The organism is Corallococcus terminator (genome assembly GCF_049194865.1).
Classification (GTDB): Bacteria; Myxococcota; Myxococcia; order Myxococcales; family Myxococcaceae; genus Myxococcus; species Myxococcus terminator_A.
Genome location: NZ_JBLZWL010000090.1, coordinates 1 through 57,364, shown reverse-complemented (window position 1 = coordinate 57,364; position 57,364 = coordinate 1). Strand labels below are relative to the sequence as shown.

Sequence of the window (57,364 nt, the reverse complement as noted above, 5' to 3'; positions counted from 1 at the left end):
TGGCCAGCACCGACGTCCCCGCGTCCGCGTGGAAGCCCGCCAGGATCCGCTCCACCACCGAGCCCGCCGGCCCCGTCCCCCACTCCGCCCCCACCAGCGCCTCCAACACGGAGTCCAGCCGCGCCGACTCCACGTGGTGCGTCCCGTAGCCGAGCCACATCGCGTCCGCCGCGCTACACCGGGCCCCCGTCAGCCCCAGGTACGTCCCCGACTCGCCTGGGAAGCGCGGCAGGAACCAGCCGCCCCCCACGTCCGGGAACAACCCCAGCGCGGTCTCCGGCATCGCCAGCACCAGCTTCTCCGTCACCACACGGTACGCCCCGTGGATGGAGAGCCCCACGCCACCGCCCATGCAGACCCCGTCCACCAGCGACACGTACGGCTTGCCGAAGTGGTGGATGCGGTGGTTCAGCGCGTACTCGGCGCGGAAGAACTCGCGAGACACCCGCTCCTGCTCGCTTCGGGGGGATTCGGCCACGGAGGCCGCCACCGCGCGCACGTCGCCTCCCGCGCAGAAGGCCTTGCCACCAGCGCCCCGGATGACCACGGCCTTCACCGCCGGGTCCGCCGCCCACGCATCCAACTGGGGATGCAGTTGTCGGCACATCTCCAGGTTCAGCGCGTTCAGCGCCTTCGGACGGTTCAGCGTGACCACGCCCACCGCCCCACGCGTCTCCATCTGCACGCCATCACTCATGTGGAGCCCCGAATATCAGTCATGACCGCCAGCCGCGCGCGTTTCGTGGCCCCCCCCTCGCGGTCGCGCTATGGGTGGGAAACCATGACACCTTCCGACACGCCCCTGCGCGCCGCCGTGTTCGACATGGACGGTACCCTCGTCGACAACATGGTGTTCCATAACCAGGCCTGGGTGGCGCTCGCGCGCAAGCTCGGCCTGTCCCTCACCGCCGACGACTTCCAGACCCGCTTCGCCGGCAAGAAGAACGAAGAAATCCTCCCGGAGCTGCTCGGGCGCGCGCTCGCCCCGGATGAGCTGGAGCGGCTCGCTGACGAGAAGGAGAACCACTACCGCACCCTCTACCGGCCCCACCTGCGGCTGCACCGGGGCGCCGAGGCCCTCATCTCCCGCCTGCGCGCCGCCGGCATTCCCATGGCCATCGCCACCGCCGCGCCCCAGGGCAACCGGGAGCTGGTGCTCGACGGCCTGGGCCTGCGCCCCGTCTTCCACCGCATCGTCGGCGCCGAGGAGGTCTCCCGAGGCAAGCCCTTCCCGGACATCTTCCTCGCGGCCGCCCAGGGCCTCGGCGTCGAGCCCTCCCAGTGCCTGGCCTTCGAGGACGCCATCCTCGGCGTCATGTCCGCGCGCGACGCCGGGATGCCCGTGGTGGGCCTCACCACCACGACCTCCGAGATTCAGCTCCGCCAGGCCGGCGCCCTCTGGACGCTCCCGGACTTCACCACCCTGCCGCCCGAGCTGGAGTCCCGCCTCTTCGGCGTGGGGAGCTGAGCCCGGGGCCAAGGGCACTCCGCCCCCATCGGCCTTCACGGCGCGCCAAAAGGGAGCCAGCGGCGGGGGACGTTGTGTAGTGTTGCCAGCCTCATGACGTCCGCCGCCAAACTCAAGCTTCCCTCGGGTCCATCCCGGCACGTGTATGACGTCATCGTGCTGGGCAGTCAGCTCGGCGGTGCGCTCGCGGCCGCGTTGCTCGCCAAGCGCAGCCACCGCGTCCTGCTGGTGGAGCACGACGGCATGGGCCCGGGTTACGAGCACGGCGGCTACGTGCTCCCCTACGCGCCCTTCGTCGCGCCGCCCCTCAAGGCCATGCCCGCCGTGGAGGAGGCCCTCACCGAGCTGGGCCTCACCACCACCGTGCAGCGCGCGCTGCGCCCCCACTCGCCCGAGCTGCAGCTCGTCCTGCCGCGAAACCGCATGGACCTGCACTCCGACGCCGCCCGCCGCAAGGCCGAGGTGACGCGCGAGCTGGGCGAAGAAGGCGAGGCGCTGCTGGGCGCGCTGGCCGGCACCACCGCGCAGCATGAGGCGAGCGACGCCTTCTTCAAGGCCAACCCCGCCCTGCCTCCCGACGGCTTCTTCGAGGGCTGGGGACTCAAGAAGCTCATCAAGGCCCACCCCGGACTGGAGACCCCGCCCCGGCTGGCCTCGGACGCCCCCGCCGCCGCCCTGGTGCGCGGGCTGCGCCCCTTCATCAACCACCTGGAGAAGCCGGAGTCGCCGCTCGCCCTCACCCGGACCTTGTCCCAGGTGCTGGCGGCGCCCTCCTATTTCACCGGCGGCCACGACGGCCTGCGCGAGATGCTCACCCGGCGGCTGACGGAGCTGGGCGGCGACGTGCTCGGGCGAGACAGCCCCACCGGCTTCATCGTCGAGGAGCTGTCCTTCGACGGCAACAAGTTCGCGGGCGTGAAGCTGGTGCGCTCGGACACGCTCTACCGCGCGGCCTGCATGGTGGCCGCCACCGACTCCGGCGCGCTGCGGCGGCTGGTGACGGACAAGAAGCACCACCGGGGACTGCTGGAGCACCTGGACCAGTCCACCACGAAGTCCATCCTCTTCACCGTCAACTGGGTGGTGCCGGAGTCGGCGCTTCCCCGGGGCCTGGGCGAGCTGACGCTCGTGGACACGCAGGACGCGGAGCTGGGCGCCATGCTGCTCCAGCTCCACCCCGCGCGCCCCTCGGCCTCCAGTGGCAAGGAGAGCAAGGACACGGAGGCCCTGCGCGTCGTGTGCGCTGGCGTCTTCATCCCCGCGTCCGCGCGGGAGCTGGGCGAAGAGCACCTGCAGGCCCTGGCCACCCGCATCGACGCGCAGCTGGACGCGGTGATGCCCTTCACCGCGCAGCACCGGCTCTTGCGCTCCGTGCCCTACCTCGACGCCAGCGGCTCGCGCGGCACGCGGCTGATGCCGCACCCGCTCTACAGCTTCGAGTCGTCGGCGGTGCTGGGCGTCACCGGCTTGAGTCAGCGAACCCCGGTGAAGAACCTGCTGCTCGCGGGCCGCGAGGTGCTTCCCGGCCTCGGATTGGAGGGCGAGCTGCTCGCCGGAGTGCGGGCCGCACGCCTGGTTCAAGACATGTTGAAGAAGAAGGATCCGCTGAAGGGCTGATCCAAACGGCTGAAAGGCTGGATTTCCAAGCGGAGTTCTGGCAGGTTCCGCCGCTCTTTATCGGCAGGCGTCCAACGCCCCAGTTTTCAAGGAGTTAGAGGTCATGGCGTGGAAGTGTGACATCTGTGGCAAGCGTCCGCTCGTCGGCAACAACGTCAGCCACGCGAACAACAAGACCAAGAAGCGAACCCTCCCGAACCTGCAGAAGGTCCGGGCCAGCGTCGAGGGCCGCACGGAGCGCGTTCTCGCCTGCACCCGCTGCATCAAAGCGGGCAAGGTGACGAAGGCGGCTTGAAGTAATGCGCTCGGGGGCGGGGTCCTCACGCGCTTCATCAACGAAACTCCCTCCCACCGAGCGGCTTCACCCCCGCGCGGACGACCTCGATCTACGCTCCATCGGGTCGGTCGTCCGCCGGTTACATGATGAGGACGTCGTCGCCGTCCGTGCGGTTCGCTCCGCGTTGCCCGCTGTCACCCAGGCAGCGACGGCCATGGCGAATGCGTTGCGGGCCGGCGGCAGGTTTCTCTACGTAGGTGCCGGCACCAGTGGGCGTCTGGGCGTGCTCGACGCCAGCGAGTGTCCTCCTACGTTCGGCAGTGCCCCTTCCCAGGTCCAGGCTCGCATCGCCGGTGGACGCCGGGCGCTGACTCGCGCCGTGGAAGGCGCCGAGGACGACGCCGCCGCGGGTGCCTCCGACGTGCGCGCCTTCGACGCGGGGCCTCTCGACGTCGTGTGCGGCATCTCCGCCAGCGCCTCCACGCCCTATGTCCGGGGCGCGCTGCGCGAGGCGAAGCGGCGAGGGGCGCACACGGTGCTGGTGTGCTGCAACAGGCCCGGGACTCGCGCGGACGTGGACACGCTGGTGCTGGCGCGCACGGGGCCGGAGCTGGTGGCCGGCTCGACGCGGCTGAAGGCCGGCACGGCCACGAAGCTGATCCTCAACGCCATCACCACCGCGGCCTTCGTGGCGCTGGGCAAGGTGTACCGGGGCCGCATGGTGGACGTGCGCCCCGTCAACGCGAAGCTGAGGGCCCGCGCCGCGCGCATGGTGGCGGAGCTGACGGAGCTGCCCGCCAAGGAGGCCTCGCTCCTCCTGGAAGCGGCCGGTGGCGAGGTGAAGGTGGCCGTGGCCATGCACTTCACCGGGCTGGAGGCCCGGGGCGCCCGGAAGCGTCTCCAGGAGAACGGCTTGCGTGCGCTCGGCCCCTCGGGACGTAAGGGCGCGCACGCACGGAGCCCTCGCTCGCCCGGCCGCTGACGGCGGAGCGTGGGGGGCGAGCCTTAGACTTGGAGGCATGCGCCTCCAACCGCCCCTCTCCGACTCCCAGCGCCCGCGCCTGTGCGTCGGGCTGCTGTCCGGCACCAGCGCGGACGCGGTGGAGGCCGCCCTCTGCGAGGTGACGGGCACCGGGGGCAGCGCCCGGCTGCGCCTGCTGTCCCATGTCTCCACGCCCTTCCCGCCGGAGCTGGTGATCCGGATGCTCGGGCCCCAGGACGCCCGCTCGCTGAGCCAGCTCGACTTCGAGCTGGCGGAGTACTTCGCCCGCGCCGCGCTCCAGGCGATTGAGCGGGCGGGGCTCACGCCCTCGGACGTGAGCGCCATCGGCTCGCATGGGCAGACGATGGCGCACCTGCCTCCCGGCACCACGGACTTCCCGTCCACCCTCCAGATTGGAGAGCCCTCCGTCATCGCCGAGCGCACGGGCCTGCCCGTCGTCAGCGACTTCCGCACCCGGGACATGGCCGCCGGAGGCCACGGCGCGCCGCTGGTGCCCTACTTCGACTGGGTGGCCTTCCGGAGCGCCGACGCCCCTCGCGCCCTGCAGAACATCGGCGGCATCGCCAACGTGTCGGTCGTCAGCGCGCGCCTGGATGACACCTTCGCGTTCGACACCGGGCCCGGCAACATGGTGATGGATGGGCTGGCGCGTCGCGTCACCCAGGGCCGCCTCGCCTGTGACTGGGATGGAACCCTGTCGCGACAGGGCCAGGTGATTCCGGAGCTGCTGACGGAGCTGCTCTCGGACACGTTCCTGTCGCAGCCTCCGCCCAAGAGCACCGGGCGCGAGCGCTATGGCGACGTGCTGGTGGACCGGCTGTGGGCCGGCTACTCGGCGCGCCCTCATGATTTGGTGGCCACCACGCTGGAGTTCACCGTGGAGAGCACCGCGCGCGCGTACGAGACGTGGGTCCTTCCACGCACTCCAGGTCTGGAGGCGATGTACGCCTCGGGGGGCGGCACCCGGAATCCCCGGCTGATGGAGCGACTGGAGGCAAGGCTGGCCCCCCTTCCCGTCCGCCGGCTTGATACCCTGGGTTTCCCGGAAGGGGCGAAGGAAGCGGCCCTGTTCGCGTTGCTGGCGGCCGAATACCTCGTGGGAACCCCAGCGAATGTCCCGTCCGCGACTGGCGCGAAGCGTCGAGTCGTTCTAGGAAAGCTGACACCGTGAGCAGCGTGAACCTGATGGCCCGCGAGGTGGCCGCCAAAATCGTCTTTTACGGACCTGGCTTGTCCGGCAAGACGACCTCGCTGCGGAAAATCTACGAAACCGTCCGGCCCGCGCATCGAGGCGAGATGATGTCCATCGCCACCGAAGGCGACCGGACACTCTTCTTCGACTTCCTCCCCGTGAAGGTGGAGCGCGTCGGCGACTGCTCGGTGCGGCTGGCGCTGTACACCGTGCCGGGCCAGGTCTTCTACAACGCGACGCGGAAGCTGGTGCTCCAGGGCGCCGACGGCGTCGTCTTCGTGGCGGACTCGCAGCCGGACGCCATGGACGCCAACCGCGAGTCGCTGGCGAACCTGGAGGAGAACCTCTTCGAGCACGGCATCCGCCTGGACCGCTTCCCACTGGTGATGCAGTGGAACAAGCGGGACCTGGAGAACGTGCTGCCCGTGGAGCAGCTCCGCCTGGAGCTCAACCCGCGCGGCGTGCCCGACTTCGAGACCGCCGCCACCAACGGGCGCGGGGTGCTCGACACGCTCAAGGCCATCACCCGGCTGGTCATCAAGGACCTGCGCGCCAAGCGCATCGTCCCGCCGCCGCGTCCGGTGGCCCCCGTCGGTGGCACGCAGCCCGCGGGCCTGGAGGCGCAGCTCGCCCAGCACCTCCAGCACCGGCAGCAGCCTTCACAGCACGTGGCCGCGCCCTCGGGCCATGGTCCCGCCGTGGCGATGATGCCGACGCCGGTGCCCCACCGTCCCTCGGGCTCGTTCCCCGCCATCGCTCCCCCGCCTCGGGTGGAGCCCGTGGTGGCCGCACCGCCTCCGCCCATCGCCCCTGTCTCGCAGGCGGCCTCCGCCAAGCTGCTGGGCGCGGTGAGCGCGCTGGCGCCGGGAGACCTGTTCGACCACGCGCGCGCCGCCGAGGCCGCGTTCATGGCGGGCAACTACTCCACCTGCGTCACCGCCTGCACGGACGCCATCCGGCGCTCGCTGGCCTTCGCGGGTGAGGGCACGCTGGCGCAGCAGGCGTTCCTGCTCCGCGTGGATGGGGCGGACCTGCTTCGCATCCAGGGCCTGGCCACCCAGCAGCACCTGCGCGTGGATGACGCGGCCTTCGCCCTCTACGTGCTGATGCAGACCTTCGTCCGCCTCAACGCGGTGGGCCTGCCCGCCTCGGAGTAACTCGCATCGCCGAGCGCCCCGGCACTTCGCACGGGGCGCGAGCCGACTGGGGCACCGAGGTCCGCGCGGAGCCAGACCGGGCTCTGTACGAGCCGGGCCCAGCGGTCCACGTGGAGAGCCGCGCCAGGCTCAGCGGTCCACGCCGAGCCAGACCGGAGGCCTCGGTCAGCGCGGCGCGGTGAGCTGCAACAAGCCCATGCGGTGCAGCTTCGCGAGCGTCTTGAGCGTCTCCAGCTCACGCGCGGGGCTCGCCAGGACGATGGTGGACACGTCCCACGTCCCGCTCACGAGGCCCGCGATCTGCCGCTCTTCGGGCTTGAGCAGCGACATGCCCTGCGGGTCGTGAATCACCTGGGGAACCAGCAGCGGCGGCATGTCGGAATAGAGCGCCGCCACGTGCTCGCGCTGCACCAGTCGCGCGAACTCGCGCACGCGCCGGTCCGCGGGGTCGCTCGCCAGCAGGGACGCGCAGACGATGCCCGCCGCGTCGAACTGGCCCTCGCGCATCAGCACCGCGCCCTTCTCCAGCATCTCCGCCACCGGATCCGCCTCCACCTGCGGCGCGCCCTCCACCTCCACCAGCTTCGCGCGGAGCAACTCGTACACCCGCCGCGTCACCGACGAGCGGGACACGCCCATCGACAGCCGCAGGCGTCCCAGGTTCTGCGGCGTCGCGCACAGCCCCAGGATGATTCGATGCATCAGCGGCTGGCTCGGGCTGGGCGGCGTCAACGCGCGGACGCTGAGCGCGTCGATGGGCAGCGCCTTCTCCACGTCCGGCTGCTCATCCACCCAGCGCAGCGACTCGAACAGCAGCTCGCGGATGCTCATGTCGGACGGCACCCAGTCCTCGCCCGAGCGGTCCGCGTCCTCCGTCCAGTGGAACGTCCCACGGCCCGCAATCGTCAGGTCCGTCATCGCCGCGAACAGCTCCTCGCGGCCCAAATCTCGAATCCACCGCGCCTGGAGGCCGTGCACGTCGAAGGCGGCGTCCACGTCCGGCGTGCGTGAGAGCTCATCGAAGGCCGCGAGCACCTTGGCCCCCGAGGCGAGCTTCGCCAGCGCCAGGAGCCGGGCCACCCTCCCGCGCAGGCCCTCGGAGGCCGTGGCCCCGACCTGGCCGGAGAGGAGGAAGAGCTTGCGCTCTCCGGCCTCCCAGGAGAGCTGGAGCGTCCCCGTCTTGCGGGAGCTGTCCAACCATTGAAGGAACTCGGGAAGCGGATAGCTGAAGAGGTCGCCGTGGAGGGCCATGCGTTCTGTTTCGAGGATACAGTCGCGAGCCGTGCGCGTCGCGCTCCTGTTCATCGATGGTGTGGGCATCGGCCGGAAGGACCCGGCCATCAACCCGCTCGCCCACCGCGAACACCTGCTTTCCTGTTTCCAGGACGCCCCGGGCCCCACCCTCCCGGACGGAGGACGCTGCATCCCCGTGGACACGACGTTCGGCGTGTCCGGAAGGCCTCAGTCCGCCTCGAACCAGACGGCCATCCTCACCGGAGACCCGGCCCCCGCCCTCATCGGCCAGCACGTGCTGGGCTACCCCAACGCCCCCTTGCGCGCGCTCCTCGCGGACCGCTCCATCGTCAAGCGCCTGCTCGCGGCCGGCCGCACCGCCACCTTCGCCAACGCCTACCCCGCGCCCTACCTGGACGCGCTCGGCGTCCCCCGGCGCCCCACCACCCTGCCCCCGGAGTTCGTCCCGACGCCCGAGGCCCGGCGCCGCATGAAGCCCTCCGCCTCCAAGCTGGCCTTCGCCGCGGGCCCCGTGCCCCTGCGCACGCTGGAGGACGCCCGCGCCGGAGATGGCCTCACGCCGGACATCACCGGCGCCAACGCACGCGCCTACGGCCTGCCCGCCCCCGAGCGCACGCCCGAGGAGGCCGCCGACATCTTCTGGCGCGTGGCCTCCGGCGCGGACTTCACCTTCTTCGAGCACTACCTCGCGGACGAGGCCGGACACGCGCAGGACTTCGTCGCGGCCCATGCGGCGCTGGACACCTTCGACGCCTTCCTGCGCGCCGTGGTGGCCCACCGCCCCGCCGACGCCCGGGTGCTGGTGTGCAGCGACCACGGCAACGTCGAGGACCTGTCCACGCGTGGACACACCCTGCACCGCGTCCCCGTGCTCTACTTCGGGCCACCCGCGCCGGACGTCGACGGCTTCACCACCGTCGCGGACGTGGGGCGCGCGGTGGTGCGCTGGCTCGGGGTGGAGTGAGGCTCGTGACGAGGGGATGGATGCGAAGACAGGGGAGCCTCGGCCACGCCCTGGCCCTGCTGCTGCTGGGGTTGCTCGCCGGCTGCTCCGCGCCGCGACGGACCACCCTGGACGTCTCGCCCGAGGCCCTGCTCAAGCCCGGCACGCCGACCGCCAGCGGAGCGCGCATCACCCTGGAGTTCCAGGCCCGGGACTCCGACGCCGCCGACCAGGTCCGCCTCGCCGTCGAGCGAGCCCTGCCGCGCATGGCCCGCTGGGGCACCTTCGACGACTCCGTCGCCATCATCATCCACCCCAACCACGCCGCCCTGGAGCGCGCCGCCAACCGCCCGGACCATGACTTCCTGCGCGCCTGGGCCCGCTACGAGCAGATTGAACTCCAGAGCCCCCGCACGTGGACGCTGCTGGGCGCAACCCAGGCCCAGGTGGACGAGCTGCTGCTGCACGAGCTCACCCACAGCCTGATGTACCAGGTGGCCTCGGACCGGCTGGGCTGGACGCGCAAGCGCATCCCCCTGTGGTTCCGCGAGGGAATGGCCTCGTACACCGCCGAGCAGGGCTACCGCGTGTCCTCGCTCGAAGACCTGGCCCTCTACTGGAGCACCCATCCCCGCGCGGATCCGCTGGCCCAGGCCGACACGCTCTACCGACGCGAGAGCGACATCGTCTACGGCGCCGCCCACCACGCCTTCACCTTCCTGGCCCGTCGCTACGGCGAGCCCGTGGTGCGGGGCGTCCTCCACGCCATGAGCCAGGGGCCTGACTTCCCCGAGGCCTTCACCCGGGCCGTGGGCCTCTCCCCCGACGTCTTCCTCCAGGACTTCCGCCGCTACATCCAGTGGCGCGGCTTCAAGGGCGGCCGGCAGCTCCGCCTCGCGCCACCTCCCACTCCAGGGCCTCTGGACATTCCTCCCCCCACCTCGCCCTGAGTCATCGCCACCACCTGTCGCCTGGTTGCACTTTTCAAAACTGCACACTGGATGCAGGGAACAAACTGGTGGCAGAATTTCGGCCGAGCTGAAATCCACGCCACGGGTTGGGGAAAGCCGTGCGGGGACGGGAGGGGGTAATCGATGGCCGAGCATCAGCGGAACAGCCCGGGGCTGTCCGCCGAGGCAACGGACTCGCTGACACTGTTGGAGCGACTCCAGCAGTCCGCCGATGTCCTGGAGCACCTCAGCGTGACGCGAGCCACGGGGCTTCCCGAGGGCGCGCTGGCGACCTTGCGTCAGGAAGCCTCCGCCCTGCGGGAGATGCGCGGGGAGCTGGGGCTGCTGCTGAAGAGCTGGTCGCTGCTCACGGACACCTCGCAGAAGCTGCTCAACCTCCCACCCGACGAGCTGGGGGCCGGCGTCCGCGCCGCGCTGGAAGTCCTGGGCCGGCAGATCGACGCGCAGCGCGGCTACGTCAACCTGCTCTCCGACGACGGCGAGCACCTGTCGGAGGCCTACGAGTGGTGCTCGGAGGGCATGCGCCCCCACGGGCTGGCGAGCCACCGTGGACGCTCCGTGGTCGGCTTCCGCTGGTCGCTGGACGAGCTGCGCGCGGGCCGCATGGTGACGGTGACGGACGCTGCGCGGCTCCCGCTGGAGGCCACCGAGGAGCGTCGCATCTGCACGCTGCTCTCCATCCGCTCCTTCATCAACGCGCCGCTGCTGCTGGCCGGAAGGTTGATCGGCTGGATGGGCTTCGACACCGTGGACCAGCCGCGTGAGTGGAAGCCGGAGGAGCGGCACCTGATGCGCCTGACGGGCCACGTGCTGGTCAACGCCGTGGAGCGCAAGCGCCGGGACGCGCAGTTCCTCCAGGACAAGGAGCGGGAGCAGCGCGCGCAGTCCCTGAGCATCCTCGCGGCGGGCCTGGCGCACGAAATCAACAACCCGCTCGCGTACACGGCGGGCAACCTCGAGTACCTGCGCGAGCGGCTGCCCGACCCCAGCGAGGCCTCGGACGTGGAATGTCGTCAGGTCCTCGACGAGGCCCTGGAGGGCACGCTGCGAATCCAGCGCATCGTCGCGGACCTGAAGTCCCTCTCCGCTCCCAGCGCCGAGGCCACGGAAGTGGTGGACCTCAAGGCCGTCACGGAGAGCACGCTCCGGATGGCGGCCAACCAGCTTCGCCACCGGGCACAAGTCGTGCGCGACTACGACACGGAAGTGCCCCGGGTGCACGGCACGGTGACGAAGCTGGGCCAGGTGTTGCTCAACCTGGTGCTCAACGCGGCCCACGCCATTCCGGAGGGACACGCGTCCCAGCACCGCATCACCGTCGCCCTGCGCGCCGAGGCTGGTGAGGTGCTGCTCTCCGTCACCGACACCGGCTGCGGCATCGCTCCGGAGGTCATGCCCCGCATCTTCGACCCGCTCTTCACCACGCGCCGCTCGGGCGAGGGCATGGGCATGGGCCTGGCCATCTGCCGCGACATCATCACCGCGCTGGGGGGACGCATCGGCGTGAGCAGCAGGGTGGGCCACGGCACCACCGTGGAGGTGTTCCTGCCCCGTGCCGAGAACGACACCTTCGTCCCACCGCTCCCCCGGGTCGGTCCCCCATCCGTGGGGCGACGCGTGCTGGTGGTGGACGATGAGCCCCGCGTGTTGGACTTGATGCGGAGGCTCTTGCGCGGGCACGAGCTGGTCACCGTCGCCAATGGCCGCGAGGCGCTGGAGCAGTTGGGCCAGGACAGGGCCTTCGATGTCATCCTCTGTGACTTGATGATGCCGGAGGTGACGGGCATGGATGTGTACCACTCCGTGCGCGACACCTGGCCGGGGCTGCATGACCGCATCGTCTTCATCAGCGGCGGCGCCTTCACTCCGGAGACGAAGCGCTTCCTCCAGGAGGTTCGCAACCCGGTGCTCGCCAAGCCCTTCGAGGCGCAGCACCTGCGCGACATGGTGATGACGGTGGGCTCCGCGCGGCTCGAGTGAAGCTCGCGACTCAGGGAGGCGACGGCTCGGCGAACAGCTCGACGCGGCGGCTGCGCGCGAAGCAGCCCGGAGTGCCATCGTCACACGGCGGCTGGTCCGCGCCCTGGGTCTCCAGCATCAGCCGGGTGCCCGCGACGCCGAGCGCCTCGAGCCTCGCGGCCACGGACTGGGCACGCCCCAGGCCCAGGGATGCGTTGATGGACTCGGGCCCCAGGACATCCGCGTGGCCGCGCAGCCGGACTCGCAGGCTCGGACGCTGACGGAGACAGTCCGCCGCGAGCATCAGCGAGGTGTCTCCCTCCACGGAGAGCCGGGTGTCGAAGAAGGCGAAGTAGATGGGCTCCAGCTCGCAGGTGCCAGGAGGCTCGGCGGCGGCGGGCACGGAGGCCAGGGCGGTGGGGAGCACCGGGGAGAGGCGCTGCGCCTCCGCGAGCACCTCGTCGACGACCCGCGCCGCCACGTCTTCAGGGAGCGGCCTGTTCGCCGCAGAGCCGTACTCGATTCCCACGACTGCTTCCTGGGGCTGGCCCAGCAGCAGGAAGACGGGGCGTTGCTGCCACTGCACGGTGACACCGTCGCGCTCGTACGCCGTGGAGGTGATGCGCACCGTATCGCCGGGCCGCGCGTCGAGCGTGACGCGCCCTCGCATCACGAAGCGATAGCCCTCCACGTACGAGAAGACGTCCGAGCGGCCCTCGTACACCGTCGTCACGTCGAGCCAATGCAGGCCGAGCGGCAGCACATGGCGAGGAGCGCCCTTCTCCCCGGAGTCGGAAGTCGACGGCAGGGGGCGACCATCCAGCGTCGCCTCCACCGAGATGAGCTCCCAGTTGCCTCCGGGCCCGAGCCGGTCGTCGTGCACCCACTCCAGCCACGCCTCACCCGAGGGCACGGGCTCCGCGCTCGCGACACTCGCCCCGAGGAGCATGAGGAGGACTCCGCACGCGGACCGCACGCTCCACGTGAAGCGGCCACCGCACACGGACAGCGGGCTCCGCGCGAAGCGAACTCCTGCATCGAGGAGCACACCGCACGCGGACAGCAGGCTCCGCGCGAGACGGGCTCCGTGATGGAGCACCGCGCCGCTCGACGTCCTGCCGCCCGGCGATGCCAGACGCGCCTTGTGCCATGCCCCCCGCATCGTCGGACTACGGCTTCTCGCGAGCCGGCGACGCCTGGAGCGTCGTGGGGCTGGGGAGGATGGGCGGACGGTCCTTGCCCTCCACCGCGCGCTGGAGCTCGATCTCCTGGAGCAGCGCCGCGGGCGCCACCGTGGACACGGGCACGTTGCCGCTCTCCGCGCCGCAGAAGCCGTTGAAGATGCCCCGCTTCTCACCAGTGGCCATGATGCGGTTCACCGCCGACAGCGGCGTGCCGACAATCTCCACGCCCCGCACCAGCGTCTCCTTCCCCGTCTTCACATCCACCCGGTACACCATGCGCGGAACGCCCTTGAAGGCCTGGTAGCCGTAGCTGGACGTGTTGGTGTTGCCGCCGGTGATGTCGCGGATGATGAGGCCATAGGGCTTGTCCTGCCGCTTCGCCTCGTCGATGAGCATCTGCTTCAGCTTCGCGTCGCTCACCTGCCGGGTGCTCTCCACCATGAGGTTCGCCATGCGCGCCACCGGCTTCAGGGTGCCCTGGCTGCGCCCATGCCCGTTGGAGGTGAGGAACCCGTCCACCGGACGCCGGCCCAGCAGGTAGTTTCGCAGCACGCCCTTCTCCACCAGCGTCACCTTCTGCCCCTTCACGCCCTCTTCGTCATAGAGGTAGTACCCGTTCAGCGGCTCCCCAGCCAGTGCACGTTGGGACGGGTCATCGTGGATGGACAGGAACGCCGGCAGCACCAGCTTCCCAATCTGCCCCTTGAAGGTCTTCCCCTCGTTGTCCCCGTCCTGCCGGTCTCCCTCCAGCCGGTGCCCCACCGTCTCGTGGAAGAGCACGCCAGACGCCTCCGGCGCGAGGATGGCGGGCCCCGAGTACGGGTCGATGGCGGGCGCCAGCCGCAGCGCGAGCAGCTCCTCGATGACCTTCTCCGCCGAGGCCCGCACGCGCGCATCGTCCGGAAGCCCCGCCTCCGTGGGCGCGTAGAAGTCCCGCGAGTCATCCAGGAGCTGGCCATCCGGCGCCCGCGTCACCGCCGTGACATGGAGCCCGTACAGCGTCTCCTCCGTCACCAGCTTCGTGCCCTCGGTGGACACGAACAGCCGCGTCACCTTGTCCGCCGTGACGCGGACCTCGGAGTCGAAGATTTCGGGATGCGCGTTGAACTGCGCGGAGACCTCGCGCGACAGCTTTATCCAGCGCTCGCGGTTGAACGGGTTCGCCACCGGCGGCTGGACGTAGCTAGCCGCCTTCTCCTTCGTGAAGGAGGCGGGACGCTTCGGGTCCTCCACCGAGTAGACGTCCTCGCCCTTCTTCTTCAAGAACTGGAAGAGCGCGGACTTGTACTTCTCGTCGGTGATGAGCCACAGCGCGGTGCGCAGCGCCAGCGGCGAATCATCCAGCGGGCCTTCCTTGCGCGAGGTGTAGCTGGTGCCCTTCGTGGAGAAGGAGAACTCCAGCCCCTCCTCGACGGAGCTGTCGAAGGCATAGTCGCCCACCCGCGCGTCGACGTAGAGCCGACGCTCGCGGTAGCCGTCGTCCATGAAGACGGCGCCATAGCGCGCGGCCACGACCTCCTGCGCGTAGTCCTTGAGCTGATAGCTCATGAAGTACGGCGGCTCGTGGCTCTGCAGCTTGAGCTGTTGTTGATTGCGCGTCAGTTCGCTCGACATGGCGTCGAGCAACGTCAGTCGCGAGTCCTGCACGGGCGCCGCCGCCAGCAACACGGCCGAAGCCGCCAGCAGGGGGAGAACGGGTCGGGTGAGGGAATTCACGCCCCCCACTGTACCCAAACCACCCCACAAGACGAGCAGGTCCGACAACCCCAGGTGCCCCTCCCGACACCTGGAGTCGTGAACCCCTGCCCGGAGGGTCGGCCTCCGGGCCCCTGCTTGTCGCTTACGCCTTGGTCACCTTCTCACGGCCCAGGGACACGCCCTTGGTCGCGTTGCGAGTGTCAATCACGCACGACGCATTCGCCACCACCGCCGCGTAGTCGATGTTGGTGTGGTCCGTGAGGATGATGACCACGTCGTAGTCGCCCAGCTTCTCCGGCTCCAGCGGGACGGACTTCATCTCCATGTTGAAGCCGTGGCCCTTGTGCAGCTCGGGCACGTACGGGTCGTGGTAGCTGAGCTCCGCGCCCTTCTCCGCCAGCAACGTCATGATGCGAAGAGAAGGACTCTCGCGCATGTCGTCGATGTCCTTCTTGTACGCGGCGCCCAGGCAGAGCACGCGCGCGCCCTTGAGCGTCTTGCGGAGGTTGTTGAGCGCTTCCATGGTGCGCTGCACCACGTAGTACGGCATCTGCCAGTTCACCTCGCCGGCCAGCTCGATGAACTTGGTGTGGAACTCGAACTCGCGCGCCTTCCACGTCAGGTAGAACGGGTCAATGGGGATGCAGTGCCCACCGAGGCCCGGGCCCGGGTAGAACGGCTGGAAGCCGAAGGGCTTGGTGCTGGCGGCCTGGATGACCTCCCACACGTCCACGTTCATCCGGTCGCAGAGCATCTTCATCTCGTTGACCATGGCGATGTTCACGCAGCGGTAGATGTTCTCCAGCAGCTTGGAGAGCTCCGCCACGCGCGTGGAGGACACCGGCACCACTTCCTGCAGCGCGCTGCCGTACAGCGCGGCCGCCACCTCGGAGCACGCCGGGGTGTAGCCGCCGACGATCTTCGGAATCGTCTTGGTGTTGAAGTTCTTGTTGCCCGGGTCCTCGCGCTCGGGGCTGAAGGCCAGGTGGAAGTCCACGCCCGCCTTGAGACCGTTCTTCTCGAGCAGCGGCTTGAGCACCTCCTCGGTGGTACCCGGGTAGGTGGTGGACTCCAGGATGAAGAGCTGCCCCCGGCGCACGTGCGGCGCGAGCGACTCACCCGTCTGGATGATGTAGCTCATGTCCGGCTCACGCGAAGCCGTCAGCGGCGTGGGCACGCAGATGATGACGCAGTCCAGGTCCTTCGCCTTCGCGAAGTCGTTGGTCGCCTTCAGCTTGCCCGACCTGGTCAGCTCCGCCAGCGGCCCGCTGGGGATGTGCTTGATGTAGCTCTCGCCCTTCTCAATCTTGTCGAGTTTGCGCTTGTCGACGTCGAGCCCCAGCACCGGGAAGCCCGCCTCCGCGAACGCCATACCCAAAGGAAGACCGACGTACCCCAACCCCACCACACCGACCTTCGCCTCCCGCCGACGAATACGCTCCAACAGCGGGCTGCCGACCATCACCCTCATCGTCCTCACCTCTCCTGATGCGACGTGCCGTCAAGACGGTCACGCCCCGACCAAAAACTCACCTGAAGACAACCACCCACCTCAAACTCGTCGGAGGCTTCACCTGCCCCCGGAACTCCACCGTCATCGCCGGCACCACCCGCCCGTAGCCGGGTGAATACCGAGAGCCCACCAGTGCCGACTCCAGACCTCGCTCCAGCAGAATCCATGCGAGCGGCGCGCCAGCGGGGCCCAGCTCCACCGCGACGGGCTCGAACTCCAGCGGCTCCTCCGCCGCGCGCTGCGCCCTCGCGAGCACCTGCGCGTCCGGCGTCATGCGCCGCGCCTGCTCGTCGGGAAGATGAAACCGTCCGATGACTTCGTGCTGCCCGGTACCGATGAAGCTGTCCCGCCCCGCCAGCGCGCGCTCATGCCGGTCCAACCGGAACGTGCGCTCGATGCCCACCGGAGCGGGCAGCATGCGGTACCCATCATGACGGACCCGCAACCTGTCCACGGTGGCGCCAGGAAGGAAGGCCACCACGCGCGCCTTCGCGCCTTCCGGCAGCGCGAACAGCCGAGCCGTATCCAACGGCGCCTGCTCCACGCCATCCACCTGCACGGTGTTGTGCGCGGCCGTGCCACGGAACGCGTTCCGCATCGCCGGGTCTCTCGTGTACGAGCCCGTGCCCGGGTCCACGATGAGCGGACGGCCACCCAGGTGCATCTCGAAGGAGAGCTTGTCGTTGTGGCTGTGCCCGCCCACCCCGCGCTGGCCCTGCTTGCCCGCGCTCACCGTGACGACGGCGCCCGCTCCGCGCAGCACGTGGAAGCCCCCCTCTGGAAAGCTCACGGACAGCGGCGCCGCCGCGGGAGGCAGCTTCCGGTGGCGCTCCAGGCCCTGACGGCCCAGCAGCCACGCCGCCTCGTCCGGCAGCTCGCCTCCGCCCAGGCCCGCGTCCCCGAAGAGGGCCGCGCCCAGTCCCACCAGATAGCCCTGCTCCAGGTCATCCCGCTCACGCAGCGGGAAGACGCGGCCGGAGTCGTTGTCGCCCACCTGCGGCGCCAGGCCCGTCTCCGAGCACCACGCGCGCACGGCGTGGAACATGCGACGCAGCCGAGTCTCGTAGGCCGTGCCCAGCGGCACGCCCGCGCCCCGCGCCGCCAGCAGCGCCAGGGTGAACAGCTCCACCGACAGCCGGTGGTAGGGAATGGAGCCCTCGAAGGACGTGCCCTCGACGTGCACCTGCGCGGACATCTGCGCGCACAGGCCCGACACCGACAGCGCCACCTGGTGGGAAGCGCCCGGCAGCTCCGGGAAGAGCACCCCCACCACGAGCAGGCCGACGTAGTTGGAGACGAGGTGGTTGTTGGGCACCGCGCCCCGGTCCTCGAGGTGTGCCTCCACCCAGGACTGGTGGTCCGCCAGCGCGCCCAGCACCGGGACGAGGAACTCCGGCCGACGCACCTCGGCCGCGTCGGAGAACATGACGAGCGCCTGCGCGAGATTGGCCGCGCGCAGCGCCACCTCCATGGCGCACGTCCAGTGGACGCCCTGCCCCACGGGATTGGCCTGGAGGAAGTCCAGCACCTGCATCACGAAGGCGGAGGCCAGCCGGGCGCGCTCGCCCTGTGACTCCTCCACCCAATAGCCCTGCGCGAGCGCGACGACGCTGTCGAGCCGGCCCATCACCCAGGGGTACTTCGGATCATTCCCCTTCGAGTGCAGCGGCATCCGCTCCACGGGCGCCAGCGGATAGCGGTGGCCACTGAGCGCATCCAGCGACCAGTCCACCGGGCGTCCCTCGCCAAAGGCGACGCGCGTTCCAAAGACATCCCATTCCTGACGGAGCGCGGCCTGGGCGCGGGCCCGGGCACGCTCCCGCGCTCCAGGAATGGCCGCGAGCGCGTCCACCACGGAGGCGCGCTGAGACAGCTCACACCAGACTCGCGACACTCGATTGTCGAGGGCTCGCTCCGCCAGCTCCTCCGCGCGGGCCGCGCCGAAGGCCTGGAGGAGCACCACCTCATCGGTGCGCTCGCGCCTTCGATATCGTGCCTGCCGCGCCACGCCCTGCACCCGCCGCATCGCGCTGAGGGCCAGGGCCCCCGGAGCGAGTCTTGCGATTGCCGCGTAGTAATCGAGAGTCCCCATTCGTCCCTTCCGCCGCCCGTCGCAGAGGCCGTTAGCAAGGGTTCGGCCAAGGGGTGCCTGCGAGGAGTTGAGCGGGTTTGGGCGATCACCCTGCCCCGCGGGACAGTAAAAAGTCGGGGGCTCGGCGGTAGCCGTGGGTAAAGGATTGCCGATACGCGTCCCTTTCTTTGCCCTCCCTGGGCAGTGTTGCGCCCCGGCCGCGCCGTGCCCATACCTCTGCACGTGCAAGCAGGTGCTTGGAGTGGGAGGAGCGTCGACCTCACTGGCGACGCGGGGGTGGAGCAGGCGCTCGCGGCGGTGGCCGAGCGCGCGCTGCGCTGTGGCGCCCTGGCGGGGATGGAGCTGATGCTGCGGGAGACGCTCCGGCTGACGGAGGCGTCAGGCGCGGCCCTCTTCGATGGACGCACCTGTGTGGCCAGGGCGGGCACGGGCGTCGCCGGACCTGCGTCGAGAGGAGGACAACTCCTGAAGGTCTGGCCGGAGCGGACAGGACGCTCGGACGGGGCGGTGCTCGCCCGGCTGTCCGCCTTCGGGAGCGCCCTGCTCGCCGCGCATGCCCGTGAGGCCGCGGCCGAAGCCCGGCACACGCGACTGTTGGCTTCGCGACGTGAGCAGGAGCGCAACGCGGTCCGCTGGGAGCAGCGCCGCTCGCTCGCGGCCCATGACCTGCGAACGCCGCTGATGGTCATCAAGGGCTACCTGGACATGATGTTGAAGGGCACCGCGGGCCCCTTGAGCGCGACGGTGCAGCGCTACCTGGACCGGATGATGCGCGCCGCCCAGGACCAGCGGAACCTCATCGACTTCCGCCTGGGGCGGGGCAACACCACGGACCTGCGGCCCCTGCTCCACACGGCCTTCGGCCCCGACACGCGGCTGGCCTCACGCTGGCGGGTGACGCTGACGGTACCGGACAGGACGTTGCTGGTGAAGGCGAGCCCCGCGCAACTGAAGGCCTGGGTGCGCGCCCTGGTGCGGGGGCTCGCGTCCACGCGCGCCACCTCCGTGGCGCTTCAAGTGGAGCTGCTCGAGGCGACGGGCTGCTGGCGACTTGCCGCCTCGACGCAAGGCGGAGGTGCGCCCGGAGAGCGCGCGCTCACGTTGTTGGCAGAGCTCACGCGGCGGCTCGGCGGCACGCTGCGCGCCCCTGCTCCGGGCGAGCAACGGTGGGTCCTCCAGCTCCCCGCGGAGCTGGGGCCGCCAGGAGCGTCCAGCCCCTGAGCGGCGTCAGCGGGTCGGCAGCAGTTGCCGCACCAGCTCCAACAGCTTGCCGCGCTCCACCTCGCGCTTGACGAGGTAGCCATCCGCGCCGGCCTCGAGTCCCGCCGCCCGGTCCTCCGGGCTGTCGAGCGAGGTGACGAGGATGATGGGCGTGGAGTGCAGCGTCGGGTGCGACTTGATGCGCCGCGCGAGCCCCACGCCGTCCAGGCGTGGCATCTGCCAGTCGCTCACGACGAGCTGGCACGGCGTGCGCTCCAGGACGCCCCACGCCTCCTCGCCATCCGCCGCCGTCACCACCGGGAAGCCGGCGATTTCGAGCAGCGACTTCATGGCGAAGCGCGTGGTGAGCGCGTCGTCGCACACGAGGATGCGCGGCCGCCGCGCCTCCGTCCCCGTGGAGCGCGTCTCCGGCCGGGCCGCGCGCACCAGCTCCGGCGCGTTGAGCACCGGCACCACGCGCCCGTCATCCAACACCGCGGCGCCGGCCAGGTGCCGCACGCTCTGGAGGTGTTTGCCCAGGGAGCGCACGACAATCTCCTGCTGCCCCACCACCTCGTCGATGGCGTACAGCACCTTGTCACCGCCGACCACGACGAGCGCCGCCGTCTGCACCTGCCCGGACTCAATGGCCAGGGGCAGCCGAGGCAGGCCGATGGCCTCCGCCAGGGGCAGGAAGGTGAGCTGCCCGCCGTCCACGCGAGCCACCACGCGGCCCGCCACCGTGCCCACGTCCTCGGGCTTCAGGCGCAGCACGCGCTCCACGCTGTCGGAGGGAATCGCGGACACCGTCGTGCCGGTGCGCACCAGCAGCCCCAGCGCGGACGCCAGCGTCAGCGGCAGGTCCACGGTGAAGCGGGTGCCCCGTCCGGCCCAGAACTCCACGTCGACGGAGCCCTGGAGCCGGGCCGCGGTGGCCTGCACCACGTCCAGACCCACGCCGCGTCCCGAAGTCGCCGTCACCTGCTCGCGCGTGGAGAAGCCCGGCTGGAACACCAGCCGCGCGGCCTGCGCGTCGGTGAGCTTGGCGGCCTCCTCCTCCGACAACAGGCCTCGGCGCACCGCCGTGGCGCGCACGCGCTCCGGTGACAGGCCGTAGCCGTCGTCCTCCACAATCACGCCGATGCGCGCACCCCGAGGCTCCACGCGCACCGTCAGGCGCCCCGTCTCCGACTTGCCCGCCGCGCGCCGCTCCTCGGGGGACTCCAGCCCGTGGTCGATGGCGTTGCGCACCAGGTGCAACAACGGGTCCTTCAGCGCGTCGAGGATGCGCCGGTCCAACCGCACGTCGCCGCCGGTCAGCTCCAGCGCCACGTCCTTGCCCAGCCGCGTGGACACCTCGCGCACGGTGCGGCGCAGCGGCTCCATGAGCTGGGACGCGGGCACCATGCGCAGGTCGCGCAGGTCATCGCGCGCCACCTGGGCCACCAGCGCCAATTGCTCGCCGTCGCGGTGCGCCTCGCGCGACACCTCCAGCAGGCGCTTCTGCATCGTCCGCATCAGCGCCACGCCGGAGCGCAGCGACTCCAGCGCCGGCCCGCCCCCCGCCAGGGTGAGCTGCGACGACGCGCGCTCCAGGTGCCGCAACACCTCGTGCGTCCCGTCCGACAGCGCGCGGTAGCCCTCGGAGCGCCGCGCCTGCTGCGCCCGTCCCGCCACCAGCAGCTCCACCTGGAGCGCCAGCGACTCGAGCGTCTTCACCGCCACGCGCACCGTGTGGTCCGCCGTGGTGCCGCGCGTCTCCTCCCGCGGCGCGGGCGCCTGCGCGCTCGGCGTGGCCGAGTCCGCGGGCGTGGGCGCCGGCACGGCCCTCAGCGCATCCACCGTGCGCGCCATGTTCCGCGCGCCGCCCTCTTCCAGTTGGGCCCGCAGCTCCACCAGCGTGCCGGCCACGTCGGAAGCAGCCAGGCTGGCCGCGTCGCCGCCGGGCTCCATGCGCGCGAAGCCCAGCGCGGCGGCCTCGGACAGCGTCGCCAGCCTCGTGGCCCCGGACTCCTGCGCCGAGCCTCGCAGCGCGCGCGCCCGCTCCATCGCCTTGCGCACCACGGCGGCCCGGTCCGGAACGTCCGGCGAGCAGAGCGCGCCGAGCGACGCCTCCAGGAAGTCCAGTGCCTCCAGGCCCTTCGAGGACAGGCCGGAGGCCGCCGTCGTGGGCTCTGGCATGGAGACGTCGCGCCCCAGGAGCTTCAGGAGCGCGCTCAGGCCATCCACTTGAGGCGCCTCGCCCGCGTCGCCCCGGGCCATGGCCGCCTCGATGCCTGACAGGCCGCGCAGCATGGACTCCACCGCGGCGCGGGGGAGGCCGGTGTCCGGCTCGATGTGAGCCAGCCCATCCTCGATGGCGTGCACCACCTGCTCGATGTCATCGAGTCCCAGGCTCGCCGCGGAGCCCTTCAGGCTGTGCACCAGTCGCTTGAGCGAGGGCAGGAGGTCCGCCTCACGCTCGCGCGAAGGGCCCTCCAATCCGAGCACCTTCGTTCCAATGGCTTGGATCTGCTCACGCGTCTCCGCGGAGAACACCGGCCAGATGCTGCGCAAGAGCTGCGGATCCATGTCGCGCCTCTATTCCCGCGCCTGGCCGGCCGGGCCTCCGAGCTGCTCCAGCTCCAGCACCGTCAGTCGGTCCGGAGTCAGGTACAGGAAGGGCCCCGGCGGGGGCTGTGAAAGCTCGGACTTCGGCAACTCCTTGCGGCCCTCCACCGTCTCCGCCGCCAGGCCAAAGCTCTCCTCGCCCACTTCCACCACCACGATTTTTCCCAAGTCCGACATGCCGCCACCCTCCAGCCCCAGCAACTGGCGGAGGTCCAACACCGGCACCACCCGGGAGCGACTGGCCAGCGCGCCCAGCACATGCGGCGGCGCGCCGGGCAGCGAGGAGATGCCGCGCGCCTCCAGCACATGGTCCACGTGCTCGATGCGCACCGCGTAGCGCTCACCTCCCACCTGGAAGGCGAGCACCGACAGCACCTCGTGGTGCTCCTCGTGACGAGACTCGGCCAGGGCGCGAGCGCGCGCGCCGAGCACCTCGCGGCGCTTCTCCGCGCTCACTCCGGGCGCGTGGGCAACGTCGAGCTGGGGCTGGGAGCCCGAGGAATCGTTGTTCACCTTGACCTCGTCACTCGGCATTCGGGCATCACCGGGTCTTCGCGGGCAGCTTCAACATGTCACTCACCTTCGAGCGCAGGTCATCCACCGACACCGGCTTGTTGAGGAAGGCGTTGGCGCCCACCAGCTTGCCCTTCTGACGACTCGCGTCGTCCTTCAGGGAGGTGAGCATCATGAAGGGGATGTTGTGCAGATGGCTGTCCGCGCGGACCGCCGCGCACAGGGCGAACCCGTCCATCAGCGGCATCTGCACGTCGGAGATGATGAGGTCCGGTTTGAGCTCTCGCGCCTTGCTCAATCCCTCCACGCCATTGGGCGCGTCGATGAACTCCAATCCCCATCCCATCAGGTAGACCTGGAGCAAGTTGGTGATGGTCTTCGTGTCCTCGACAATGAGGACCTTCAAGGCCTGTCGTGTCGTCGCCACGTTTGCGTTCATAGCTGGTACCTACCCACCAGGTCCGAGAAGCGCTTCGAGAGATTGGTCAGGTTTCCAGCCACCTGTTCGATGCGTCGCGTCCCTACGACGGAGTCTCCCATGGCGGACGTCAGCTCGCCCATCGCCGCGGCGATCTGCTCCACTCCAATCGTCTGCTGCCGGGTGTTGCCGGCGATCTGCCGGGCCGCGCCGGAGGACTCGCGAATGACTTCGGACAGTCCGAGGATGGCCGAGCCCGCGCCGCGCGCCAGCTCCATCGCCGCCTGCGCGCGCCGGCTGCCCTCCTCCGTCGCGCTGACCGCCGCCCGCGTTCCCTTCTGCACTTCGTTGAGCAGGCCACGCACCTGCTCCGCGGCCAGCCGCGACTGCTCCGCCAGGGTGCGCATCTCGGTGGCCACCACCGCGAAGCCGCGCCCGTGCTCGCCCGCCTTGGCCGCCTCGATGGAGGCGTTGAGCGCTAGTAGATTCGACTGCTCCGCCACGTCCTTCACCGTGCTGATGATGTCGCCAATCTGGAGGGTGCGCTCGTTCAGGTCGGTGATGGACAGGGCAATGGCCTTCACCTGCTCGCCCAGCTTCTCCATGCCCGCGACGCTCTCCGCGACGACCTTCTGGCCCTCGGAGCTCAGCGTCTCCGACTTCTGGGTCTGGGAGATGACGGCGTCCGCGTAGGCGGTCGCCTGCTTGGACGTCTGGGCAATCTCCGCCACGGTGGTGCTCGTCTCGCTGATGGCGGACGCCTGCTGGTGCGCCATGGCGGACTGCTGCGAGGACGTGGTCAACACGCCCACCGCCTCCTTCTCCATCTCCGACGCCGCGCCGCGCAGGTCTTCCAGCAGGTGCGCCAGGCCCTCGGACATGGCCGCGAAGCTGCGGGACACCTCGCCAATCTCGTCCTCGGACACGGTGTCGAACTGCTGGCGCAGGTTGCCGCCCGCGATGCCCGACGCCGCGCGCGCCAGCCGCTCCAGCGGGACGACGAGCAACCCCGACATGAACCACGAGGCCATGAGGCACGCGGCCAGGATGAAGATGCCGAGCACCACGGTGAAGCGGGTGGTGCCCTTCAGCGCGTTGGTGAGCGCCTCCTCGTGGAGCGCCACCTGCACGGTGCCCACGCGGCGATTGGCTCCCGGCGAGAGCACCGGCACCGTGGACTCCAGCACCGACTCGTCGTTGATGACCAGCCGGCGCTCCACCGCGTCCTCGCCCTCGGCGGACGGCTGGTCCGCGCCCGCGAAGCGCTCCGCGGCGACTTCCGCCAGCAGGTCGCCCTTCGCGTCGCGCACCAGCACGTAGGCCACATCCGGCACGTGCCGGAGGACCCCGTGCGCCGTGGACTGGATGCGGCTGGCGTCCAGGTTGCTGGCCACCAGCATGGGCGCCAGCGTCCGGGACAGCTCCGAGCTGACCGAGCGCGAGCGCCGTGACAGGTCCTCCCGTTGCGCGCCGCTCATCTGCACCCAGAAGGCGAGGATGAGGATGCCCGCCACCAGCACGCCCGTCACACCCGTGACGGCGACAATCTTGAATCGCAGACTGAGGCGTCCCACCGCGAGTCGTGCCGGCAGTGTCAGCTTCGTCTCTTTGACGTCCACTTTGCCTCCCACCGGTGAGGATGGCGCGTCATCAGCGCGCCCCCTGCCATCCGGCCTGCGTTCTTGGAGCCAGGGCCTGCCTCAGGCCTCCGGCGGTCATCGTTTCCACTCCGCGCAACGGCTGCTCGTCGTCCAGTCCGTCGAGCGCGCGCAGCGCATTCTGCCGTGCGCGCTCCGCGTCCTCGGGCCGGTCCATGCGCCCATAGAGCGCCACCAGCGTCGCGTGCCCCAGCGCCAGCCTCGGCTCCAGGTATAGCGCCTTGCGCACCGCCTCCACCGCCCCGTTCAGCTCTCCGCGCTCCTCCGCCACCATCGCCAGCAGAAGATAGGCTTCCGGAACCAGCGCCTTCGCGGCCTCGCGCGCCAGCGCCTCCGCCTCCGCGAACTGCCCGGCCCGCGCCGCGTCCAGCGCCCGCGCCATCGGGTCCTTGAGGGTGGGAACCGGAGGCGTCACCGTCCGCGCCGCGACGACGGGCTTGGGCGGAGGCTCCGGCGCGGGAGGTGGACGGGGCGGCAGCGCCTTCGCCGCCGCGCGCAGCGCCGTGGCCGCGTCGCGAACGGCGCGAGGAGTCGGCGGCGCGGGGCGCGTCCAGCCCGGGGGCGGAACACGCAGCGCCACGCTGCCCTCGGCGTCCACCGCCTCCAGGCCCAGCCCGTTGGTGAGCGGCACCTCCGCGGGCGAGACGAAGAGCAGCCCGCCCGGCGCGAGCACGGAGACGAAGCTCTCCAGCACCTGCCGCACCAGGTCCGGCGGGAAGTAGATGAGGACGTTGCGGCAGAAGATGGCGCTCGGCGCGCTCACGGGCGGCGGCTCCATGGCCAGGTTGTGGCGACGGAACTCCACCATGCGCCGCACCTGCGCCACCACGGAGAGCTGCTCGCCCCGGGGCTCCAGGAAGCGCTTCTCCAGCTCCGGCTCGATGTGCCGCAGGGACCAGGGCCCGTAGAGGCCCTCCTTCGCGCGCTCCAGCGCCCGGCCCGACACGTCCGTGGCCAGCACGCGGAAGTGGCCCTCGGGCACGCCCGCCGCGAGCAGCGCCATCGCGATGCTGTAGGGCTCCTCGCCGCTGGCGCAGCCCGCGCTCCACACCTGGAAGAAGGGCCCGGCCTGGGGAGGCGCCAGCCTGGCGAGCGAGCGGAGGTGCTCGGGGTGGCGGAAGAAGTACGTCTCGCCGATGACGGCGTGCTCGATGAAGGTCTCCACCGCCTGCGCGTCCCGCCGCAGCAGCGCGGTCAGGAACGCGGAAGGAGACAGGCCCCGCGACCCGGCGGAGCGCGCCAGCGCCGTCTCCAGCGAGCGTCGCAGGCTGTGCGCGAGCGTCAGGCCGCAGGCGGCCCGGAGGACCTCCTCGACCTGCACGAGCGTCGCGTCATCGAGGACGGCTTCGCTCACGTCTCCTCCGACCCCACCAGCACCGCGGAGATGCGCAGCAGCGGGCGAATCCCCTCGGGCGTGCGGCACAGGCCCGCCATCAGCCCCGTGCCATCCCATGGCAGGGCCACGTCGCCGTCCGGAGTGCCCTCCACCAGCACCGGCGCCTCGACGAGGTCTCTCACCCGGTCCACCAGCACGGCCACCGGACGTGCGCCCTTGCAGATGACCAGGTGCGCATCCAGCGCAGGCTCGCGCGTCACGCCCAGCAGCGCGGCCAGGTCCACCGCGACGGCGGGGTTTCCTCTGTAGATGAAGGTCCCCGCGACATGCGGAGGGGCTCCGGGCAGCGGCTCCAGCTCCACCAGCCGCACCACCTCCTGGACGGCGTCCGCCACCAGCAGCGCGCTGGTGCCCGCGGCGTCCAGGGTGAGATAGAGGCCCGGCAGTCGCAGCTCTCCCGACAGGGAGACCAGCTCCTGGCGCAAGCGCGCCTGCTCGACCTCCAGCGCGCCAAGACGCTCCTGCACGGAGGTTCGACGAAGCTGGGCTTCAATGACGGGGGAGTGGGGGGTGTCTGCCATGGGGGCGGCCCCGCCCGCTTCTGCCCTGGCGCGCGGGTGGACTCACGGTAGTCCGGGCAGTGAAGGAGCGTCAATGCGGGGTGAAATGGACCGTCCCACATCCGACGGCCCCCGTGTGTGCTGTCAGCCACCCTGGTGCGTCGTGGATCCACAGGCCGGGAGTGCGTCCGGAAGTGGAGATATGGTTTGATGCGTACCCGGCACACTCCTGGAGAATCCATGTTGCTTGTTGTCAGGGGGTACGAATGATCAAGGGCGACTCGCCGAACCCCGAGACGCCTGCCGCGACGGGCGCGGATCCGCTCATCGGCCGCACCCTGAACGGTCGCTTCAGCATCCTGGACCCCCTGGGTGTTGGCGGCATGGGCAAGGTCTACCGAGCCCTGCAGGCCCCCCTGGAGCGAGTCGTCGCGCTCAAGGTCCTCAACCCCAGCTACTCCAGCAGCAGGGACCCCGGCTTCCAGAAGCGCTTCCTGCGCGAGGCCTCCCTCACCTCGAAGCTGCGCCATCCCAACACCGTCACCGTCATCGACTACGGGCAGACGGACGATGGCATCTTCTACATCGCCATGGAGTACCTGGACGGCCGCACGCTGGCCCAGGTGCTCGGGCAGGTGGGGCCGCTGTCGTGGTCCCGCGCCATCGCCATCACCCAGCAGATCTGCCGCTCGCTGCGCGAGGCGCACAGCCTGGGCATCATCCACCGGGACCTCAAGCCCGCGAACATCATGCTGCTCAACGAGCAGGACCAGGATCTGGTCAAGGTCCTGGACTTCGGGCTCGTGAAGTCGGTGGCTGCGCCGCAGGAGGGGCAGATCTCCCCGGAGATCACCCAGAACGGAACATTCCTCGGATCGCCGCAGTACATGGCGCCGGAGCAGGCGCGCAACGCGACGGACGCGCGCAGCGACGTGTACTCGCTGGGCATCGTGCTCTTCCAGATGCTGATGGGGCGCCCGCCGTTCATCGCGCGGGACCACATCGAGCTCATCTTCGCCCATTACAAGGAAGCCCCGCCCACCTTCCAGCAGCTCCGCCCGGACATCGCGGTGCCGCCGGAAATCGAGGCGGTGGTGCGTCGCTGCCTGGAGAAGGACCCGGCGCGGCGCTTCCAGACGATGGACGAGCTGCTGGAGGGCCTGCGCGAGGCGAGCATGTCCGCGGGCGGCAACAGCGGCATCTTCAAGCGTCCCGGTGGCGCGACGACGACGGGCCCCTACCCGTCTCCGCTGTTCTCCAGTGCTGGCAGCGCGGGCACGGACTCCGGTGACACGCTCGCGGTGGACATCAGCGTGGAGGTGCCCGTCGCCGTCCAGCGCGCCCGTCAGCGCACGCTGGCCATCGGCGGTCTGGGCGGCCTGGCGGTGGCGGGACTCGTCGCCGCGGGCGCCATCTTCTTCATGAGCAACAAGGACCCCGCCAAGACTCCGGAGACGAAGCCGGAGGCGGTGGCGCAGGCTCCGGTGCAGGCGCCTCCCACGGCGCCCACGCAGGACGCGGTCGTCCCCGCCGGCGCGCAGAAGGTCCGCTTCAAGTTGATGAGCCAGCCCAGCGGCGCGCGCGTCTTCTATCGAGGCAAGGAGCGCGGCACGACGCCCTTCACCCTGGAGCTGCCGTCGGGCCAGGACGGCTCCATCACCGTGGAGCTGACCTTCGCGATGGAGGGCTACCAGATGGAGACCGTCGTCACGGGCGGCTCCGGCGAGGTGGTGCTGTCGCAGAAGCTCCAGAAGCGCCGGGGTGGCTCGCGTGGCGGTGGAGGCCTGGAGGTGGCGTCCGCCGCTTCCGCCACGGACGAGGTCGAAGTGGCCGAGCCCGTGGCGACGCCGGGCGGAATGTCCGCGCCGGTGATGCTCTCGCCCACGCAGGCGGTGGTCGCGGAGCCGGTGGTTCCGCCGACGGCGGGCGCGGTGGGCGCTGCGGCGGCGACGCAGGCCAAGGGCGTGTCGGGTGGGCTGGCGGTGCCGGTGTTGCCCACCGCGGCGCTCGCCTCCGCGCGGGGCGACGTGCTGCCCTACAACGAGGACATGTCCCGCCCGGAGATGCTCGACCAGAGCAAGGACCTCGTCTACACGCGCGAGGCGATGGCGGCCAAGGCCGAGGGCGTGATGATTGTCCGCTGCACCATCACCACCAAGGGCCGCGTGGAGAAGTGCCGCGTCATCAAGTCCGTCACGTACATGGAGAAGCCGGTGCTGGATTCGCTCCAGTCGCGCACCTACAAGCCCATCATGTACCAGGGCCATCCGGTGAACGTGGACTACACCTTCAGCATGCGACTGGTGGCGCCGCGTCGCTGACGTCACTGCTTGCCGCCGGGCCGTGGGCTTCTCGAGCTCAGGGCCCGGTGGAAGGCACCACCGGAGGCGCGGGCGGCAAGGACATGGCGCCCCCTCCGGACGGAACACCCCAGCTCACCACCGGCCAGCCCCGCTTCCGGGCCTCGCGCTTCAGCCGGTGGTCGGGATGCACGGCCACCGGCCGCCCCACCGCCTCCATCACCGACAGGTCCGAGTACGAGTCCGTGTAGAAGGAGCACGCGCTCAGCGGAACGCCCACCTCGCGCGCGTAGCCTTGCGCGTACGTGAGCTTGCCCTCGCCGAAGCAGATGGGCCCCAGCGGGCGGCCCGTGTGCAGGCCCTGGGCGTCCACCTCGAAGCGGTTGCACAGCACGGCGTCCAGGCGCAGCTCGCGCGCCACCCACTCCGACAGGTAGCCCGACGACGACGTCAACAGCGCCAGCCTGTCTCCGGCGCGGCGGTGCTCCTCCAAGGCGACGAGCGCACCCGGGCGATAGAGCGAGCGCACCGTCTGCTCGTAGAAGTCCGCGGTGCGCCGTTGGATGGGACTCGCCCGCGAGCCCGCGAGCAGCGCGACGGCGCGCTCCAGCGCGTCCTGCATGGACACGAAGCCCAGGTGGTAGCGGGCAATCCACAGGCTCGCGCGCAGGGCCTGCCACCGGGTGATGTGCCCCAACTCCAGCTCGCGGCGGACCCACAGCGAGCCGGAGTTCGCGGCAATCAACGTCTTGTCGAGGTCGAAGAAGGCGACAGCCACGTTCTTCGTTCTAAGTCCGCTCGCGAGTGGACGCAGTGCCGTCCCGACGTCCGCCCGTCCGCCGCCTCCCCCGCAGCAGGGCCACGGCGGCCAGCCAGGCCCCCATGACACCCGCGCCAGGAGCCGAGGTGCATCCGGTGCCCCGCCCGTCCGCCAGGAGCACGATGCCCGCCTCCGCGCGCATGAGGCACTGGTTGGGCGGAAGGCCCTCGGGATAGATGGAGCAGAAGCCGGCGGCGGAGCCCGGGTCGATGATGCGCTTGCGCGTCTCACCCGAAGGCGCGGTGGGCTCCATGGTGGCGCCCGCGACGGGCACATGGTCCAGCCCCACCACGTGGCCAATCTCGTGCGTCATGGTGTTCTGCAGGTCCATGGCGACGCAGTTTGTCGCCGGGGTCCCCACGCAGGGCGGCGAGTCCACCGTGGTGAACAGGAAACCGACTCTGCCTCCCGGCTGGGACCCGTTCAGCTCGATGTCCGAGTCGAGCACCCGGCCGTCGGTGAAGCTGAACGTGGAGGTGGTGAGGCCGATGGTGCCCTCGCCGTGCTCCCAGCACGTGTACTGGTTGCCGCAGGTCTCCGCTTCCCAGCACGGGTCTTCCGCCGCGACGACGTCATCACACGACGTCTCGCGGAACGTGACGATGTTGTAGTTGGCGTAGCGGTTCACCTGGTCGTAGCCCACGGCCACGGGGAGGCTCCAGTCGTCGCCCCGCTTGAAGGCGTAGTCGCTGCACGTCTTCGACACCTGCCGCCAGGACTCGAACGACGCCTCGATGGCGGCGACCTCGGTGTCTCCCGGCGTGCGCGAGCTGCCGGCCGCGTCCAGGTGATAGATGTACTCGCGCACCGGCCACAGCAGACACAGGGGCCTGCCCGGAACGACGGTGCGACGATAGGGAAACTCCTCCTGCGCCAGGGCGGGCGAGGAGACGAGGAGCGCGAGGCCGAGCATCCACCGCGTCTTCATGAGCGCCCCTCCTGGCCACGACGCCGCCGCCACAGCACCCAGGCCAGCAGCGCGGGGCCGAGCGACGAAGCGCCCGTCGCTGAGCAGCCCCCTCCCTTCGGGCCCAGCTCTTCGTTCACCACCGGATGCAGGCACGCCTGACTGGGGCCGCCCTTGGCGTAGACGGAGCAGACGAAGGCGCGCGAGCCGGAGTCGATGGCGCGCTTGGACACCTCACCGGGCTGCGCGCTCGGGTTCATGGTGGAGCCCGCGGCGCGCGTGTGGTCCAGGCCGACGAAGTGGCCAATCTCGTGCGTGGCGGTGTTCTGCACGTCGGTGGAGACGCAGTCCGTCGTCACGGGAGGAAAACACGTGGGCCCGTTCGACGTGGTGAAGGCGTACTGGCTCGCGTTGAAGGAGATATCCGAGTCGTAGATGATGCCCGAGCGCTTGTCGTACGTCGTCAGGGTGATGGCGAGGGTGCTCTCGTCGTCATCCCAGCAGTCGTATTGATTGGCGCACGTCTCCGCCTTCCAGCACGCATCCGTGCCCGCCACCAGCGCGCTACAGGCCTTCGTGCGGAACAGCACCACGTTGTGGTTGTCCTGGTTGCGCAGGTAGCCCACGCGCCGCTCGGCGATACGGGGGCCCTCGACCAGGTTGAGGTTGCCGCAGCTGGCGAAGATGTCCTCCCAGTTCTGGAAGGAGACGCGGACGGCGTCGAACTCCGTGTCGCCCTGGGTGTCCGCGTTGCCGAGGGTGCTCTGGCTCCAGGTGATGCTCGGCACCGTCCAGTACAGGCACTGGGTGGTGTCATTGCCCGGCGTCACGCGGCTGCGGACATACGGGTCGAACTGTCCCAGCGCGAGGACCGCGAGCAGGGTTGCCGCGGGCGTCACGGTGCCGGCTCCGTCAGCGCGGCGCGGATGGCGGCCTTGAGCTCCGCGAGCGTCCTGGGCTTCTCCACGACGGTGGTCGGCTGGCGCGTGACGGGGTCCAGCAGCAGCGCCTCGGTGGGCTCCGGCACGGCCATGGCGGGCTTGCCCGCGGCCTCGCGCAGCACCTGGTACTTGCCCTGCGCCCCGCCGGAGAGACGGAAGGCCTGCGTGCCGCGCTTGCGCAGGAAGATGACGACCTCTTCGCCTGTCTTGAACGAGGCAAGCCCGTGCACTTCCTGTCCGATATCGCCCACCTGGCCCCCGGGCTGCGTCACGAGCACCGTGTTGCCGGGCTGACCCTTGAGCGGCTCCTTCACCTCGACTTCGACGTCGGTGACGATGCGCATGCCGTCACCGCTCCATCGACTCTCCACGCGACGCACGACGCCGTGAACGACGGTGTCGGAGTCCCGGGAGAGCTGCGACAGATCCACCCGGAGCTGTGTGGTGGCGGCCGCGGGCAAGGCGCCCAGCAGGGCCACCGTCACCATCCCCATGCGAAATAGCTGACGAATCGACATACGATTTCTCTCCTCGGCGCGCACCATACCTCAGCGTGCCCATCCGCGTTGACCCCCTACCGCCTCCCTGCTAATTCGCGCGCCCGTATGCCCACTGCCCCACGCGTCCGCTTCGCTCCCTCGCCCACCGGCTACCTCCACATTGGCGGTGCCCGTACGGCGCTGATGAACTACCTCCAGGCCCGGAGGTTCGGCGGCACGTTCATCGTTCGCATGGAGGACACCGACCGCGTGCGTTCCACCGCCGAGTCGGTGCAGGCCATCCTCGACGGGTTGGTGTGGCTGGGCATCGACTGGGACGAGGGCCCCGGCAAGGAAGGCCCGCACGCGCCCTACTTCCAGACCCAGCGCCTGGACACCTATCGCGAGTACTCCCAGCGGCTGCTCGCCGAGGGCAAGGCCTACCGCTGCTATTGCACGAAGCAGGACCTGGAGGCCCAGCGCGAGTCGATGGAGAAGTCCGGCGGCTTCTACAAGTACCCCGGCACGTGCCGTGAGCTGAAGGCGCCTCCCGCGGGACGTCGCGAGGAGGAGGCCGTCATCCGCTTCAAGATGCCCTCCACCGAGGGCACGGTGTCATTCGACGACAAGGCGCTGGGTGTCATCACCAAGCCGTACTCGGACCTGGACGACTGGGTCATGCTGCGCGCGGATGGCATCCCCCTCTACAACTTCGGCTGCGTCATCGATGACCACCTGATGGACATCACGTTGGTGGCGCGCGGGCAGGAGCACGTCAACTCCACCTTCCCGCAGCTCATGCTGTACCTGGCGCTGGGCTGGCAGCCGCCCGACTTCGCGCACCTGCCGCTCATCCTGGGGCCGGACCGCGAGAAGCTCTCCAAGCGCAAGCACCCGGAGGCGGACGTGATGCTCCACAAGCGCACCGGCATCATGCCGGAGGCGCTGAGCAACTTCGTCATCCGCCTGGGCTGGAGCCACGGCAACGACGAGGTCATCACCCGCGAGCAGATGGAGCAGTGGTTCGACTTCTCCGACGTCGGCACCACGTCCGGCGTGTGGAACCCGGAGAAGCTGCTGTGGCTCAACCAGCAGTGGATGAAGCTCCTGCCGGAGGCCACCGTCGCCGAGCGGCTGGTGCCCTTCCTGGAGGCCAAGGGCTTCCAGGCAAAGGGGGACTCGCGGCTGGTGCCGCTGGTGCATGCGCTCAAGGAGCGCGCTCGCACGCTGGAGGAGATGGCGACGACGGCGGCGCTCTACTTCGGCTCGGGCGTCACGCTCGACGAGAAGGCGGCGGCCAAGCACCTCGTCGGTGACTCGCTCGTGCTGCTGCGCAAGGTGCGCGAGGCAGCCGCCGCGCTGCCTGACTGGACGGTGGAGGCGCTGGACGGCGTGGTGAAGTCCGTCAGCGAGTCCTCGAGCGTGGGCATGGGCAAGGTGGCGCAGCCGGTGCGGGTCGCCATCACCGGCAACACCACGAGCCCGGGCATCGGCGAGACGCTGCTGCTGGCGGGGCGTGACGAGGCCCTGCGTCGCATCGACGCCGCGCTCACGCGGGCCGGGTGACGTCGGGCAGACGAAGCGGTGGACGTCCGCCGCTTCGGCACCTATCTTCACGACCCATGATGCGTGCGCTTGACACCATGAAACGGCATTTCTATAAGGCGCGCCCGCTCAGTGCGGCGCTGTGTGCGCTCTGGGTGGCGGGGGCGAGTGCCGAGGTGGTCAGCGGCGCGCAGCTTCCGGACGGTGCCCAGAAGGTGGGCGAGAACCGTTACAGGGTGCCGAAGGACTTCGAGGCGACGCTGGACTACTACCGCTCGGTCTACTCGACGAGCAACTATCCACGACGGCAGATCGTCAACCAGCCGGGCGTGAAAGCGGTCCACATCACCAACCCCTCGGGGAAGAACTTCGCGGGGCTGAATATTTACGAGGCGAACGAGGAAGTTCGCATCTACATCGTCCCCACGCAGCAGGCGGTCAAACCGGCGAAAAAGCCGGAGACGAAACCGGGGAAGAAGAAGTAGAAGTCGCAGCAGCAGCCGCCCACCGAAGTTGTTGCAGTCGCTGGGCGGTGTTGGTAGTAGAGGCAGCCGCAGTGATTGGGGAATCGTCTAACGGCAGGACAGCAGACTCTGACTCTGCTTATCTAGGTTCGAATCCTAGTTCCCCAGCTCGCAGCACCGCAGTCCGCAGCACCTCGGAAGCTCGAAATCAGAAGGTTGACGAGAGCAAAACGAGAATGTAGGAAGCAGCAGCAGAAGCACGGTGGTTGCAGCGAAATGTCGGCCCTGTCGTCTAGCGGTTAGGACGGAGCCCTCTCACGGCTCAAACTCGGGTTCGAATCCCGGCAGGGTCACTCCGACGCCGCCTTCTGAAAAGAAGGCGGCGTTTTGTTTTTCCGGGCATGAGTGACGCGTGGCTCCGGAGGCGCTGGAGGCCGCCACGACGGGCGGCCCCCTCCTCCACTGAGCAGCCTCAAGCCGTCCGAGTGGGGATGCTCTGCCGGAAGGCGGAGAGCGCGGCGGTGAGCCGGTCCTGCGCCCGCTGCACGCCCCGGCGCAAGAGCAGCATCCGCACCTTCTCAGGCAGTGCGCTCGCGCCTTGTGTGCTGCCAAAGCCCACCAGGTCCATGCGCAGGGTGATGGCCTCCAACAAGTCCCCGAGGTCCGCCTGGGGACTGGCCAGCAGGAGCACGTCCGGGGGGCGGCGTTGGAGCCGCTCCGCCAGCGTGCGCCACTGCGGGTCTCCCGTCTCCACCACCACCACGTCCACGCTCTCCAGCTCCGGCGCGTACGGCGGCAGCTCCCGCACCTCGAAGCCCGCTTCCTTCAGCGCGGAGAGCGCCTCCTCGCTGCCCACCACCGCCACCTTCCCGTCCAGCACCGTGCGAGAGGACTCCTCGTAGGCGCGCAGCTCCACCTCCAGCGCCTCGTGGGCCGGCTCCGGCGCGTCCTGTCCCGAGGCCAGCAGCGCCGCCGCCTCGCGTGCCACTTCTCGCGCCTGCTCACGCACGTGCGCCCCGGCGCTGCGCCGCTCCAGCGCCGCCCGCACCTTGGCGCGCAGCACCCGCAAGTCATCGAAGGGCTTGAGGATGTAGTCGCTGACGCCCGCGGCGAAGGCGGCGATGACGGACTCACTGCTCGCGTAGGCGGTAATCATCAGCGCCTCCAGCGTCGGCTGGAGGTTGCGCGCCTCGGAGACCAGCTCCACCCCGCCCATGCCGGGCAGGTTCTTGTCCGTCACCAGCACGTCGACCCGCTGCTCGCTGAGTATCGGCAGCGCCTCTTCCGCGCTCGCCGCCACCAGCACCACCAGGTCCGGCTCGCGCTCCAACAACCGCGCGCAGATATCTAGAACGACGGGCTCGTCGTCCACCACCAACACCGTCGAGGCGAGCGTTCCCCCCTCCCCACCGCCGCCCTCACCGGTCTCGAACGGGAGATCCATGACTTGGAAGATTCGCACAGCTTCACGCGGACTTCGAGGCTCGCATGTGAGGGCCGCTATGCTGACATCCGTGGCGAGCTTCGAGGACGCATTACTGGAGAATCGGGTCCCCCCTCTGCTGGGAGACGTGCGCCTGCGTTACGACGGCGGCCGGCTGCTGGGCGAATCCCTCCCTCCGCGTTGGGAGCGGAGAATGCTGCCGGGACTGTGCGTCGGTGTCGCCGTGGGCGCCGCCGTGGGCGCCGCCGTCATGGTGGGCCACGAGCAAGGCGCCTTCCCCACCGCGTCTGGAGCCCTGGCCCTCGTCGCCGCGGCGCTGGTGGGACTCGCCCTGCGAATCGAGTCCCAGCTGGGACGCCGCCGCTTCGTGATGCACTTCCGCTCGGAGAGCCTGCGGTTGGAGCGCCTGGCCTGGACGCCGGGTGCCACCCGCTCGGAGATGGTGCCCTTCGACGCGGTGCGAGCGGTGCACCTCGTCGAGCGCCCCGGCCCTCGCTACGCGCTCGTCGTGGAGTACGCCTCGGAGGGCGCTCAGCCCCAGCGCGCCGTGCTGGTGGAGAACGTGCGCCCCTCGGAGGGCGAGTCACTCCACCGCGTGTGGCGCATGCTCAGCAACGCCTTCGGCCTCAGGGGAGCGGGGCTCGCCGGAGGGTGATTTCGATGTCCGTGCCCTCGCCCGGCGTGGACGACAGCCGCAGGTTGCCGCCCGCCTGCGTCACCAGCTCGCGGCAGATGGACAACCCGAGCCCCGTGCCAATGCCCACCGGCTTGGTGGTGAACAGCGGCTGGAAGACGCGCTCCTGGAGGTCCATCGGGATGCCGCAGCCGTTGTCCGCCACCGTGAGGACCACGTCCTCCGTCCGCACGGACCAGCGCACTTCGATGCGCCCCTGCCGCCCGGTGCCACCCATGGCCTGCGCCGCGTTGACCACGAGGTTGAGCAACACCTGGCACAGCTTCACCGGACCGAAGACGACGCGCACGGCCTCGCCGTTGCTCGTCAGTCGCGCCCTGTCCCGCACCTCGGCGCGCGCCAGCTTCACCGCGAAGGAGACCACTTCGGCCACGTCCGCCGTGCCCTCCATGTCCTCGCCTCGCGCCTGCGCGCGCAGCCCCAGCGCCACCTGCCGAAGATGCTCCGCGCCGTCCGCCAGGTCCTTGATGAGCGCCGGCAGGTCCTCCACCGTCTCCGCCACCTCCGGACTCGGGTCCTCGGGGAGGTGCTTGGACACGTACTGGATGACGCTCGTGAGGTCCCGCTGCAGTGACGCCACGTTCTGCGAGAGGTAGCCCACCGGGCCCATCAGCTCGTGGGCGATGCCCGCCGTCACCTGCCCCAGCGTGGCCAGACGCTCCGACTTCATCATCCGCCCTTCCACCTCGCGGATGCGCAGCTCCAGCCGGGCAATCTTCAGCGCGTCGTCCAGCGCGGCCTGCAGCTCCGAGCGGTCCCACGGCTTGACGAAGTAGCGCGTCACCTGTCCGCGATTCACCGCGTCGATGACGGCCTGCATGTCCGCGTACGCCGTGACGAGCATGCGCTTGGCGTCGGGCGCAATCGAACGCGCCCGCTCCAGCAGCTCCACGCCCGTCATCCCCGGCATGCGCTGGTCGGAGAGGATGACGCCAATCTCACCCTTGCGCTGCTCGAGCAGCGTCAATGCCTCGCTGGGGGACGCGCTGCGGAAGATGCGGAAGCGTTGCCCAAAGTTCGCGTCGAAAACCCGCAGGTTCAGGGCGTCGTCGTCGACGTAGAGCACCGCGGGTAGTTCAGACGGGTTCATGACGCTCCTCCTGGCCGGCTATCCCACGACGAGGCCAGGCTGGTGACGCCTAGGATAGCGCCTCCTCCGACTCCCTTTCTTCTGGGTGCCGACGGAACCGTCCCCCCGGGACGCAATGCCTCCCCAACTCTAGAGCAACCAGACAGGATTGACCCCCAGGAAAATCCAGACGACCGCACGGTTCCCTGCCTGGAGCACGGACGTGACACTGGCGTCGTGGACGCGCCGGGTGAGAGCCCGGCGCGCCGCGGAGAAGGAGGGTTCAGCGGGGAGATGTGAGGGTGGAGGCGTCGGACTCCGGGAGAGGCTCCTCCTGGGCGGCATCCTGCTCCAGGGCCACGGCCACGGCGTCCACGGAGGGGAAGCTGCCCCTGGGCAGCACGCTTAGCAACGAGAGCACCGTGGGCGGGGCCTCGTTCTCCCGGGCCACCCAGGTGAGCTCTTCAGCGGAGAGGGGGAACACCGCGCCGAGCAAGGCCTGGTGCAGCGACTGCGCGAGTGGCAGCGGCTGACCGACCCGTGACTCCAACTCCGACACACCCTCGACAAGCCGTTCGCGTGTCATGTCGTCGTTCATTTGAACCAAGTTAAGCAGCGAACCGAGGCGGCTGCCGGCCTTTTTTCGTGTCCGCTCAGCAGGCGAGGGAATAGGCCTTGCCGAGGGGCCTCGGGGTGGACGCCTTCCGCCACGCGCCACACCGTTGACGCGGGACTCCACGAGAGTCTCCCCCCAGGAGGAAAACCCCATGGCGCACCAGGACAAGCCGGACGACGTGCCGCGCAACGCGGCCAGCGACAGTGATTATGAGGAGCACATCGAACATGTGGAGGCCACGCGCCCCGAGCCCTGGCCCGGCATCAGGGGCCGCTCGGTGGACGAGGAGCACGACCTGCCCACCGGCACGAGCCGCGAGCAGCAGGCGAGCGTGACCTGCGAGCAGCGAAGATTGGAAGAAGAAGCGCGCCGCGATGAGCCGACGCGCAAGTGACACCGCGGCCCGCTCCCGTGCGCCCCGGAGGACGGGGCACGACGAGGAGCGGGCCACGAGAACCGCCTAGAACAGCAGCCGCGTCGGGTGCTCGAGCAGGCCGCGCAGCTCCCGCAGGAACTCCGCGCCAATGGCCCCGTCAATGATGCGGTGGTCGCACGACAGCGTCGCCGTCATCATCTTGCGGATCACCATCTGCCCGTCACGCACCACCACCTTGTCCGCCACCGCGCCCACCGCGAGGATGGACGACTGCGGCGGGTTGATGATGGCGACGAACTGATCGATGCCGTACATGCCCAGGTTGCTCACGGTGATGGAGCCGCCCGTGTACTCGTCGGGCTTGAGGGCCCGCTTGCGAGCGCGCTCCGCCAGCTCACGCACCTCCGTGGAGATGGCCTGGAGGCCCTTCGTGTCCGCGTCGCGGATGATGGGCGTGATGAGCCCCTGCTCCAGCGCCACGGCGATACCCACGTCCACCGCGCCGTGGTGGACCACCTGGTCCCCCTGGAGCGACACGTTGATCTTCGGGTAGCGGCGCACAGCCATCGCCACGGCCTTCACGATGAGGTCGTTGACGGAGACCTTGAGCTCCATCGCCTTCGCCTCCTCGCGCACCTTCACCGCGGCATCCATCTCCACCTCGAGGGTGAGATAGAAGTGCGGCACGCCGGGCTTCACCTCCGTCATCCGCTGCGCGATGACCTTGCGCATGGAGGACAGCGGCTCGGACCGGGCCTCGGGGCGGGCCACCGTCGCGGTGGACGGAGCCTTCCGAGTGGCGGGCGCCGTGGGAGCAACAGCGGCGGGAGCCTTCACTCCACGGGCCAGGGCCTCCTCGATGTCGCGCTTCACCACGCGACCCGACGGACCAGAGCCCTGCACCTGGGCGATGTCCAGGCCCTTGTCCTTGGCGATCTTCTTCGCCAGCGGGCTGGCGCGAACACGCCGTCCCCCGGAGGCCACCGGTGCCGACGCGGCAGGCGCGGCCTGTGCGGCGGGCGCCGGGGGCTTGGGCGCGACGGCGGCCGGAGCAGCCTCCACGGGCTTCGGCGCGGCGGCCGGAGCAGGCGCGGCGGCGGCCTTGCCACCCTTCGGCGTGAGGTACGCGATGGGCGAGCCGACGGGCGCCGACTGGTTCTCCCCGACGACGATCTCCGCCAGGGTCCCGTCGTCGTAGGCCTCGATTTCGAGGTTGGACTTGTCAGTCTCCAGCTCGGCGAGCGCCTCGCCGGAGGTGACCTTGTCCCCCACCTTCTTCAGCCACTTGACGATCTTCCCCTCCGTCATCGTCGGGGAGAGGCTTGGCAGTTGGATGGCGATGCGGTCCCCGCCTCCGCTCGACGCGGGAGCGGCGGCCGGAGCAGGCGCGGCGACCGGGGCCTTGGGGGCCTCGACCTTCGCGGCGGGAGCAGCGGGCGCGGGAGCAGCAGCGGCCGTGGGCGCCGGAGCGCCACCCGCCGCCACCTTCTCGCCCTGCGCGCCGATGTAGGCGATGGGGGCGCCGACGGGGGCCGACTGGCCCTCGCCGACGAGAATCTGAAGAAGGTAGCCGTCGTCGTAGGCCTCGATTTCGAGGTTGGACTTGTCAGTCTCCAGTTCGGCGAGTGCCTCACCGGAGGTGACCTTGTCCCCCACCTTCTTCAGCCACTTGACGATCTTCCCCTCCGTCATCGTCGGGGAGAGGCTCGGCATCTGAATGGGCGTGGCCATACGGGTCAGGCTCCCTGGCGGTACAGCACCTTCTTCACGGCCGCGATGATCTTGGGCGCGTCCGGCTGGGTCGCGTTCTCCAGGTTCGCCGCATAGGACATGTTCACATCGAGCCCCGTCACGCGCTCCACCGGCGCGTCCAGCTCGTCGAACGCCTTGGACTGGATGATGTCCACCACGGACGCGCCGATACCCGCCAGCGCCCAGCCCTCCTCGACGATGACGGCGCGGTTCGTCTTGCGCACGCTCGTCAGGATGGCCTCTTCATCCAGGGGCCGCAGCGTGCGCAGGTCCAGGACCTCCACGCTGATGCCCTCCTTCGCCAACTCCTCGGCCGCTTGCATGCAGAAGTAGTACATGCGGCTCCAGGTGATGATGGTGACGTCCGTGCCCGCGCGCTTCACGTCCGCCTTGCCCAGCGGCACGACGTGCTCGCCCTCCGGCACCTCGCCCTTCATCGCATAGAGGCGCTCGCCCTCGAACATGATGACGGGGTTCTCGTCGCGGATGGCCGCCTTGAGCATGCCCTTGGCGTCCGCGGGCGTCGCGGGCGCAATCACCTTCAGGCCCGGGAAGTGCGCGTAGTTGGCCTCCAGCGACTGGCTGTGCTGGCTGGACAGCCGGCCGCCAGCGCCGCCCGGTCCACGGAAGACGATGGGGCAGCGCAGCTGACCGCCGGACATGTGGCGCAGCTTGGCCGCGTTGTTGACGATCTGATCCATCGCCAGAATCGCGAAGTTCCAGGTCATCATCTCCACCACGGGACGCAGACCCACCATGGCCGCGCCCACGCTCATGCCGCCGAAGCCCAGCTCGGAGATGGGCGCGTCGATGATGCGCGCGCTCCCGAACTTGTCCAGCAGCCCCTGGGACACCTTGAAGGCGCCGTTGTAGCGACCCACTTCCTCGCCAATCAGGAAGACGTTGGCGTCGCGCTCCATCTCCTCGGCGAGCGCCTGGTTCAGGGCCTCGCGGTACATCAACTCGGGCATCGTCGGCTCCGACTCGAAATCAAAAAGGTTGGTTGGTCAGGGGGGCCTTGCGACTCAGTTCGTCAGGCCCGCCTTCTTGTCCGCCGCCTCGGCCTGCGCGCGCGGCTCCAGGTCCCACGTCACCTTCAGCTCCTGGCCGCTCGGGTACGAAGGCCAGTTCTCCACCTTCACGCCCAGCACCCGCTCACGGGGACGCACGTCCTGCTCGCCCGGCTCGACGATGGTGTCGCGCCACAGCTCTTCCAGGGCCGGCTCCGGGGACTCGTCCGCGAACTTCACCGCGGCGTCCACCTGCGCCTTCACCTCTTCTTCGATTCGCTCGAAGTCGGCGTCCGCGCCCAGGCCGTTCTTGATGGCGTACTCGCGCAGCTTGGGGATGGGGTCACCCTTGCGCTCCTCCTCCACCTCCTGCTTGGTGCGGTAGTTCGCCGGGTCCGCCATGGAGTGGCCACGGAAGCGGTACGTGTTCGCCTCCAGCAGCACGGGGCCCTTGCCCGCGCGGCACCACGCGGCCGCGTCCTTCACGGCCTCGTACATCTTCAGCGCGTCCATGCCGTCCACCGGCTCGCCGCGCATGTCGTAGGCGGCGGCGCGCTTGTAGATCTCCGGCACCGCCGAGGTGCGGGAGATGGCCGTGCCCATGCCGTAGCGGTTGTTCTCGCAGATGTAGATGACCGGCAGCTTCCACTTCGACGCCATGTTGAACGTCTCGTGGAGCGCGCCCTGGTTGGCCGCCGCGTCCCCGAAGTAGCAGACCGTCACGCGGTCCTCGTTGCGATAGCGGCTGGCGAAGGCCATGCCGGCCGCCAGTGGAATCTGCCCGCCGACGATGCCGTAGCCCCCATAGAACTGGTGCTCGATGTCGAAGATGTGCATCGAGCCGCCCTTCCCCTTGCTGTAGCCGGTGCCCCGGCCGAACAGCTCCGCCATCACCATGCCCGCGTCGCTGCCGCGCGCCAGGGGCTGGCCGTGGTCGCGGTACGCGCTGAGCATGTAGTCATCCTTCCGGATGGCCTCGATGGGGCCCACCGCCACCGCTTCCTGGCCAATGTACAGATGGCAGAAGCCGGCGATCTTCCCCAGCGTGTACTGCTGGCCCGCGCGCTCCTCGAAACGGCGGATGAGGTACATCTTCCGGTACATCGTCAACAGCAAGTCTTTCGAGTACGGGCTGGCCACCGCGGGTGCCTCCATGCTGTCCGCCCCTCCTCACCCGGGGCGGCATACGCCGTGCGCCTCATAGCGCGCGGCAGGGGGACTTCAAAGCCTTTCAAACCCTCTGGGCCGCACCTGTCTTCCAGGCGCGGTGCGTCAGGAAACGAGCGTGAAATGCGGGACGCTGATGATGCCGTCCAACAGCGTCACCGGTCGACCGGAATGATCCGTGGCCAGGTGAATCACGGTGGCCTCGGGGAAGCGCACCCGGTAGTCGTTGGCGTGGGTGGGCTCGTTGTCGAAGGCGGCCACCACGGTGCCCAGCCGACCCAGCCTCGCGTGGGCCTCGCGCTTGAACGCGTCGTCGTCCTCGCGCGGCGTGGGCTTCATCAAGAGCAGCACCCGCGCGTCGTCCGGCACCGCCATGCCGTGGCGCCGCAGGCAGGCGACTGAGCCCTCGCGCATGCCCTCGTGGCGCCCCGTCACGTAGACGAGCTGGGCCCCCGTGGCCACCACCGCGTGGGTGAAGGCCGCCGCGCCGTCGATGGCCTCGTCCACCTCGCAGTACGCGCTGGTGAAGAAGCGCTCGCCCCAGAAGCGGCGGGCCTCCGGGAAGTGGGCCTCCACCTGGGCCTCCTCCAGCCCGCAGGCACGCATCGCGTCACGCATGTCCCAGCCGGAGGTCCAGTGCTCGGGGCCGCAGGCGGCGAGGCTCGGCACGGCCTGGGCCTCGCCATATTCCCGGAGGATGCGGGCCTGCCGGTGCCGGTTGTCGAGCAGGGTGGAGTCCAGGTCGAACGCCAGCACCGCCCGCTCACCGAGGGAGCGAGCCCGGGCCAGGATGGCGTTCAGGCTGTCGCGCCAGTCGTCGCGGATGCGCTTCTTGAAGTCTTCGTGGGCCATGGGCGCGGCGAAGACTACCCGCGCGCGCGCTCCAGCGCCGCCGAAACCGCCCGGGTCAGGCGGCCGACTGCCAGGGCATGGGGCCAGTGGGCGCGCCCGGCGTGGTGTCCGCGAAGCGCAGCATGCGCTGGATGCCGTTGCGGTCCAGCACCAGCCGCACCAGCTGCGTGCTCTCCTGGCGGCGGTCCGTCTCCTCCTCCTCCACCGTGAAGCGGAACACCACGTCCACCGGATAGCGCTTGGCGCCCCGGATGTGCCCCACCGACAGGTCCGCCAGGTCCACGTACTCCAGCGCCAGCTCCGGCTCGTCCATGTCCCGCAGGAAGCGCTCCACGTTGAGCCGCAGGATGTCCGTGACGCCCGACAGCCCCCGGTCCGAGCGCGGCAACAGGCGCGCGTCCAGGACGATGTGCTTGCGGTAGCGGATGACCGTCTCCGTCAGCTCGCCCTGGGACACGGTGAGGAAGTCGTCCTGGTGCCGCAGCGCCAGCACCGCGTCCGGCACCTTGGGCCCGTAGTCCACCCGCTCCTCGCACGTGCCGATGGTGCGCCCCGTCACCGGGTCCACCAGGTCCGCGGTGCGGTCCGACAGGTGCGTGGCGGCCACCCGGCTCGACAGCCGCCGCAGGCCCTCTTTGATTCGGTCCTTCATCATGTAGCCGACCACGGCGATGAGGAAGAAGTTGAGGCTCACCTGCGTGAAGCGGATCTGCGCCCACAGCGCCACCGCCGTGGCGAACGCCATCGCGATGCCCGCCGCCAGCGCGAACAGCACCTCTTCCCACCCCTGCCGCTTCTGCCTGCGACGCGAGGAGAGGAAGAGCACGTTCATGCAGAACTTCTTCAGCATGCCCAGCCGCTGGATGTACTCCTCGTTGTCGCCCGTGGGGCTCAGCACGCTGCGCAGCCGGTGCTCCTTGCGGTAGGACTCCTCGCGCAGCACCGCCTCCATCAGCCCCTTGCGCAGCCCCAGCCACGGCTCTCCGCGCGGCAGCGACTTCATGTCCGCCACCGAGCGCCGGAAGCCGTTCTCCACCAGCAGGCTGACGTACTCGTCCACCAGCCGCAGCGACGCGCGCGAGCGCTCCTGCAGCCGCAGCTCCCCCACCGAGCGCAGCCACTGACGGAAGCGCGCCAGCACCTGCGTCACCCCCGCCTGCATCGCCACCACGTCCGACTCCAGCGTCGCGCACGCGTCGGTGGGCAGCGCCACCGGCCCCTCGCAGCGCGCCTCCACCCCCGTGGCGAAGCGGCGCAGCGCCCCGCGCAGCACGCACGACAGGAGCTTGGCCTGGTAGACGACGTCCCGCTCCGAACCCAGCCCCGTGCGCAGCCACGCCTCCAGCCTCACCAGCGGCGAGGTGTCCGACGAGAGCAGCTCCTGCACCGCCATCACCGGCGTCTTGAAGCGCACGTAGTTGTGGATGTCCGCGTAGAAGTCCCCCCGCGGGTACGTCTCCTGGTCGATGTTCAGGCTGCCGGGGAGGAACAGATGCGCCTCCACGAGGTAGCGCGTCTCGTCCACGCCCGAGGGCTGGTACTCGAGCTTGATCTCGAACTGCTTCCGGTCGTGAACCTCGAAGCGGCTATGGAGCGGTGCGGGTGCCTGGGACACACCAGCACTCTACGTTACAACCCTGTCACGGGGGAGTGACGCCCCCGTGACGTCCAGCGGTCCACAGGGAACTCAGCCTCCGGTACCAGTCTTGGGAGCTGAAACTGTCTGCGTGACGGCGGAAGCGCCCGAGGCAGGGGCCGTCTTGGGCTGGGGCCGGGCGTTCCACACCCGGGTGGCCAGCAGGAGGCCCGCGAAGGACAGCGGCAGCATGGCCAGCGGCCAGTTGCCCCAGTTGTGGGGGTCCTTGGCCACCTCCCCCGCGGGGAGGATGCGGCCGAGCAGCAGGGACTGGAGCGCCGTGCCCGCATAGACGGCGCCGTCGATGATGCCCACCGCGAGGCCCGCGTTCTTCTTGCCGCCGAAGTCCATGCTGGCCGTGCCGGACAGCATGCCGTGCACGCCGATGACACACAGGGACATGAAGATGACGGTCCACCCCAGCGCGGGGCTGCCCAGCAGGAACAGCGTGGCCACCGCGCCCACGCTCATGCCCGCGTAGAGCACTGCGGAGACGGGGCCCCGGCGCGAGTCGAACACGCGGTCGCTGATGACGCCGGCGAACATGCCGCCGGTGATGCCCGCCACGCAGAGCAGCATGCCCCAGTTGGCGGCGACGAACGTGTCGGCGATGCCCGTCGCCTTCGCGAACTTGGGGTACCACTGCATGATGGCGTTGCGCATGAAGCCGCTGCAGAACTCCACCATCAGGATGATGATGATGGCGCGGTTGGTGATCATCTTCTTGAAGACGGGCCACACGCCCAGGCCCGCGTGGGCATCGCCGCTGGACGCGTCGGCGGTGTCGAAGTCCGGGTGGCCCGTGTGGCCAGGCGTGTCGCGGATGACGAAGAAGTCCACGACGAAGAAGACGGCGAGGATGGCCGCGGGTACGAAGAACACCCAGTACGTGGGCGCCGCCTTGGCGATGAAGCGGCTCCAGTCGTAGGCGAAGTACACGCCCAGGGAGATGAGGATGCCGAAGACGCCGCCCAGCTGGCCGCGCTCGCGCACGTGGAACCAGGACGCGTTCACCTTGACGATGGAGACCGCGCCGAAGCTCTGGAAGTACATGTTGACGGCGTAGAGGAACGACAGCGTCCCCACGATTCCGCCCGGCGGCTCCCAGCCCTCCGTCAGCACCTTGTAGACGACGATGCCCATCAGCACGTTCGCCACGGACGAGCCCGCGGCGGACAGGAGGATCGTCTTCCGCCCGCCGAGCCGGTCCGTCAGCGGACCGTTGAGCAGGAAGGCGCAGCCGTACACGAGCGTGCCCCAGAAGAAGATGGTGCCGAAGTCCGCGTTGGACGTGTGGCCCTTCATCGCGCTGGTGGCTTCGTTGAGGTTGTAGCGCCCCATGTAGAGGAACGCGTACGTCATCCCCAACGGGAACCAGTTGAAGAAGCGGCGGCGGCGGAACGCGTCCGTGTGGCCCAGCTCCACCTTGGGCAGGCGGGCCAGCACGAGCGAGACGGCCCCCAGCAGGATGAGAATGGGCAACAGGTTGGCCAGCCACGGGGGCAGCGACGACATGCAGCGACCTCGTCAGTGGAGTGCGGAAACGCCGCGCACCCTACCCTGGCGCGCGGCCCGCGAGAAACCCCACTGACACCGCTCAGCCCAGTCGGGCGAGCAGCCGCGTCAACGAAACCTCCGTCTTCGCATCCGGGATGTCCCCACGCCGGCACGCGTCGAGGACCTCGGACAAGGGTCTCCAATGAAGGAGCGTCCCCTCTTCCAGCGGCGACCCGTCGCCCTCCGGCTCCTCCTGTTTCACGTCCGTCACGTCCACCGCCGAGGGAAACACCTTCTCGGAGAGGATGCCGGGCGCCAGGAAGAACGAGCCGCCCAGCAGCTGGATGTCCTCGGGGCGCACCACGTAGCCCGCCTCCTCGCGCACCTCTTCGGCCGCGCGTCGCCGCAGCCCCTCCTCGCCCTTGTCCTCCGGCTCCAGCAGCCCCGCGACGATCTCCTCCACCCGCAGGTAGCCCGCACCGGGATCCGGCACCGTCATCGCGTCGCGTTGATCCTTCCTGAAGTACGCCGCGGGCCTCAGGTTCATCCGCGTCAACACCTCGAGTCCCGCCGCACCGCGTCGGTAGACGAGCACCGACACGGCGTCCAACCGAGGCCTGTCCACCACGTCCACTCGGTAGACAGGCGAGGAGGAGCCGTCCGCGCGCCGGTTGCGGCAGCGCAGTCGCTTCACTCGGAGGAAACCCTCGTCGCAGCGCGCCGTGGCCGAGAAATCCTCGATGATCTCGATGTCAGTCACACTGGAATGGCTCTGCCGCATGTCTGCCTGCTCTCCTGGAGTTGGACCGTCAAGGTGTGCGAGTAGGAATGCCATGGCGGCGTAGCTTGCCCGCCCGTGTCCGATACCGTACCTTGCGCGCGCTTTACTCCCGACGTTCTACCGAAACACGGATTCTTCCTGATGCGTCGCCTCCTGCTCGGCCTGCTTTGTGCCCTGGCCACCGCTTCGTGCATGCCAGTGGTGGAGGGCCAGGACTACCACCTCGAGGGGCAGGAGGTGCGACTGACGCTCCTTCATACCTCGGACATCCACTCCCGGCTCATCCCCTTTGACTTCGCTCCGCTGAAGACGGACCAGGACCTGGGCCTCGTGCCCGAGGCGGGCCCCTTCGGTGGCGCCACGCGCATGGCCGCCATCCTCAAGCGGGAGCGCGCGAGGGGCGAGCGGGTGATGCACGTCGACTCTGGCGACTGCTTCCAGGGCGCGCCCATCTTCAACCTCAACAACGGCGAGGCGGAGTTCCGCTTCCTGTCGCAGGCCCGTCTGGATGCCGCCGTGGTGGGCAACCACGAGTTCGACGCGGGCGCGCTGAACTTCACGCAGCAGGCCAAGCAGAACGCCTCCTTCCCGCTGCTCGCCGCCAACTACAACTGGAATGACTGGCGGCAGAACGGCAGCAACGAGACGGGGCTGGAGACCTCGCCGTACACCATCCGCAACATCAAGGGCCTGCGGGTGGCCATCGTCGGCATGGCCAACATCTCCTCGCTCAACTCCATCGTCGAGGGTGGCAACAGCCTGCAGGTCACCCCCCTGGAGCAGAACGAGGTCGTCCGCGCCTATGTGGCGCTCCTGCGGCCGGTGACGGACCTCATCGTCCTCGTCAGCCACCTGGGCCTCACCGAGGACCAGGACATCGTCCAGGGCTACGAGGCCTATTACGAGTACGGCCGCGCCCGCAGCTTCATCCGCCGCCAGGACAACCCCTGGCAGGTGCTGGAGTGGTTCGGTCCGGAGGGCCAGGAGAAGTCGGTCGTCCGCGTGTTCGTCCCCGGCGTCTCCGGCGTCGACGTCATCATGGGCGGCCACCTGCACGTGGTGCTCAACCCGCCGCAGCTGCTGGCGGACCCGAGCGGTCGCAAGGTGGTGCTCGCGCACTCCGGCGCCTTCTCCAAGTACGTGGGCCGGCTGGAGCTGGTCGTGAAGATGCCGGATGAGCTCGGCGCGGGAGAAGGCGGCGAGGTCCTCAGCCAGGACTACCGCGTGTTCCCCATCGACGGGCTCTGGTGCGACGACGCCATGCGCCGCTACCGCTACGACTCCAACATCTTCTGGGAGGAGGGTCAGTTCATCCAGACCCCCGCGGTGCGCGCGGCCATCGACAAGTGCCGCGAGCAGGAGGACCGCCAGACGACGCACCTGCTCCAGCCCTACATCGTCGGGATGGACCTGAAGCTGCAGCTCACCAACATCTTCGCGTACGCGCCCACGGACGTGACGCGCCGGAACAACTCGACGGGTGGCGACTCGCCGCTGGGCAACATCGCCGCGGACTCGATGCGCAAGCGTCGCCGCGTGGACGCGCAGATGGCGCTCACCAACTCGCTGGGCATCCGCGACAACCTCTACTCGGGTGTCGTGTCCCAGGAATCGATGTTCAACGTGTTCCCGTTCGAGAACACCATCAACATCATGTACCTGTCGGGCAAGGAGATGCAGGAGATGTTCGACTTCGTGGCCGAGCGCTCCTCCGAGCGTGGCTGCGTGAGTCAGGCGCAGATCTCCGGCGCCAGCTTCACCATGGATTGCGCCCAGGTGCAGATCAACGACCTGCGCGTCGCGTGTGACATCTCGCTGGCCGGCGCGGACTGCCCCCCGGACAACCGCGAGGGCCACGCCCCCTGGCAGTGCATCCAGGACCAGAACACCTCGGGCACGGCGGGCCGCTGCTACGCCCACCCCGGCACGAACATCATCGTGGGTGGCGAGCCGCTCAACCCGTTCGGAACCTACCGCGTGGCGGTGAACGACTACATCGCCAAGGGTGGCTCGGGCTTCAACGTGCTCAAGCGCAACACCACGCGCCAGGAGACGGGCATCTCCCTGCGCGACTCGCTCATCGGCTACATGCAGGACTTCTGCACCTGCGACGACATCAACGCGGGCTACGCGACGCGCGGCAACCGGGCCGACGGGCAGCGCTGCGGCTCGCTGGTGAACGGCCAGTGGGTCATCAATGATCGCCTGCGCGCCTCCTGCCGGGAGATGCAGGACTACGAGAACGAGCTGTCCGCCAAGGTGGGGAGCTGCTCCTGCGAGGACCTGCTCCGCAACGGCTACAACCCGTCGAGCTGCGGCGTCGCCACCGTCACCAACCCGGACCAGGCCCGCGCGGCCTGCATCGCCGCCAAGCAGGTGGGCTCGTGCACCTGCGGAGACCTGGCGGCCCGTGGCTACAACCCGAACGGCTGCAACATCCCCGACGTCACCAACGCGGTGGAGGCCCAGGCCGCCTGCGCGGTCTCCCCGGGCCCGTTCACCGGCCGGTGTGACTGCCGCGAAGTCATGAGTGGATCCAACCCCGTGTGCGGAACGGTGACGCAGCAGCTGCGCAACTTCTGCACGAACCCGACGGCGATGCCCATCGCCGACGCCGTGGAAGACGGCCGCATTGGCCGGAGGGTGAAGTAATGAAGAAGCTCATGCTGCTGTCGGCGCTGGCCCTGGCCGGCTGTTACACCGAGGAGTCGCCCCAGCCGAAGGGCCTCGCGTCCTTCGAGGTCACCGTGAAGGGCTTCTACGTCGCGGACTCCAATCCGCGCGCGGCGCTGCCCGTGGTGGCCAGCTGCGCCGCCCAGCACGGTGGCAGCCAGGCCGCGGTGCCCGTGGCGATTCGGGGCACCCCTGACTGCCGCCTGGCCATGCCTCGGAGCCCGGTGGATATCGACTTCGACATCCAGGCGGTGGACGTGAAGGGCCAGCCGATGGACTCGTTCAACGGGCCCGTCTCCTTCCGCACCGTCCCGGGCAACCTCACCGGCCCCTATCGCTACCGGTGGGTGCAGCTCACCAATGGCAAGGGCACGGGCACCGTGCGCAGCGCGCAGCTCTACGGTGAGGCCCATGTGTGGGTGGAGGACGAGCCCGTCCAGGTCGACTACGCCGAGGGCCAGGTCGTCGCCGGAGAGCTCCCGGAGGAGCCCGCCGTGCGCACCTTCTCCACCGGTCTGTCGCGCTCCATGCACTTCGAGGAGCCCACCATCTCCACGGTGCAGGTGCCGCAGAACAGCGACCAGCTCACCGCGTACAACGGCACGTTCATGCGCATTGGCCGCGCGCCCGAGGCGGGCTCGCCGCTCATCCAGAACTGCGAGCCGGACGACCCGAACTACAACCAGCCGGTGACGCTGCTGGTGACGGGCACGGATCCGGGCGGCTTCTTCGTGACGGACCTGACGGCGTGCCGCGTGCGCGAGGGAACCATCCCTGGCGCCAACACGCAGACGGCGGAGCCCTCGGGCTTCTTCCCTGGCCGCTTCAACGCCCTTTACATCTACAACTACTCCTTCCCGGAAGGCTTGGACCCGGGTGACCTGCTGTGGTCCATCGCGGGCTCCGTGCAGGAGTTCACGGCGACGACGCAGCTGACGTTCCCCTCGTGGAGCATCCGCGAGAAGGTCCGCCTGCTGCCCCAGTCCGAGTGGAACAAGTACCTGAACCTGGCGCCGCCGACGGAGATCAACGGCCGGCTGTGCGGCTTCAGCGGCTCGCCCTACATCACGGACGTGATGTGCGGCTACAGCTACGGCAACTACAAGATGGAGGGCCTGGAGTCCTCGCTGGTGAAGATCCGCCGCGTGAAGTTCCCGCGGGTCTTCAGGAACTGCGACGCCAACGGCAACAGCAAGGTGCCCTTCTTCTGTCCGGATCCGCGCTCCAACGTCTTCGGCGCCTGCGGCGAGGACGACCCCAATGACCCGGACGTGCCAGAGCGCCAGTGCAACGTGGACTGCACGCTGGGCATGGGCCAGTACCGCGGGCAGATCTGCGCCGAAAAGAATACGTACGACAGCTTCGGCCAGTTCGTGGTGGAGATGAACCCGATGGGCGCCGCCGAGGCGGGCCTGGACTCTTCCGTGAATGGCCGGCTGCACGCGCTCAACGCGCTGCCGCCCGTGTCTCCCGCCACCGAGGCCTGGACGCGCTCCACCAACACCTACGGCACGGGCGTGACGCTGAACATCTGGTGCGACAAGGCGGTGAACGTGCGGTTCGGTGGCACCAACGTGCCGGGTGTGCCGAGCAACGTCGCCCTGGCAGCGGCCACGCGCCTGGAGCACACGCTCACTGACAACCAGGCCTATGTCTGGGTCTCCGTGCAGAACGCGGCGAGCGGCTCGGCGGCCTGCAAGCTGAGCCAACACCCGCGTGCGCGCATCAACCTGGTGACCAAGGACGCCGTGCCGGACCTGCTGGTCAACTGCAGCGAGACGGATACCGACGCGACCCGCGCCGAGCAGTGCCGGTTCCTGCATGGGGCGACCTTCGACATCGTGGGCCATCTGCGCCACGTCAGCGCGGCTCGGCCTCGCTGGATTGTGCTGCCCCGAGATCAGGACGACCTCTGTTGCTACCCCGGCCCGGGCCTGGAGTGCCCGCGTCCCATTGAACCTTGCGTGAATCCGTAGACTTTTGACGAAACTCGCCCCCCGGGTCACCGGGGTGCAGGGAGGAGCGAACCCAAGCGGGCGCTCCGTGGAGAGGGACATTGAAAACGCTGCAGAAGCTGGCCCTGACCGGCCTTATCTCCCTGAGTGCGCCCGCCTGGGCCAGTGACTTCGTGGACACGCGTCTGTCGTTCGTCTTCGCGGACGACAACGTGCTCGCGGGCTCGGGTGAGACCACTCCCAACAGCCCCAACGCACGGTTTGGCGCGGGTAACCAGAACACCCAGTTCTACGACAACTTCAACACGCGCTTCTCCGGCTTCGAGTCGCTGTCGAACATCGTGCTCTACAAGCGGGCACCGGCGTTCTTCGAGGGACTGACGACGGAGGCTGCCCTGACGCTGCTGGTGCTGGAGCGCCCCAGCGGACAGGTCGCCATCCAGGACAACTCCAGCTACATCCGGCTCAACTACCAGCCGCCGGGCTGGGGTGAGAAGGAAGGCATCTCGCTGGTCGGCTTCCCGGTGTCCGCGGACCGCTTCCGTCTGGGATATGCGTACCGCATCTCCTGGGGTGGCAGCGGCGTGTTCACCACGCGCTCGGCGACCAACGGCGTTCCGGGTGCCAAGCTGCAGATCACCCGCGACCGCTGGTACGCGTACGTGGGCGGCAAGACGGCGCTGGTGCAGAACGAGCTCATCCTCGAGGAAGAGACGCTCTACGGCGTGATGGCCGGCGCGGGCGTGGACATCCTGGAGACGCTGCGCGTCGAGGCGGGCGGCGGCTACTTCCAGAAGGGCCTGGTTCCGGGGCTCGCGACGCTGGGTGTGGAGGCGCCGGTGAACGCCGCGGGCGTGTCCGCGCAGGTCGTCTACCACGTGGGTGTGCCCGTCGGAACGAGCGTGGACTTCCGGCTCTACAAGAACGACCCGGAGATCTACGAGCGCTTCTTCGCCCCGGAGAAGTACCCGGGTGGCCTGTCCTACTCCGTGTCGATGGAAGGCAGCTACCTGTCCCAGACGCTGGAGAAGCCTGACCAGTTCGGCGCGACGGAGCCCCAGGGCGCCACGGCGCTGGCGCTGCAGGCCCGCGCGAAGCTGGGCTTCCTGCGCTTGAGCCTGCTCGGCCTGTACCGCAGCCTCTCGTACATCCAGTTCGACGTGCCGGGCTTCCCCCCGTTCCAGGACTTCCCCGAGGGCACGGAGCTGAACCCGGAGATGTTCCTGGCGTTGGGTGCGGACTACCACCTGCCGGAGCTGCACTTCACGCCGGGCTTCATCTTCGGCATCCAGCGTCCCGCGTCGTTCCGCAGCCCGGACTCGGTGCTGGGTGGCAACAACCCGCCGCCGAACCTGGTGGGCACGCGTACCGTCGTGGTGCGTGACGTGAATCAGCTGAGCATCCTGCCGGAGACGTGCGGTGGCTCGGGCGCGTGCGGCGCGGAGCCCATCTACTCCGCCAAGGCGACGTTCCGCTGGGATTTGTCCGACTCCGTCGCGGCGGTCGGCGAGGTCTACTACACGTACGACACCAACCGGACCACGTTCCGGGACGACATCACCGGCGTGGCGCAGCCCACGTTCGAGAAGCCGCACGCGCTGGGCTTCAACACGCTGCTGCAGGCGCGGTTCTAAGCGTTCGCTCGGTTGAGCAGACATCGCGGCCCGGTTCCCTGCTCAGGGGACCGGGCCGTTGTCGTTTGAACGACGACCTCGAGAGGGCAAGCACAGCAGGAAAATCAACCTGGGTCGGCATCAACCAACTGGAACTCGTGTGCGAAGAGCACCTTGACGTTCGTATCGGAGAAAACGAAGCCTGAGTCCCCTGCATCAATGCGAGGTGCTTTCACCCGCCACCAACTGGGCAGGTGAATCTCCGTGCATCCAATGAGCACTAAGTACTTCCGGTATTTTTTGTCGGCACTGTTCAGCTCAACCACGAGCCGGTCGTGGCTCGACGTATAGCGCCACAACCGAGCTGTCCCGTTCTCCAGTGCGGAGAAGAACTCGCGCGCATTGGTCATATCCATCCTTGCACCCTACGGCAGCGTGGGACCAAGCCAACCATCCTCAAAGCTACTTCGTGAAGCAGGGGTGCGCCGTGTGACGGGCTCCAGCGATCCTTATCCGTGGGAGCCGCAGTCACGGCCCCGCCCTACTTCCGGTACTCGGCCTGGAGATGCAACGCACGGCTGGTCAGGAGTCAATGGATCTGCAGTCGAACGAGATGAACTCGTCCTCGTAATCCTTGACATGAAAATGAAGCCCTTCCCAGCCGCGGGAGGAGATATCCTCGGCTTGCATCAAAACCAAACCCGTCAGTTCGACGACCTGGCCAAGGAATCGCAGTGACCTCACGCCACGGAACACAAGTGTCCGGTCCGTCTGGTCATCGACCGCCTGAATTCTCATGGACACCGAAAGCTCATCCCCAGCACGCCCAATCTCGACGTGGACAACATGGCTGAGGGGGGCAAGCTGCCGTTCGTTTGTCTCTCGACTCACGGCGTGAACTCTCCTGGGAGGTGACTGCCAACTTCCTGACCAGCGGTTCCGGGCTTGGTCCAGACGTAGATGGCAGTGCGGGTCCGGAATCCCTTGCGCCTTGTTACCCGCATTGAAGTCGGTGTGAGCGTCACCCGCGTCGGTGGACAGGTTGGTTACGCAGCCACCCTCTTCGTTGTAGCCATTCGCTCGAGCTCGACAGGGCTGACGTAGCCCAGAGAGGAATGACGCCGCTTCCGGTTGTAGAACACCTCCATGTACTCGAACAACGCTCGCTTCGCTTCCTCACGTGTCTTGAAGTGGGTGACGTAGACGATGACCTGCCAAGGCGCGCATGGTGGAGCGCACCAACAGTGAGGCATTCGTTACAAAGTCAACACACGTGGATTCAGCGGTCTCTTTTCGAGGCCGCCAGTCTTTGCCGACACACGCTCAATCCCGGTCCCACCTGGCACCCGGTGATTGCAGGACCCCGCCGTGGTTTCGGCGGGAGCCCTGCCCACTCGCTCGCCTCACGCCGAAGTCATGCGCACCACTTCGTCGAAGGCCGTGAGCCCTTGAGCCAGCTTGCGCACAGCGGCCTCGCGCAGCGTGCGCATGCCTCCGCGCCGAGCCACTTCCACCAGCTTCTCGTACGGCGCCTCGCGTGAAATCTGCTCGCGCAGCTCTCCACCCGTGGTGACGATTTCGAAGACGCCCGTGCGGCCCACGTACCCCGTGCCTCGGCAGCGCACGCAGCCCGCGCCCTTCAGCAGACGCACCCCACCCGGCAGCAACGGCAGCGGCGCCTGGAGCGCGAGGAGCTCATCCGGCGTCAGCGTCGCCTCCTCCGCGCAATGACTGCACACTCGCCGCAACAGTCGCTGGGCCATGACGCCCAACAAGCTCTGCGCCAGGAGGAACGACGGGACACCCAAGTCCCTCATGCGCGCCACCGCACCCAGCGCGTCATTGGTGTGCAGCGTGGAGAGGACGAGGTGGCCCGTGAGCGCGGACTGGATGGCGTTCTCCGCCGTCTCCTGGTCACGAATCTCACCCACCATGATGACGTCCGGGTCCTGACGCAGGATGTGGCGCAGCGCGCTCGCGAAGTCGAGCCCCAGCTTGGGCTGCACCTGCACCTGATTGAAGGCGTCCCACACCATCTCAATCGGGTCCTCAATCGTGGTGACGTTGACGTCCGGCCCCGCGAGCGCCTTGAGCGCGGAGTAGAGCGTCGTCGTCTTGCCACTTCCCGTCGGCCCCGTGACGAGGATGAGGCCGTGGGGCTGATCAATCCATGACTCGAAGGAGCTCTTCTCTTCCGGATCGAACCCGAGCTGGGCGATGTCCTGCACCAGCGTCTCCGGGTCGAAGATGCGGATGACCACCTTCTCGCCAAAGGCCGTGGGCAACGTGCTGACGCGCAACTCCACCTCGCGCCCGTCCCGCTCCGTCTTGATTCGCCCGTCCTGGGGCTTGCGCTTCTCGGAGATGTCGATGCGCGCGAGCATCTTCACGCGCGAGACAATCGGCGGATGCACCTGCGCTGGCAGCGAGTACACCGGGTGCAACACACCGTCGATGCGCAGCCGCACCACGCTCGTGGAGCGCTTCGGCTCGATGTGGATATCCGACGCGCGGTTGTCGAAGGCGTAGCGCAGCAGGTAGTCCACCGCCTGCACCACGGGACGGTCCGACGCCTCCAGCTCCTGCGTGCCGCTGAGCGACACGAGCTGCTCGAAGTTGGAGACCTGTCCGCCCCCCACCGCCACGCTGAAGTCATCCGCCGCGCGGGCCAGCGTCTTCCCGAAGCCGTAGATGTCGGAGATGGACTTGAGGATGTCCACCTTCGCGCTCAGCACCGGCTCCACCGGCATCCCGGTGAGGCGGTGGAAGCTCTCGAACAGCTCCCTGTCAAACGGGTTGGCCACCGCCACCAACAACCGTCCCTGCGCCGTGCGCTCCAGCGGGAGCAACACATGCTTCTGCGCATACGGCCGGGACACCGTGCGCGTGGCCAGCGTCATGTCCAGCTTGAGCGGGTCTATCTTCCGGTAGGTGATGCCCGCGGCACGCGCGGCGGCCTCCGTGACCCGGTCTTCGTCCAGCACACCCCGGCCATTGGCCAGGGGCACCTGGAAGGCGGCCACCACCTCCACCGGCGACACGTCGTAGCGCGCCGCCTCCTTGCCAATCGCGGCCGTCTGCGCCTTGAGGACTCGCGCTCGCGCGGCCCCCTCCTTCGCGAGGACTTCCTGGGCCTGCTGGGGCGTCAACAGCCCCTGCCCCACCAGCGCCTCCAGCACGAAGAGCGTGGTGAAGTCATCCCGGCTCCTCGGAGGAGGACTCCCCGGGCCGCTCACTGCTTGTGCCAAGTCCGTCTCCTTCCCGCCACCAGCAGCAGCAGGACCAACCCACCGAGGAAGGCCGCCGCCGACACGGGAGCGCCCGTACAACCACAGCCATCCGGCCCCGTGGTGCTGCCCGTGGGCGGCCCCGCATCCACGGGCGGCGGCGGCTGCGAGCCACCATCGTTGCACAGCGTGCACGGCCCGGCGTCCGGCCGCGCCAGCGGATCGTAACAGGTGCCTCCGCTCGCACAGAGCATGTTGGGCGCGCAGTCCTGATTGGACACACACACAGGCAAACAAGCGGAGCTGCCCTGCTCCACCGAGCCACACCGCAACGTCGCGGGGCATGAGCTGGTGGAACACGCTCGCACGCAGGCCCGCTCACCTTCCTTGTTCACCACCTGGCACGACGTGCCTCCAGGGCAGGCACACGCGGAGACAGAGCACTGCTGCGCGCACACGCCCTGCGTGCCCCCTTCCGCGAAGAGGCAGTACTGGTTGGTGCCGCACTCGGCGTTCGCCGTGCACGCGTCGCCCACCTGCTTGCCCGCGGTCTGCTTCGGAACACAGACGCGGTCGCACGTCCGGCAGACGGAGTTGCTGTCACAGTCCAAGTCGCCATAGCAGCCAGGGACACAGAGGTTACCCTCGGGCCGGGCCTCACAGGTGTAGCCAGGACGGCAGTCGCTGCCCCCGAGCGTACAGTCCTTGAGACAGATGGAGCCCTGTCCAGCCACCACGGAGCACCCCGAGCCCGCAGGGCACGAATCGGCGCCGCTGCACGTCTCGGTGCAGTAGCCCTTGTCCCACCGGGCGAACTCGCCGTTGCCCGACGGCGGGGCCACCGGGGCGATGCAGGAGCCATTCGTGTTGCCGCAGCTCCGCGGGCCAGGCGTGCACTCACGCCCCACCGGCGTGACACCGTC

General features: G+C 69.3%; 47 protein-coding genes, 2 tRNA genes and 2 pseudogenes (1 of these 51 cut by a window edge). 20 read left to right on the top strand and 31 right to left on the bottom strand.

Features of this window, described 5'->3' with window-relative positions; translation table 11 throughout:
• Positions 1-697, bottom strand: the 5' portion of a protein-coding gene (locus ACN469_RS28040) for an enoyl-CoA hydratase/isomerase family protein (protein ID WP_498772602.1). The gene continues 383 nt to the left of window position 1, outside the view; only the first 697 of its 1,080 coding nucleotides appear in the window; the start codon lies at positions 695-697; the stop codon falls past the left edge of the window.
• Positions 698-781: 84 nt separating this feature from the next.
• Between ACN469_RS28040 and ACN469_RS28035 the strand changes: the two genes are divergently transcribed.
• From ACN469_RS28035 to ACN469_RS28010, 6 genes are all read left to right on the top strand, one after another.
• A complete protein-coding gene (locus ACN469_RS28035) occupies positions 782-1,468 on the top strand; it encodes an HAD family hydrolase (RefSeq protein WP_498772600.1) in 687 nt (228 codons plus the stop codon).
• Between the two features lie 93 nt (positions 1,469-1,561).
• Positions 1,562-3,085 (top strand): NAD(P)-binding protein, encoded by a 1,524-nt coding sequence (locus ACN469_RS28030; RefSeq protein ID WP_498772598.1) that lies wholly within the window; start codon positions 1,562-1,564, stop codon positions 3,083-3,085.
• A 103-nt stretch (positions 3,086-3,188) separates the two neighbouring features.
• Positions 3,189-3,380, top strand: a complete 192-nt coding sequence (gene rpmB / locus ACN469_RS28025) for a 50S ribosomal protein L28 (RefSeq protein WP_015348676.1) — start codon at positions 3,189-3,191, stop codon at positions 3,378-3,380.
• A gap of 4 nt (positions 3,381-3,384) precedes the next feature.
• The gene (locus ACN469_RS28020; protein ID WP_498772596.1) at positions 3,385-4,344 is read left to right on the top strand and encodes an N-acetylmuramic acid 6-phosphate etherase; all 960 of its coding nucleotides are present in this window, start codon (positions 3,385-3,387) and stop codon (positions 4,342-4,344) included.
• A gap of 37 nt (positions 4,345-4,381) precedes the next feature.
• The gene (locus ACN469_RS28015) at positions 4,382-5,536 is read left to right on the top strand and encodes an anhydro-N-acetylmuramic acid kinase (protein WP_498772594.1); all 1,155 of its coding nucleotides are present in this window, start codon (positions 4,382-4,384) and stop codon (positions 5,534-5,536) included.
• Positions 5,533-6,714, top strand: a complete 1,182-nt coding sequence (locus ACN469_RS28010) for a GTP-binding protein (RefSeq protein WP_498772592.1) — start codon at positions 5,533-5,535, stop codon at positions 6,712-6,714. Before ACN469_RS28015 ends, ACN469_RS28010 begins: the two co-directional genes overlap by 4 nt.
• 165 nt (positions 6,715-6,879) lie before the next feature.
• Here ACN469_RS28010 and ACN469_RS28005 read toward each other — a convergent pair whose 3' ends face one another.
• Complete coding sequence (locus ACN469_RS28005; RefSeq protein ID WP_498772590.1) at positions 6,880-7,965, bottom strand: DUF4388 domain-containing protein; 1,086 nt, start codon at positions 7,963-7,965, stop codon at positions 6,880-6,882.
• Between the two features lie 31 nt (positions 7,966-7,996).
• On the opposite strand from ACN469_RS28005, the gene ACN469_RS28000 reads away from it, so the two are divergent.
• From ACN469_RS28000 to ACN469_RS27990, 3 genes are all read left to right on the top strand, one after another.
• Entirely contained in the window at positions 7,997-8,932 is a 936-nt protein-coding gene (locus ACN469_RS28000) for a metalloenzyme (RefSeq protein WP_498772588.1), read from the top strand.
• 20 nt (positions 8,933-8,952) lie between these two features.
• Entirely contained in the window at positions 8,953-9,861 is a 909-nt protein-coding gene (locus ACN469_RS27995) for a hypothetical protein (protein ID WP_498772586.1), read from the top strand.
• A gap of 144 nt (positions 9,862-10,005) precedes the next feature.
• Positions 10,006-11,862: a hybrid sensor histidine kinase/response regulator gene (locus ACN469_RS27990; RefSeq protein ID WP_498772584.1), complete on the top strand. Its 1,857-nt coding sequence runs from the start codon at positions 10,006-10,008 to the stop codon at positions 11,860-11,862.
• A 10-nt stretch (positions 11,863-11,872) separates the two neighbouring features.
• Here the strand turns inward: ACN469_RS27990 and ACN469_RS27985 are convergent, their stop codons facing one another.
• From ACN469_RS27985 to ACN469_RS27970, 4 genes are all read right to left on the bottom strand, one after another.
• Positions 11,873-12,790 carry an OmpA family protein gene (locus ACN469_RS27985; RefSeq protein WP_498772582.1) on the bottom strand — a complete coding sequence of 306 codons (918 nt, stop codon included), beginning with the start codon at positions 12,788-12,790 and terminating at the stop codon, positions 11,873-11,875.
• Positions 12,791-13,010: 220 nt separating this feature from the next.
• Complete coding sequence (locus ACN469_RS27980) at positions 13,011-14,741, bottom strand: TldD/PmbA family protein (RefSeq protein WP_498772580.1); 1,731 nt, start codon at positions 14,739-14,741, stop codon at positions 13,011-13,013.
• A gap of 124 nt (positions 14,742-14,865) precedes the next feature.
• Entirely contained in the window at positions 14,866-16,185 is a 1,320-nt protein-coding gene (locus ACN469_RS27975) for a nucleotide sugar dehydrogenase (protein WP_498772722.1), read from the bottom strand.
• A 67-nt stretch (positions 16,186-16,252) separates the two neighbouring features.
• Positions 16,253-18,328 carry an alginate lyase family protein gene (locus ACN469_RS27970; protein ID WP_498772578.1) on the bottom strand — a complete coding sequence of 692 codons (2,076 nt, stop codon included), beginning with the start codon at positions 18,326-18,328 and terminating at the stop codon, positions 16,253-16,255.
• A gap of 276 nt (positions 18,329-18,604) precedes the next feature.
• Here ACN469_RS27970 and ACN469_RS27965 point away from each other — a divergent pair, with 276 nt between their 5' ends.
• Positions 18,605-19,549 (top strand): histidine kinase dimerization/phospho-acceptor domain-containing protein, encoded by a 945-nt coding sequence (locus ACN469_RS27965; RefSeq protein WP_498772576.1) that lies wholly within the window; start codon positions 18,605-18,607, stop codon positions 19,547-19,549.
• 6 nt (positions 19,550-19,555) lie between these two features.
• Here the strand turns inward: ACN469_RS27965 and ACN469_RS27960 are convergent, their stop codons facing one another.
• From ACN469_RS27960 to ACN469_RS27935, 6 genes are read right to left on the bottom strand one after another with little or no spacing between them, the layout of a single operon-like run.
• Positions 19,556-22,099 carry a hybrid sensor histidine kinase/response regulator gene (locus tag ACN469_RS27960; protein ID WP_498772574.1) on the bottom strand — a complete coding sequence of 848 codons (2,544 nt, stop codon included), beginning with the start codon at positions 22,097-22,099 and terminating at the stop codon, positions 19,556-19,558.
• Between the two features lie 9 nt (positions 22,100-22,108).
• Positions 22,109-22,672, bottom strand: a complete 564-nt coding sequence (locus ACN469_RS27955) for a chemotaxis protein CheW (protein ID WP_498772572.1) — start codon at positions 22,670-22,672, stop codon at positions 22,109-22,111.
• A 7-nt stretch (positions 22,673-22,679) separates the two neighbouring features.
• Positions 22,680-23,090 carry a response regulator gene (locus ACN469_RS27950; RefSeq protein WP_498772570.1) on the bottom strand — a complete coding sequence of 137 codons (411 nt, stop codon included), beginning with the start codon at positions 23,088-23,090 and terminating at the stop codon, positions 22,680-22,682.
• Positions 23,087-24,688, bottom strand: a complete 1,602-nt coding sequence (locus ACN469_RS27945) for a methyl-accepting chemotaxis protein (protein WP_498772568.1) — start codon at positions 24,686-24,688, stop codon at positions 23,087-23,089. Before ACN469_RS27945 ends, ACN469_RS27950 begins: the two co-directional genes overlap by 4 nt.
• A gap of 31 nt (positions 24,689-24,719) precedes the next feature.
• Positions 24,720-26,081, bottom strand: coding sequence for a CheR family methyltransferase (locus tag ACN469_RS27940; protein WP_498772567.1), 1,362 nt, complete (start codon positions 26,079-26,081; stop codon positions 24,720-24,722).
• On the bottom strand, positions 26,078-26,644 hold the full coding sequence (locus tag ACN469_RS27935; RefSeq protein WP_498772565.1) for a chemotaxis protein CheW: 567 nt from the start codon (positions 26,642-26,644) through the stop codon (positions 26,078-26,080). The genes ACN469_RS27940 and ACN469_RS27935 overlap by 4 nt, the downstream gene beginning before the upstream one ends.
• 245 nt (positions 26,645-26,889) lie before the next feature.
• Here ACN469_RS27935 and ACN469_RS27930 point away from each other — a divergent pair, with 245 nt between their 5' ends.
• The gene (locus tag ACN469_RS27930; protein ID WP_498772564.1) at positions 26,890-28,944 is read left to right on the top strand and encodes a TonB family protein; all 2,055 of its coding nucleotides are present in this window, start codon (positions 26,890-26,892) and stop codon (positions 28,942-28,944) included.
• A gap of 37 nt (positions 28,945-28,981) precedes the next feature.
• Here the strand turns inward: ACN469_RS27930 and ACN469_RS27925 are convergent, their stop codons facing one another.
• From ACN469_RS27925 to ACN469_RS27910, 4 genes are read right to left on the bottom strand one after another with little or no spacing between them, the layout of a single operon-like run.
• Positions 28,982-29,701, bottom strand: coding sequence for an HAD family hydrolase (locus tag ACN469_RS27925; RefSeq protein ID WP_498772562.1), 720 nt, complete (start codon positions 29,699-29,701; stop codon positions 28,982-28,984).
• 10 nt (positions 29,702-29,711) lie between these two features.
• Positions 29,712-30,671 (bottom strand): myxosortase-dependent metalloprotease, MXAN_2677/MXAN_2678 family, encoded by a 960-nt coding sequence (locus tag ACN469_RS27920; RefSeq protein ID WP_498772560.1) that lies wholly within the window; start codon positions 30,669-30,671, stop codon positions 29,712-29,714.
• Positions 30,668-31,549, bottom strand: a complete 882-nt coding sequence (locus ACN469_RS27915) for a myxosortase-dependent metalloprotease, MXAN_2677/MXAN_2678 family (protein WP_498772558.1) — start codon at positions 31,547-31,549, stop codon at positions 30,668-30,670. Before ACN469_RS27915 ends, ACN469_RS27920 begins: the two co-directional genes overlap by 4 nt.
• A complete protein-coding gene (locus ACN469_RS27910; RefSeq protein WP_498772556.1) occupies positions 31,546-32,109 on the bottom strand; it encodes a hypothetical protein in 564 nt (187 codons plus the stop codon). Before ACN469_RS27910 ends, ACN469_RS27915 begins: the two co-directional genes overlap by 4 nt.
• An 87-nt stretch (positions 32,110-32,196) precedes the next feature.
• Between ACN469_RS27910 and gltX the strand changes: the two genes are divergently transcribed.
• The 4 genes from gltX to ACN469_RS27890 all read left to right on the top strand — a co-directional run bounded on the left by gltX (position 32,197) and on the right by ACN469_RS27890 (position 34,432).
• Positions 32,197-33,636, top strand: coding sequence for a glutamate--tRNA ligase (gene gltX, locus ACN469_RS27905; RefSeq protein WP_498772554.1), 1,440 nt, complete (start codon positions 32,197-32,199; stop codon positions 33,634-33,636).
• 56 nt (positions 33,637-33,692) lie between these two features.
• On the top strand, positions 33,693-34,100 hold the full coding sequence (locus ACN469_RS27900; RefSeq protein ID WP_498772552.1) for a hypothetical protein: 408 nt from the start codon (positions 33,693-33,695) through the stop codon (positions 34,098-34,100).
• Positions 34,101-34,176: 76 nt separating this feature from the next.
• Positions 34,177-34,247, top strand: a tRNA-Gln gene (locus ACN469_RS27895).
• Positions 34,248-34,360: 113 nt separating this feature from the next.
• A tRNA-Glu gene (locus tag ACN469_RS27890) sits at positions 34,361-34,432 on the top strand.
• A gap of 119 nt (positions 34,433-34,551) precedes the next feature.
• On the opposite strand, the gene ACN469_RS27885 is transcribed toward ACN469_RS27890, so the two are convergent.
• The gene (locus ACN469_RS27885) at positions 34,552-35,523 is read right to left on the bottom strand and encodes a response regulator transcription factor (RefSeq protein WP_498772550.1); all 972 of its coding nucleotides are present in this window, start codon (positions 35,521-35,523) and stop codon (positions 34,552-34,554) included.
• Between the two features lie 58 nt (positions 35,524-35,581).
• Here ACN469_RS27885 and ACN469_RS27880 point away from each other — a divergent pair, with 58 nt between their 5' ends.
• Positions 35,582-36,178, top strand: coding sequence for a hypothetical protein (locus ACN469_RS27880; RefSeq protein WP_498772548.1), 597 nt, complete (start codon positions 35,582-35,584; stop codon positions 36,176-36,178).
• On the opposite strand, the gene ACN469_RS27875 is transcribed toward ACN469_RS27880, so the two are convergent.
• Both ACN469_RS27875 and ACN469_RS27870 read right to left on the bottom strand, forming a co-directional pair.
• Entirely contained in the window at positions 36,150-37,307 is a 1,158-nt protein-coding gene (locus ACN469_RS27875; RefSeq protein WP_498772546.1) for a sensor histidine kinase, read from the bottom strand. The genes ACN469_RS27880 and ACN469_RS27875 overlap by 29 nt on opposite strands.
• A gap of 262 nt (positions 37,308-37,569) precedes the next feature.
• On the bottom strand, positions 37,570-37,872 hold the full coding sequence (locus ACN469_RS27870; RefSeq protein ID WP_498772544.1) for a DUF2795 domain-containing protein: 303 nt from the start codon (positions 37,870-37,872) through the stop codon (positions 37,570-37,572).
• A 181-nt stretch (positions 37,873-38,053) separates the two neighbouring features.
• Here ACN469_RS27870 and ACN469_RS27865 point away from each other — a divergent pair, with 181 nt between their 5' ends.
• Positions 38,054-38,296 carry a hypothetical protein gene (locus ACN469_RS27865; protein WP_498772542.1) on the top strand — a complete coding sequence of 81 codons (243 nt, stop codon included), beginning with the start codon at positions 38,054-38,056 and terminating at the stop codon, positions 38,294-38,296.
• Positions 38,297-38,362: 66 nt separating this feature from the next.
• Here the strand turns inward: ACN469_RS27865 and ACN469_RS27860 are convergent, their stop codons facing one another.
• The 7 genes from ACN469_RS27860 to ACN469_RS27830 all read right to left on the bottom strand — a co-directional run bounded on the left by ACN469_RS27860 (position 38,363) and on the right by ACN469_RS27830 (position 46,973).
• A complete protein-coding gene (locus tag ACN469_RS27860) occupies positions 38,363-40,009 on the bottom strand; it encodes a pyruvate dehydrogenase complex dihydrolipoamide acetyltransferase (protein WP_498772540.1) in 1,647 nt (548 codons plus the stop codon).
• 5 nt (positions 40,010-40,014) lie between these two features.
• The gene (locus ACN469_RS27855) at positions 40,015-41,001 is read right to left on the bottom strand and encodes a pyruvate dehydrogenase complex E1 component subunit beta (RefSeq protein ID WP_498772538.1); all 987 of its coding nucleotides are present in this window, start codon (positions 40,999-41,001) and stop codon (positions 40,015-40,017) included.
• Between the two features lie 54 nt (positions 41,002-41,055).
• Positions 41,056-42,180, bottom strand: coding sequence for a pyruvate dehydrogenase (acetyl-transferring) E1 component subunit alpha (gene pdhA / locus ACN469_RS27850; RefSeq protein ID WP_498772720.1), 1,125 nt, complete (start codon positions 42,178-42,180; stop codon positions 41,056-41,058).
• Between the two features lie 132 nt (positions 42,181-42,312).
• Positions 42,313-43,059 carry an HAD family hydrolase gene (locus tag ACN469_RS27845; RefSeq protein WP_498772536.1) on the bottom strand — a complete coding sequence of 249 codons (747 nt, stop codon included), beginning with the start codon at positions 43,057-43,059 and terminating at the stop codon, positions 42,313-42,315.
• A 55-nt stretch (positions 43,060-43,114) separates the two neighbouring features.
• Entirely contained in the window at positions 43,115-44,674 is a 1,560-nt protein-coding gene (locus ACN469_RS27840; protein ID WP_498772534.1) for a hypothetical protein, read from the bottom strand.
• 72 nt (positions 44,675-44,746) lie between these two features.
• Positions 44,747-46,210, bottom strand: a complete 1,464-nt coding sequence (locus ACN469_RS27835) for an MFS transporter (protein WP_498772532.1) — start codon at positions 46,208-46,210, stop codon at positions 44,747-44,749.
• An 82-nt stretch (positions 46,211-46,292) separates the two neighbouring features.
• Complete coding sequence (locus ACN469_RS27830; RefSeq protein WP_498772530.1) at positions 46,293-46,973, bottom strand: NUDIX hydrolase; 681 nt, start codon at positions 46,971-46,973, stop codon at positions 46,293-46,295.
• Between the two features lie 141 nt (positions 46,974-47,114).
• Here ACN469_RS27830 and ACN469_RS27825 point away from each other — a divergent pair, with 141 nt between their 5' ends.
• The 3 genes from ACN469_RS27825 (at position 47,115) to ACN469_RS27815 (ending at position 53,235) form a co-directional block, all read left to right on the top strand.
• Complete coding sequence (locus ACN469_RS27825) at positions 47,115-49,625, top strand: bifunctional metallophosphatase/5'-nucleotidase (protein WP_498772528.1); 2,511 nt, start codon at positions 47,115-47,117, stop codon at positions 49,623-49,625.
• On the top strand, positions 49,625-51,622 hold the full coding sequence (locus ACN469_RS27820) for a single stranded DNA-binding domain-containing protein (RefSeq protein ID WP_498772526.1): 1,998 nt from the start codon (positions 49,625-49,627) through the stop codon (positions 51,620-51,622). The genes ACN469_RS27825 and ACN469_RS27820 overlap by 1 nt, the downstream gene beginning before the upstream one ends.
• Before the next feature lie 80 nt (positions 51,623-51,702).
• Positions 51,703-53,235 (top strand): hypothetical protein, encoded by a 1,533-nt coding sequence (locus ACN469_RS27815; protein WP_498772524.1) that lies wholly within the window; start codon positions 51,703-51,705, stop codon positions 53,233-53,235.
• A gap of 104 nt (positions 53,236-53,339) precedes the next feature.
• Here ACN469_RS27815 and ACN469_RS27810 read toward each other — a convergent pair whose 3' ends face one another.
• The 5 genes and pseudogenes from ACN469_RS27810 to ACN469_RS27790 all read right to left on the bottom strand — a co-directional run.
• Positions 53,340-53,630 carry a hypothetical protein gene (locus ACN469_RS27810; RefSeq protein WP_498772522.1) on the bottom strand — a complete coding sequence of 97 codons (291 nt, stop codon included), beginning with the start codon at positions 53,628-53,630 and terminating at the stop codon, positions 53,340-53,342.
• 166 nt (positions 53,631-53,796) lie between these two features.
• Positions 53,797-54,105: a PIM8 family immunity protein gene (locus tag ACN469_RS27805; RefSeq protein ID WP_498772520.1), complete on the bottom strand. Its 309-nt coding sequence runs from the start codon at positions 54,103-54,105 to the stop codon at positions 53,797-53,799.
• 155 nt (positions 54,106-54,260) lie between these two features.
• Positions 54,261-54,410, bottom strand: a pseudogene (locus ACN469_RS27800) (IS3 family transposase); the annotation flags it as partial.
• 207 nt (positions 54,411-54,617) lie between these two features.
• On the bottom strand, positions 54,618-56,462 hold the full coding sequence (locus ACN469_RS27795; RefSeq protein ID WP_498772518.1) for a GspE/PulE family protein: 1,845 nt from the start codon (positions 56,460-56,462) through the stop codon (positions 54,618-54,620).
• A pseudogene (locus ACN469_RS27790) lies at positions 56,447-57,364 on the bottom strand (matrixin family metalloprotease); the annotation flags it as partial. The gene ACN469_RS27795 and the pseudogene ACN469_RS27790, both read right to left, overlap by 16 nt.

What these genes read in the sequence shown, in the direction of transcription:
- ACN469_RS28035 (WP_498772600.1), top strand. Translation starts at nt 782, where the DNA reads ATGACACCTTCCGACACGCCCCTGCGCGCCGCCGTGTTCGACATGGAC.
- ACN469_RS28030 (WP_498772598.1), top strand. Translation starts at nt 1,562, where the DNA reads ATGACGTCCGCCGCCAAACTCAAGCTTCCCTCGGGTCCATCCCGGCAC.
- rpmB (WP_015348676.1), top strand. Translation starts at nt 3,189, where the DNA reads ATGGCGTGGAAGTGTGACATCTGTGGCAAGCGTCCGCTCGTCGGCAAC.
- ACN469_RS28020 (WP_498772596.1), top strand. Translation starts at nt 3,385, where the DNA reads ATGCGCTCGGGGGCGGGGTCCTCACGCGCTTCATCAACGAAACTCCCT.
- ACN469_RS28015 (WP_498772594.1), top strand. Translation starts at nt 4,382, where the DNA reads ATGCGCCTCCAACCGCCCCTCTCCGACTCCCAGCGCCCGCGCCTGTGC.
- ACN469_RS28005 (WP_498772590.1), bottom strand. Translation starts at nt 7,965, where the DNA reads ATGGCCCTCCACGGCGACCTCTTCAGCTATCCGCTTCCCGAGTTCCTT.
- ACN469_RS27995 (WP_498772586.1), top strand. Translation starts at nt 8,953, where the DNA reads ATGCGAAGACAGGGGAGCCTCGGCCACGCCCTGGCCCTGCTGCTGCTG.
- ACN469_RS27990 (WP_498772584.1), top strand. Translation starts at nt 10,006, where the DNA reads ATGGCCGAGCATCAGCGGAACAGCCCGGGGCTGTCCGCCGAGGCAACG.
- ACN469_RS27985 (WP_498772582.1), bottom strand. Translation starts at nt 12,790, where the DNA reads ATGCTCCTCGGGGCGAGTGTCGCGAGCGCGGAGCCCGTGCCCTCGGGT.
- ACN469_RS27975 (WP_498772722.1), bottom strand. Translation starts at nt 16,185, where the DNA reads ATGGTCGGCAGCCCGCTGTTGGAGCGTATTCGTCGGCGGGAGGCGAAG.
- ACN469_RS27970 (WP_498772578.1), bottom strand. Translation starts at nt 18,328, where the DNA reads ATGGGGACTCTCGATTACTACGCGGCAATCGCAAGACTCGCTCCGGGG.
- ACN469_RS27960 (WP_498772574.1), bottom strand. Translation starts at nt 22,099, where the DNA reads ATGGATCCGCAGCTCTTGCGCAGCATCTGGCCGGTGTTCTCCGCGGAG.
- ACN469_RS27955 (WP_498772572.1), bottom strand. Translation starts at nt 22,672, where the DNA reads ATGCCGAGTGACGAGGTCAAGGTGAACAACGATTCCTCGGGCTCCCAG.
- ACN469_RS27950 (WP_498772570.1), bottom strand. Translation starts at nt 23,090, where the DNA reads ATGAACGCAAACGTGGCGACGACACGACAGGCCTTGAAGGTCCTCATT.
- ACN469_RS27935 (WP_498772565.1), bottom strand. Translation starts at nt 26,644, where the DNA reads ATGGCAGACACCCCCCACTCCCCCGTCATTGAAGCCCAGCTTCGTCGA.
- ACN469_RS27930 (WP_498772564.1), top strand. Translation starts at nt 26,890, where the DNA reads ATGATCAAGGGCGACTCGCCGAACCCCGAGACGCCTGCCGCGACGGGC.
- ACN469_RS27920 (WP_498772560.1), bottom strand. Translation starts at nt 30,671, where the DNA reads ATGAAGACGCGGTGGATGCTCGGCCTCGCGCTCCTCGTCTCCTCGCCC.
- ACN469_RS27910 (WP_498772556.1), bottom strand. Translation starts at nt 32,109, where the DNA reads ATGTCGATTCGTCAGCTATTTCGCATGGGGATGGTGACGGTGGCCCTG.
- gltX (WP_498772554.1), top strand. Translation starts at nt 32,197, where the DNA reads ATGCCCACTGCCCCACGCGTCCGCTTCGCTCCCTCGCCCACCGGCTAC.
- ACN469_RS27900 (WP_498772552.1), top strand. Translation starts at nt 33,693, where the DNA reads ATGATGCGTGCGCTTGACACCATGAAACGGCATTTCTATAAGGCGCGC.
- ACN469_RS27885 (WP_498772550.1), bottom strand. Translation starts at nt 35,523, where the DNA reads ATGGATCTCCCGTTCGAGACCGGTGAGGGCGGCGGTGGGGAGGGGGGA.
- ACN469_RS27880 (WP_498772548.1), top strand. Translation starts at nt 35,582, where the DNA reads ATGCTGACATCCGTGGCGAGCTTCGAGGACGCATTACTGGAGAATCGG.
- ACN469_RS27875 (WP_498772546.1), bottom strand. Translation starts at nt 37,307, where the DNA reads ATGAACCCGTCTGAACTACCCGCGGTGCTCTACGTCGACGACGACGCC.
- ACN469_RS27870 (WP_498772544.1), bottom strand. Translation starts at nt 37,872, where the DNA reads ATGACACGCGAACGGCTTGTCGAGGGTGTGTCGGAGTTGGAGTCACGG.
- ACN469_RS27865 (WP_498772542.1), top strand. Translation starts at nt 38,054, where the DNA reads ATGGCGCACCAGGACAAGCCGGACGACGTGCCGCGCAACGCGGCCAGC.
- ACN469_RS27860 (WP_498772540.1), bottom strand. Translation starts at nt 40,009, where the DNA reads ATGGCCACGCCCATTCAGATGCCGAGCCTCTCCCCGACGATGACGGAG.
- ACN469_RS27855 (WP_498772538.1), bottom strand. Translation starts at nt 41,001, where the DNA reads ATGCCCGAGTTGATGTACCGCGAGGCCCTGAACCAGGCGCTCGCCGAG.
- ACN469_RS27845 (WP_498772536.1), bottom strand. Translation starts at nt 43,059, where the DNA reads ATGGCCCACGAAGACTTCAAGAAGCGCATCCGCGACGACTGGCGCGAC.
- ACN469_RS27835 (WP_498772532.1), bottom strand. Translation starts at nt 46,210, where the DNA reads ATGTCGTCGCTGCCCCCGTGGCTGGCCAACCTGTTGCCCATTCTCATC.
- ACN469_RS27830 (WP_498772530.1), bottom strand. Translation starts at nt 46,973, where the DNA reads ATGCGGCAGAGCCATTCCAGTGTGACTGACATCGAGATCATCGAGGAT.
- ACN469_RS27825 (WP_498772528.1), top strand. Translation starts at nt 47,115, where the DNA reads ATGCGTCGCCTCCTGCTCGGCCTGCTTTGTGCCCTGGCCACCGCTTCG.
- ACN469_RS27820 (WP_498772526.1), top strand. Translation starts at nt 49,625, where the DNA reads ATGAAGAAGCTCATGCTGCTGTCGGCGCTGGCCCTGGCCGGCTGTTAC.
- ACN469_RS27810 (WP_498772522.1), bottom strand. Translation starts at nt 53,630, where the DNA reads ATGGATATGACCAATGCGCGCGAGTTCTTCTCCGCACTGGAGAACGGG.